Here is a 50,749-nt window from a genome sequence, read left to right as displayed (position 1 = left end):
TGGCAGCACGGCTCCCCGCCCCAGCACCGCGCGCCCGAGGGCCGCACGACCCTCACCCGCGTGCTGCGCGCGTGGTGGGCCGGCCGGCTTCGCCGCCTCGTGCCGCGCGGCGTGCCGTGGACGGCCGTGGTGCTCGCCGCCGTGCTGCTCGCCGCGTGGGTGCTGTTCGCCGACATCCTGCTCACCCCCGGCGTCGTCATGCCGTTCCCCGGGGAGGTGCCCAGCCGCGACTGGGCGCACGACGTCGTCGGATGGTTCGCGCTGCAGATCACCTTCGGGCTCGGCTTCGCGTCGGCGACGATGCTGCTGCAGGTCGGCAAGCCCTGGTGGCGGTGGGCGTCGGTGGCGCTCACGGTCGTCTCGACCGCCGTCACGTTGAGCATGGTCACGAGTGGACCTGGCCAGGGGCTGGGGTGGATCGCCGGCGTCGCCGCGACGGGGCTGCTCGCGGCGACCTTCGCCGTGCTCGCGGCGCTGCTGCCCTCGCCGCGCGTGCACCTCGCCGTGGGGGCTGCCTTCACGCTCGCGCTCCAATGGGGCCTCGTGACGTGGGTGGGGATGATCGAGCCGACGCAGTGGGTCTTCCTCACGACGTGGACGAACCTCGCGTTCCCCGTGCTCGTCATCATCTTCGCCATCGCCGTGCTCGCCGTGGCCGTGTACGCGCAGCAGGTGCATGCGCGTGCCGACCGCGTCGGCAGGCGCATCCTGCTGGCGAGCTGGGTGCCCATCGTCGCGACCTCGCTCGCGCTGGCCGTCGTGCTGCTGCGCATGGGTCCGCTCTCGACGCTCTTCGGCGAGCTCGACGCGAACCTGTGGGGATTCGGGCCGCCGGCGTCATGGCCGCACGCCGTGCTCGTGGGTGCCCTCATCGTCTGGCTCGTCGCGCGCTCCGATCGGCGACCGCTGCGCTCGCGCGGGCACGTGCTCGTCATCGTCGTGCTCTCGGTCATGGCGGGGATGGCGATCGTGTCGTTCCTCATCGTGTACCTCGTGTCTGCGGTCGCGGGGGCGTCGATCGACCAGGCGGACGCGTTCGCGAACCTGCTGCTGACGAACGGCAACATGGCGGGGCTCGTCGTGGTGGTCGTGCTGCTGGTGCCGCTGCTCGTGCCCTGGTTCCGCCGGTCGACCGGACGCGTCGGCGCGCTCGTCGCGGTCGCGGTCGCCGTGCCGCTGCAGCTGTGGCTCATCGCCTCGCTCGACCTCGACCTGCCGTGGCCACGCTTCGCGGCGTCGCCGTCGCAGGTCGCCCTCGTCATCCTCGTCGCCGTGCTCGCGCTCGCGATCTGGGGTGCGGCTCGCCGCCGCGACGTCGTCGACCGGCACCTGCTGCTGCGTCTCGCGCTCGTGCCCGTGCTCACGATGCACGCCGGCCAGCTGCTGCCCGGCGTGTGGAAGGACGACTTCGAGCAGGCCCTCGTCGTCGTGCTGAGCCTCGCGGGCCTGCTGCTGCTCGGCGTGCCGCGCACCGGCACGAAGGAGGGCGATGCGCGCGCGATCGTCGTGCCGTTCGCGGTGCAGATGGCGGTGCTCGGATCGGTGATCGTGTCGCGCACCATGGGGCAGCTCATGGACGACGAGTCGACGACGATCTCGGTGCTGTACCTCACCCTCCCCGTCGCGACGGTGCTGTGCTGCCGGCTCGAGGACGCCTCGGATGCGTGGAGAGGCCAGGCGTCGGCGACCGTCGACCTGCCGACGATGCGGCGTGCGCGGCAGCAGCCCGGGCCCGTCGTCGTCCCTACGGGTCAGCGGGTGCAGGGTGCCGGATGGGGCGGGCCGGGGTGGCAGCCGCAGCCGCCGCCCACGCAGGGCTGGCCGGCATCGCAACCGCAGCAGCCGCCCGCCCAGGGGTGGCAGCCGCCGACCCAACCGCCCTCCGCGCGACCGCACCCACCGTGACGAACCGCGACAGCCGGCCTCGCCGCGCGCGCCCGCCGCGACCTACGGTCGAGGCCATGAGCATCCCCACCACCACCGCCGGCAGCCTGCCCCGCACGCCGCAGCTGCTCGAGGCCAACCGCGCCCGCACGCTCTCCGACGACGGGTTCACGTTCGAGGCATCCGGCGAGCACGAGGATGCGGTCGCACAGGCCGTCGTCGACGTGGTCGCGAGGCAGCGCGACGCGGGCATCACGCTCGTCGGCGACGGCGAGTACGGCCACACGATGCGGGCCGCGATCGACTACGGCGCGTGGTGGACGTACTCGTTCCAGCGCTACTCGGGGCTGTCGCTCACCGACACCGACTTCTTCACGCCCGACCCCGTGCTGTCGAGCCCCGGCGACGTGCGCCTCACGGCGTTCCTCGACCGCCGCGACTTCACGGCGTTCGCAGAGGCGTACGCCGACCCGTCGGCCGGCATCGGCACGGGCGAGCAGGCGACGGCGTTCCCGACGACGACCGATGCGATCCGCTTCACGGGCAAGGCGCAGGTCGACGCCGACATCCGCAACCTGAAGGCCGCGCTGCAGCCGGGGGAGCAGGGCTTCCTCACGGCCATCTCGCCGGGCAGCGCAGCACGCGTCGGCAACCGCTTCTACGCGAACGACGAGGAGCACATCTTCGCGTGGGCCGACGCCGTGCGCGAGGAGTACAAGGCGATCACCGACGCGGGCCTCGTCGTGCAGATCGACGACCCGTCGCTCGCCGAGAACTTCGACCAGATCCGCCCGGAGCCGTCCGTGGAGGACTACCAGCGCTTCACGCGCATCCGCATCGAGGCGCTCAACCACGCCATCGCGGGCCTGCCGAAGGAGCTCGTGCGCCTGCACCTGTGCTGGGGCTCGTGGCACGGACCCCACACGACCGACATCGAGCTTCGGCACATCCTGCCGGTCGTGCTCGACGCGAACGTGGGGTCGCTGTCGTTCGAGGCGGCGAACGTGCGCCACGAGCACGAGTGGACGGTGTGGAGCGAGCTGGGCGACGCCGTGCCCGACGATCTCGTGCTGACGCCCGGCATCGTGAGCCATGCGACGAACGTCGTCGAGCATCCGGACCTCGTGGCGCAGCGCATCCAGCGCTTCGTGGACGCCGTCGGCTCGGATCGCGTCATCGCATCGACCGACTGCGGCCTCGGCGGGCGCGTGCACCAGCAGATCGCGTGGGCGAAGCTCGCCTCGCTCGGCGAGGGTGCGCGGCGGGTGCGCGGCTGAGGCATCCGACGCGTCTCGCAGCGACGCTGGCACCTGCTCGCAGCGGGTCTCGCCCGCGATGCGGGCCGGGCCGAGATGCGGCGGTCGCGGTCGCAGAGGTACGGTCGCGTCAGAGGAGGCCTGACGCCAGGAGGTCGGGATGCGCATGTACGCATGGCAGCGGGTGGACGAGTCGGTGGGGCACAGCGTCGCGAGGGTGTCGGCGATCGAGGGCGGCCGCAGGTATCAGGGCTCGGAGGTGCTCGCGTCGCCGCAGCCCGTCTCGTGCACCTTCACGGTCGACGTCACGGCGCAGTCGCGGCCGCAGCGTGCGATCGTGCGCGCGTTCTCGGCGGCCGGATCGCGCGTCGTCGAGCTCACGACCGACGGGTGGCGGTGGACGGTCGACGGACGGCACCGGCCCGAGCTCGACGGCGTCACCGACCTCGACGTCGCCGCGACGCCGCTGACGAACACCATCCCCATCCGCCGCCTCGGGCATCTCGCGGTCGGCGAGGAGGCGGTGATGGACGTCGCGTGGATCGACGTGCCATCGCTGGCGGTGCACCGCGTGCAGCAGGTCTACGCGCGGCTCGAGCCTCGAGGCGGCCTCGACGCGTGGCGGTACGCGGACGCCGCGCACGGCGGCTTCGAGCTCACGGTCGACGCCGACGGCGTCGTGGTGGACTACGAGGGGTTCGCGACGCGCGTCGCGCCGACCTCCGACCGCCCTCGGGGGTAGGTGGCGGCGACGCGGCGCGACGGTGCGACCGCAGACGCCGTGCCTGCGCGCGAGGTGACGCTGAGCGGCATGGCGGCTGCACATGGCAGGTGCCGATCCGCTGAGCGTCACCTCGCGCGGCGCTCGCCGCGAGGCGACAGCCGGCGGTCGCTCGGCTGGCAGGCCACGCCAACCGCGCCCGCCTCACCCGATGAGGTGCGCGCGGGGCTCGTCGGCGTCGAAGCCGTCGCGCCGCCAGCGGATGCCGTCGCGCGCGATCCCCACCATCGCGCCGTCGTCGAGCGGCTGGTAGCTGCTCGTCGTGCGTCGGACGACGGCGACGTCGCTGGCGAGCAGCACGCCGTCGTCGCTCCTCGCCACGACGAGCGGCACGCCGTGCGCGGAGGCCGCGAGCTCGCCGGTGCGCGCATCGAGCACCACGTGGGCCCAGGATCCATCGAGCCGCCGTTGCGCGCGTTCGAGCGCGTGCAGCAGCGTGCCGTCCGTCTCGAGCGCGACCTCGACGAGATGGGCGACGACCTCCGAGTCGGCGTCCGACAGGAACACGTGCCCGTCGTCCTCGAGCTCGCGGCGCAGCCGGTCTGCATTGCGCACGATGCCCTCGGAGGCGATGACGACGCGGTCGGTGCAGTCGACGAGCGGGTGCGCGTTGCGTTCGCGCACGCGTCCGCCTCCGCCGGTGCTGGTGTGGCCGATGCCGATCCTCCCGCCGGTGCCTCCCCGGCGTCCGAGGCTGCTGACCGAGCCGAGCGCGAGCATGCGTCGGCCGAGCTGGCTGTCGGGGTCGACGGCTCGTGCGATGGTGACGTCGTCGGTGTCGTGCCAGATCGCGATGCCCGCGGAGTCGTAGCCGTGCTGCTCGAGCAGGCCGAGCGCATCGAACAGCCGCCACGCGGCCGGGTGGCTGCCGGCGTAGGCGACGATGCCGCTCATGCGTGCGTCGCCGCGGTCGTCCGTGCGGGTCCGCGCCACGTCGAGGCGGCGGGGGCGCCATGGCGCGTCGTGCTCATCGGTCCTCCGGACTGCGCGTGCAGTCGGTCGGCGTGCGCTGACGCGATCGTGACTGCGTGGCGTTCGTGGCCACGGGGTCCGGGTGGCGATGCGCATCCAGAGTGCGACTGCTGAGGACGCCTCGTCAAGGGTCTCCGTCGCGCTCGACCCGCCCGGCGTGGCGCACGCGGGTGCGACGTTCCTCGCCGGAACGACACCGGAGAGGCACGGCTAGGGTCGACAGCAGCGATACTCGCGTCGGATCGCCCGACCTGCCCGGCATCGTTCCGAGAGGCGAGCGATGACGAACGTCGTGGATGATCCGAGGGCGCTGTGCGCACCGTACGTCGACGCGACGGGCCTCGACGGCGCGTCGATCACGTCCTTCGGAGCGACCGCCGGCGCCGAGACGATCGCGGCGTCGAATGCGACGGCTGCCCGCATCGACGAGCTGCAGCTCGACCTCGGCGTCGGCCCCGCATGGGATGCCGTGCGACGACAGACGGTGCAGCACGCGCCTCGCCTCGACGGCGACGAGCGGTGGCCGATGCTGCGCGACGCTGCCCTGCCGCTCGGCGTCGGCGCGCTGCACGCCTTCCCGGTCGCGTTCGGCGGCGTCAGCATCGGGGCGGTCACGACGTATGCGGCGCTGGCTGGAGACCTCGACGCGCTGGTCGTCGACGTGCTCGTCGCGCAGACGCGCGTCACGGCGATGCTGCTCATGTCGGAGGCGGTCTCGGAGGCGGGCAGGGAGGTGAGCGCGAACCCGCGCTCGCGGCGCATCGTGCACCAGGCGACCGGCATGGTGCTCGCCCGCTTCGGGCTGCCGCCTGCGGATGCGCTGTCGCTGCTGCAGGCGCACGCGTTCTCGCTCGGGCTTCCCGTCGCCCAGGTTGCCGCCGATATCGTTGCGGGACGATCGCGCTTCCTCGATCCGGAAGACACAGCCATCGAGGCGGGCGGAGAGGATTCGAGATGACTGCGCGCAGCCGCGAGCGAGAGCTCCTGGACACGTTCGTGAAGCTCTCCGACACGCTCGTGGCCGACTACGACGTCGTCGAGCTCATGCAGCTGCTCGTCGATCGCAGCGCCGCGCTGTTCGATGCCGTCTCCGCCGGCGTGCTGCTGGCCGACGCGTCCGGCCGCGTCGAGGTGCTCGCGTCGACCGACGAGGACGCGCGGCTCATCGACCTCATGCAGCTGGGGCAGGATGCCGGTCCGTGCGTCGAGGCGCTGCGCACGGGCGAGGTCGTCGCCGTGCCCGACGTCGCCGCGGTCGCGTCGGCGTGGTCGGGGTTCCGCGAGCAGGCGCTCGCGCTCGGCATCCACGCATCCTGCTCGGTGCCGATGCGGCTGCGCGGCACGACGATCGGGTCGCTCAACCTGTTTCGGGCGCAGCGGGGCGAGTTCGACGCCGACGATCTCGCGGTGGTGCGTGCGTTCACCGACGTGGCGACGATCGGCGTGCTGCATCAGTGGGCGCAGACCGAGGGCGACGTCGTCCGCGAGCAGCTGTCGCGTGCGCTCGACAGCCGGGTCGCGATCGAGCAGGCGAAGGGCGTCATCGCCTTCAGCCACGGCATCGACGTCGAGCTCGCGTTCGACCGGCTCCGCAGGCATGCCAGGTCGACGAGGGCGACGCTCACCGAGGTCGCCCGTGGCGTCGTGGCGGGCGAGATCGTCGTCGCCGCTGCCGGCGTCGAGCCGTGAGCCTCGCCGCGCACCCACCCGCTCCCGACCGATCGCTCGCACGCCCCGCTTGACCGTGCCCTGAGGGCACGGTGTGCACTGGGGTCATGAGCGACACCGCACTCGCACCGACGACCCCCATCGCGCGCCCCGGCGTGCCCGAGATCGTCGCAGGCGCCATCGCGTTCCTGCTCGGGCTCGGCGGCACCTTCCTGCTGTTCACGCTCGTGCCGATGGAGGGCGTGGGAGCCGGCCTGCTGCAGTACGCCATCTCGGGCACGCTCGGCCTCCTCGGCTTCGCCGCCGCGTACGTCGTGCGCATCCGCCGCCTCGACGTGCTCGGGGTGCGCACGGCGTCTGGGCGCTGGCTCGCGCTCGGTGCAGCCGGGGGCGTGGTCACGTTCGGCCTCGGCCTCGCCGTGGGCGTCGTGATGAGCCTGGTCATGGAGGCGCCGCCGGAGAACATCCAGTCGGACTACCAGGCGGCTGCCGCCGGTGGGGCGCTCGCGTTCGTCGCGACGCTGCTGCTGGGATCGGTGCTCACGCCGCTCGGCGAGGAGGCGTTCTTCCGCGGCGTCGTCGCGAACGCGCTCGGTCGGTTCTCCGTGTGGGTCTCGGTGCCCGTCAGCGCCGCCCTGTTCGCGATCGCGCACGGCGTCAACGCGGTGCTGCCGACCGCGTTCATCGTCGGCATCGTCACGGCGCTGCTGTTCCGGCGTACCGGATCGATCTGGCCCGGCTTCCTCACGCACCTCGTGCACAACACGCTCGCGACGCTGTTCCCGCTCGTGCTGGGCGTGCTGCTCGAATGACGCGCAGCCTCGCGCTCGTCAAGGGCAGTACGGTCGGATCATGACCGAGCGCACCACGTACATCCTCGTCGACGGCGAGAACATCGATGCGACGCTCGGCCAGTCGGTGCTGGGGCGCCGCCCCGACCCGCACGAGCGTCCGCGCTGGAACGTGGTGCTCGACCATGCCGAGCAGGCGTGGCAGCAGCCCGTGAAGGGCCTGTTCTTCCTGGCGGTGCAGGAGACGCTGCCGATGTCGTTCGTGCAGGCGCTGCTCGCGATGGGCTACACGCCCGTGCCGCTGCAGGGCGACGGCAAGGTCGTCGACATCGCCATCCAGCGCACCGCCGACGCGCTGCGCACGCGCGACGCCGACGTGATGCTCGTCAGCCACGACAGCGACTTCGCCCCGCAGATGACGGCCCTCGCCGACGGCTCGCGCCGCGTCGGCATCGTGGGCTTCGCGGAGTTCATGGCCTCGAGCCTGCGCGCGGTGCCCGGCGTCGAGTCGTTCGACCTCGAGTACGACGTGCTCGCGTTCCGCTCGCGGCTGCCTCGTGTGCGCATCATCCCGATCGACGAGTTCGACCCGCAGCTCTTCCTCTGACCCGTCGGCCCGGCGCGCTCCGGGCGCAGCCTCCGAGCATCGGAGGATCTCGGCCGCTTCGGAGGTGAGAAGCGGCCGAGATCCTCCCATCGGTGTGGTCGTGACCGGGCGCGATTCGTCGCCGTCCGCCTGGGGGTGGTGGGATGGATGCGGTGGGCTCGCATCCGCCGCCACCCGCATCCGCAGCCCGGAGGGCCTCCATGTCGCACGCATCCGACGCACGCGTCGTGTTCCTCGACGTCGACGGCACGATCATGGACGAGGCGGCGCGCGTCGCCGACTCGACGATCGAGGCGGTGCGCCGCGCCCGCGCGAACGGGCACGCCGTGCTGCTCGCGACGGGTCGCGCGCCCGGCGAGGTGCCGAGCCACGTGGCCGAGATCGGCTTCGACGGCGCGATCACCGCAGGCGGCGGATACGCGTCGATCGGCGGCGAGCGGGTGCTCGAGCGCACGATGGATGCCGAGCTGACGGCGCGCATGGTGGCCGTGTTCGAGGATGCGGGCGTCGACTACTACCTGCAGTCGTACGACGGCGTGTACCCGACGCAGCACGTGCACCTGCGCTACGCCGAGTACCTGCGCCGCTACGCGGGGGAGTCGTTCGACGGCATCGAGCCGCACGAGCATCCGCGCGTCGCGCCGCTGGTGCAGACCGAGCCGCTGCCGACCGAGGGCATCGCGAAGGCGATGTTCATCGGCGAGGACCTGGGGTTGTTCGCGCGCATCTCCGAGACGCTCGGGGCAGACTTCCACGTCATCACCGGCACGATGCCGAACCTGGGATCGGCGAGCGGCGAGGTGAGTCGCGCCGGCGTCACGAAGGGTGCCGCGATCGAGCACGTGCTGCCGCTGCTCGGCTTCACCGCCGACCGGGCCATCGGCATCGGCGACTCGTCGAACGACGTCGAGATGTTCGACGTGTGCGGCGTGGCCATCGCCATGGCCGGTGCGGTGGTCGAGGTGCGTGAGCGGGCGTCGGAGTTCACGACGGGTGTGCTCGACGACGGCATCTGGAACGCGTTCGTGCGGCACGGCCTGGTCTGAGGCGCCCTGCTGGTCACGGGTTGCAGTGATCGGTCAGTCCTTGCGACCACCATCGACCACCGTCGAGCGCAGCGCCACCCCGATCCCGCCCGCACGCAGAAGCGGGGCGAGCCCGTAGGCCCGCCCCGCATCCATCCGCGTTCGTCCGCTCACGCGGATGCGATCACTCGAGCTTGATGGCTCGCGTGGGCTCCGCCGTGCCCTCACGGTACGAGCGGCGACGTGCGGCGCGGGCGATGAGGAACAGGATGATGCCGACGACGATGTAGCCGAGCGCGATGAGCCACGTCTGTGGCGACTGCTGCGTCAGCAGCGCGATCGAGGCGATGAGCGCCAGCACGGGCACGATGCGCGGCACCGAGAAGTGCTTGTGCGCGACCTCGTCCTTCTTCAGCACGAGCACGGAGATGTTCGCGGAGATGAAGACGAGCACGAGCAGCAGCACGGTCGTGTCGGCGAGGGTGCCGACGTCGCCGACGAACGACATCGCCATCGTCACGATGCCGACTGCGAGGATCGCGACCCACGGGGTCTTGCGGCCCGAGAGCACCGAGCCGAAGATCCTCGGCAGCAGCTTCGCCTCCGCCAGACCGTACGTGGCGCGCGACGCCATGACCATGAACAGCAGCGCGCCGTTGCCGATCGCGACGAGTGCGATCAGCGAGAACAGCCACGTCGGGAACGCGAAGCCGGATGCGTCGATGACCTCGAGCAGCGGGCCCTCGGACTGCGCGAGCTGGTCGGTGGGCACCACGATGGATGCGCCGACGGCGAGCAGCAGGTACACGATGCCGGCGGTGATGATGGCGCCGAACAGCGCGCGCGGGTAGGAGCGCGAGGGGTTCTTGACCTCCTCGGCCATGTTCGCTGCGGCTTCGAAGCCGAGGAACGAGAAGAAGGCCGTGATGGTGGCGGCGAACGCACCGGTGATCGGTGGCACGCCCTCTGCGAAGGTGACGGGGCGGTTCATGTCGCCACCGCCTCCGCCGATGACGAGCGCGGCGATGACGATGATGATGATGAGGCCGGTCATCTCGATCAGCGTCGCGCCGACGTTCGCCATGAGCGACTCGCGCACGCCGCGGATGTTGATGAGGATCAGCAGCGCGATGAACACGAGGGTCACGGGGATCGTGGGGATCTCGACGAGACGCTGCAGGTAGTCGCCTGCGAAGGCGTTCGCGAGCGCTGCGGAGGTCGTGATGCCCGACGACAGCATGAGGAAGCCGATGAGGAACGTCACGAACGGCTTCTTGAACGCCCGCTCCGCGAAGCGGGCTGCACCACCGGCGTGCGGGTACTTCGTGATGAGCTCGGCGTACGTGCCTGCCGTGAGCAGCGCGAGCACGAGGGCGAGGATCAGCGGCACCCACAGGGCTCCGCCGACGTCTTGCGCCAGCGTGCCCATGAGCGTGTAGATGCCGGCACCCAGGGTGTCGCCGACGATGAAGAAGAACAGGAGCAGGGTGGTGATGCCGCGCTTGAGCTTCGTCGCCGAGGCGCCGTCGGCTGCTGGGGCGGTGGTGGTCTCGGCCATAGCGCGCAAGCATGCCATGGATCCGCAAGTGGCGTGCACGTTCGTGCATGACTTGCGGGATCGGGGGATGGGTGGCATGCGGTCGCGGCCATCGCGCTCGGCCGCCGGTCGGTTCGAGCCGCTGCGGACGGCCGTGCACGGCTCCGGGTCGGGTCAGTCTGGTCGCTCGCCCGCGGTGAAGCGCGCCGCGTGCTGGGTGAGGCGGTCGGCGACGGCATCCTCGGCGGCGCGAGGATCCGCCCCGCGCATCCGCTCCGTCAGTCGGCGAAGTCGCGCGGCGCCACGTCGATGAGCGCGCGGGCGAGGTCCTCGGGCGTGCGCGCGCCGTGCTCGCCGTCGGACTGCAGCCACCAGCTCAGCACCGTGATGACGCCGCCTGCGAAGAAGTGCGCCGTGACCTCGGGGTCGGCGTGCAACTGGTCGCGCGTGTGCAGCGTCTCGAGGTTGAGGTGCGCGAACGTGCGCACGAGGGAGTCGGCGAAGGCGCCGCCGCCGACGAGCAGCGCGCCGTACGTGTCGCGGTGGGCGTCGAGGAAGCGCGCGAGCTCGAGGAAGACCCGCTCGTTGACGGTGCGCGTGGAGCCGCCCGCGCGCACCTCGGCGCGGGCCGACGCGACGAGCCCGCCGATGCGCTCGGTGAGCGCCGCGACGGCGAGCTCGTCGAGGCCTGCGAAGTGCGCGTAGAACGACGAGCGGGTGACGCCGGCGCGCTCGACGACCGCCGACACCGTCACCGCAGGCGCCTCGTCGAGCAGCACGCGGTAGGCCTCGACGAGGCTCGCCCGCGTGCGCTGCACCCTGCGGTCGCGGCTGTCGACGCGCCGCGACCGCAGGTCGGCCTGAGCGGTGGGGCGTGGCACGGCGTTCCTCCTCGAACGGCGGTCGAGGGCGCCGGCCATGCCATCCGGCCCGGTCAGGCCGGGCGGTAGGTCTCGCGCAGGGGCGGCGGGATCGTGCCCTCGGGGATGGGGTGATCGTACGGCGTGACGCTGATGATCGACTCGAACTCGTCGCGTGCCGCCTGCAGCAGCGCGGGGTCGACGAGCAGGTCGATCGCGGTCGCGGCCATGGCCTTCGCGGCGTGGACCATGCCCTTGTGCGCTGCGGGGCTCTTGCCCTGCGTCACCATCTGCCACGAGTGCGCAGGCGTGCCGAGCGCGGCGGTGCCGGCGACGATCTGCACCGTCGGCGTGACCCAGCTGACGTCGCCGACGTCGGTCGATCCCGTCATCTGGAAGCGGTGGGCGGGGTCGACGAGCGGCGGCACGGCGTCGTAGTACGGGGGCGTGTCGGGTGCGAGGCCGCGGCGGCTGCGGGCCATGGCCTCGGAGCCCGGCGGCAGCCCCTCCGCGATCCGTCGGCCGTACTCCTGGTCGGCCTCGTCGAACGGCACGCCGCCGAGTGCGGCGACGTTCGCGTGTAGCCGCTCCTCGAGCGCGCGGTTCGGCAGCACCTCGGCGCACGCGCCCTCGAAGTCGATCTCGACCTCGGTCTCCGTCATCATCGCCGCACCGTGCGCGACCTTCTTGACGCGCTCGTAGAGGGTGCGCATCCGCGCCACCGTGGGGGAGCGCACGATGTAGTACAGCTCGGCGGTGGGCTGCACGACGTTGGCCGAGGGGCCGCCGGCGTCGGTGAAGGCGTAGTGGATGCGGTCGTCGTCGTCCATGTGCTCGCGCAGGAAGTTCACGCCCACGTTCATGAGCTCGGCGGCGTCGAGCGCGCTGCGCCCGTGCTGCGGAGCCCCGCCGGCGTGGGCGGCGACGCCGCGGAAGCGGAAGTACGCCTGCGTGTACGCGAGCGACTTCCACTGGTCGGCGCTCATCGCGTCGCCCGGGTGGTTCGTGACGGCGGCGTCGACGTCGTCGAACGCGCCGGCCAGCACCATGTACGTCTTGCCGGCGGCGGCCTCCTCGGCGGGGCAGCCGTAGTAGCGCACCGTGCCGGGCAGGCCGGCGTCGGCGAGGTGCTGCGCCGTGGCGACGGCGGCGAGCAGCGAGCCGGAGCCGAGCAGGTTGTGCCCGCATCCGTGGCCGGCGTCGGCCTCGCTGTCCGGGTCGGGCTCGCGCACGCTCGAGTGCGCGGCCTGGTTGAGGGATGCGAGCGCGTCGTACTCGCCGAGGAATCCGATGACGGGCGCGCCCGATCCCCACTCGGCGCTGAACGCGGTCGGCACGCCTCCGGATGCGCGGGTGATGCGGGCGCCGTGCTCCTCGGCCGCGTCGATCTGCCGCTCCATCGAACGGTGCTCCTCCCAGCGCAGCTCGGGGTCGGCCCAGATCTCGTCGCTGAGGCGGGTGAAGCGGGGCGCGAGGGCGTCGACGATCGGGGCGACGGTCGACACCGTGCTCTCGGGGTTGGTCATCGGGTTCCTTCCTGGGTGGTCTGGTCTGCGGCGGCGGGCGCGCCGGGAGCGGTGGTGCCATCCTCCGCCGTCGCGGCCGTGCGCGTGGGCAGCACGAGCGCGAGCACGATCGTGAGGACGACCGAGGCGGCGACGCCGAACAGCGCGAAGACGGGGATGAGCGGGGTCAGCACGAGCTGCACGACGAGGCCGACGCCGAGGGCGATGGCGAGGATGCGCGGTTGCGGGTTGCTCGCGATCATCTGCACGACGACGGCGCCCATGACGGCGGGCAGGATGAACGTCTGGATCGACGCGACGACGTCGGCGGGGATGAGCTGCAGCACGATCGTGCCGAGCACGCCGACGAAGACGATGAGCGACACGAGGTGCACGGCTGCGGCGCCGCAGATGGCGAGCACGGCGGCGAGCTGCCCGCGGCGGGTCTCGGGCTTCGCGCCGATCGCCGACTGCGCGACGATCGCCGACGGCAGCAGCTTGCTCGAGATGTTGCCGATCATGAACGCCTGGTACATGCTCGCGGGGCCGAGGATCGGGAAGTACGAGAAGGGCTCGACGACCCAGACGACTCCGAATGCGACGGCGATGGCGATGACGCCGAGCACGACGGCATCCACCTGCACGCCCAGCTGCACGGCGAGGATGGCGGGGCCGCCGACCATGAGCACGAGCGCGGCGATCATCGTGATGCGTCCCCAGCGCGACGTGGTCGTGTCGAAGCGCGCCCAGGCGGCGTTGGCGGTGGCGGTGGCGTTCGTGTCGATCATGTCCGCTCCTGTCTGCGTGCTGCGCGTGCTCATGCGATGCCTGCCGATCCGAGCGCGACGCCCACGGCGATCGCGACGACGAGGGCGAATCCGAGGCCCCATTCCTTCAGCCACGCCTTGCCGGTGGCCTTCGCGATCCACAGGCACAGCGCCATGGTGGCGGCGCCGGCGAGGGTGACGATCGTGGCGGCGAGGCCCTTCTGCAGCTGCTGGATGCCGAAGGTCACGAACGCGCCGAGCAGCGCGGCGGTGGGGATGATCGTCATCGCGGCCGCGGCGCGCACGCTGCGCGCGGAGGCGAGGCGGGCGTTGCCGCGCTTCAGCAGCGGCGTGACGATGAGGGTGACGAGCATCCAGCCGGAGCCTGCGATCGACAGGCACAGCAGCACGGTGGCGAACACCGACTGCGTGTAGCCCTCGCCGCCGAGGCTCACGCCCTGCGTGCCGGCGGCGATCTCGGCGCCGGCGACCTCGAACGCGGCCGAGCCGATGAGGCCGATGCGCGTGAGGGTGCCGGGGGTGCCGAAGACGCCGAGCAGGGTGATGGCGACGAGGGCGACGGCCATCGAGGGGCCGATCGCGGCGACGGCGCCGGCGCGGAACGACCGCGTGACGTCGTCGCTCGTCATGCCGACGGCGGGTGCCGACCTGCGCACGGCGACGAAGTAGATGACGGTCTGGGCGGCGATCACGACGAAGACGCCGATCACTGCGACCCACATCACGGGGCTGTTGGCGGCGGCGAGGATGTCGGGCGAGCCGGGGTCGAGCTGCGGCAGGTGGGGCACGGGCACTCCTTCGAGGCGTGACGTCGCCGGTCGGCGACGATTGCTGTGCTCCGATAATGGACACTGTCCGATTTCGTGCGCGCTACCCGCGGCGTTACCTGTGTGTAAACCCCGGCCCGCCTCGCGCCAGGCCCACTCGCTGAGCCCGCTCGCCAAAACCGCCCCTTGAGGTTCGAGCGAAGCGAGCCTCGAAAGGGGCACCACACTCCTACGGCGAGCACCCTGGTCGCTCGGGTGCTCGATGCAGTCCCCGCGTCAGCACGAGCTGCACCTCGAACACCTGGACGCCTGGGATCGCGCATCGCGCCGAATGCCCGAGGTTCGCGGCTACGCGCTGGGATCGGGCTGCGGGCTTGCGGGGCGGCTACGGCGAGCAGCCGGGGTCGTCGGGATAGTCGATGCAGTCGCCGCGGGTGAGCACGGTGTGCACCTCGAAGATGCGCACCGACTCGGTGGGTGCGGCGACGTCGAGGGTGCCCGGCACCGACGACCATCCGCCGTCGGCTGCGATGTCGGCTTCGAACGTGATCGTGACGGTCGCGGCATACTCGCCTCTCGACTGGTACTCGTGCGTCGTCGCGGTCGCGGTCCAGTCGTCGTCGGTGCCGACCCAGAGTGCTCCGGGATCCTCTGTGGTGACGGCGGTGCCGTCGCCGTAGTCGAACGTGAAGGCCGTCGGCCGCCAACGCACCTGGATCGGCTGGCCCAGCAGCGTGCCGCTCTGCACGTGGTCGGTGGCCGTCGCGACGAAGTTCGTCGGGATGCCGAGCACGCCCCAGTTCTCCGGCTGCACGATGAGCTCGCCGACGGCTGGGGTGAACGAGGCGAGATCGGCGATCGTGATGGGCGCGACGACACTCGCCTCGACCGTCGGCGCAGTGCCGCACGACGCGAGGCCGGCGGCGCAGCGGAGGTCGCGGCCGGCGGGGCGGCGTGGGGCTGGGGCGCTTGCGCTGCTTGATCCTGTGCTCTGGGTCGATTCTGAGGCCGTCAGCACCGCCGTCACTTCGAGATTCTCTTGGCTCATGTTCGTTGTGCACAGGCCCGCTCGCTGCTGAGCAGTCGAGCAGGTTGCAGAGGTCGCCACGGGCAAGGCCGGTAGAACTGCGCCGAGCACGATGGCCGAGATCGCGACAGCCAGGGTCGGATTTAGCTGCACGGGGCACCATCTCCGCCACTCCAAGGACCGACGGCAGACACCAGCAGGTCTCGGCCATCCCCGCGATCGAACTCGACGTGCAAATCGACGAGTGGGTCGCGACCAGCAGGCGTGACGTCCTCGCCATCGGGCCCGATGAACGCGGTGGACGACACGTCCTCGCAAACTCCAACGGCGAGGCGATCGAAGGAGTCGTCTCTTTCGATGAGATCGAACGCGACGGTCGCACTTTCACCCGTCGTTGTGATCCCGTCTTCAAGCAGATCCTGAGCGGCGGCCGCTTCGCTTGTTGCGACTTCGTCTGTCGCCCAGTCCGTCAACCGCGTGTAGTCGGGTGTGTCTGATGCGTAGAGCGCGTCAACCGCGATCCGGAAGCCCTCGTACACGCTCCGCGCTTCAGCAAGCAGCTCCTCGTCGGTCGGCTCGTCGCTGGGGTTCGAAGGCGACGGCGGACTGCCAGAAGGTTCAGGCTCATCCCCGTCCACGCAGGCAGCGAGCGTCACCACCGCCGCCGCGCTCACCGCCGCCCACGACATCCATCGGCTCCCACGATTCATGCGGTGACCATACGAAGGCCTGGCGACAGCCGCGATGGGCTGTCCACAGGCTCGTGCCTCCCAGGCCCGGGCGGCGAGGAGGTCGCCCGCAGTCTGCGCCGCTAGGTTCGGTCGCACAAGAGACGGTGGCGACGATGGGTGGCTCGATGCGTGCAGTCAGGCATGTCGGCCTCGATCTCGCATGGGGTCTACGGGGCCGCACCGGGGCGGCCGTGGTCGACGATGACGGTGCGCTCGTGGCCTCGGCGACGCTGCAGTCCGACGACGACATCGTCGCGTGGGTCGAGCAGCACGCGCCCGCTGTCGGGGTCGTCGCGCTCGATGCGCCGCTCGTCGTGGAGAACGCGCAGGGTTCGCGGCGGTGCGAGCAGGAGATCCAGCGGGCGTTCGGGCGCTTCGACGCCGGCGGCTACCCGTCGAACACCACGAACCCGCACTTCGTGCCGCCGCGCGCCGCGACGCTCGCCGACCGTCTCGGCCTCACGATCGATCCGTCGCTGCCCACTCGTGAGCGCGTGGCGATCGAGGTGTACCCGCATCCGGCGATGATCGCGCTGTTCCGCCTCGGCCGCACCGTGAAGTACAAGCGCAAGAAGCAGGGCTTCGACCTGCAGCACGCTGAGACGAGGCGACTGCTCACCCTCATGGGGGCGGTGCCCGAGCTTAGGCTCGCCGACAGCCCCCAGTGGTCGCGCATCGTCGCCATCGTCGACGGAGCCGCCGGGCCGGCCGCGCTCGGCTCGGTCGAGGATGAGATCGACGGCATCTTCTGCGCGCACCTCGCCTGGCTGTGGGCCGCGAGATCGCCGCAGCTCGAGGTCTACGGTGACGTCGCGGAGGGCTACATCGTGGCGCCGCCGCGCCCGTCGTGGGATCCGACGCCGCGGCTGGTGCCTGCGGCGCCGACCACCGACGGCGCCGACCTGGGCCGGGCCGCACCGAGCGCCCGACCGAGCCCCACGACGCCGCGAACGCCAGAGCAGGAGCACCCGTGATGCAGCCCGACGTCCGTGACCGAGCCCTCGGCGCCGTCCTCGGCTCCGCGACGGGCGACGCGCTCGGTGCGCCGTACGAGTTCCAGCCGCCGCTGCCGAGCGACGACGACGTCGTCATGCGCGCCGGTGGCGCGTTCGACTGGGAGCTCGGCGAGTGGACCGACGACACGTCGATGGCCGTGCCCATCCTGCGCGCCCTCGCGGACGGGCGCGAGCTCGACGACGAGGCGACGCTCGATGGGCTCGTGGCGACGTGGGCGCGGTGGGCGTCGGGTGCGAAGGACGTCGGCAACCAGATCCGCGCGGTGCTCGGCTCGATCGACGCGACCACCGCTGCGGCGGCGAGAGCGGCGGCGCGCACGATCCACGAGCAGACGGGTCGCAGCGGCGGCAACGGCAGCCTCATGCGCACCGGACCCGTCGCGCTCGCGTACCTCGCGGACGGCGACGAGATGCGGCTCGCCGCCGCAGCCCGCGGCATCAGCGACCTCACGCACTTCGACCCCGAGACGGGTGACGCGTGCGTGCTGTGGTCGCTCGCGATCCGGCACGCCATCCGCACCGGACGCATCGACGCGCGCCCCGGCATCGGGCACATCCCGTTCGAGCGGCGCGAGACGTGGCTCGTGCGGCTCGACGAGGCTGAGCGGTCGATGCCGTGGGAGTTCCCGCAGAACGGCTGGGTGGTGCATGCGATGCAGGCGGCGTGGTCGGCGATCACGCACGCCGATGCGCTCGAGCGTCGCCTCGTGCTGGCCGTGCGCTGCGGCAACGACACCGACACGGTCGCCGCCATCGCGGGAGCGCTCGCCGGAGCGGCTGCCGGAGCGAGCGCGATCCCGGATGCGTGGCGTCGCGAGTTGCACGGATGGGCGGGCGACGGCGAGGTGGCGACGGGCGCGCACCTCGAGGCGTGGGTGGAGCGGGCGATCGCGTACGTGCGGTGAGGGGTGCGGCGCTCGCGCGAGGAGCCCCTCGCCCGTCAGTGCAGCGGACTCGTCACGAGCTTCGCCGCGAACCACAGGAAGACGGTGCCGATCGCTGCGTTGCCGGCGGCTGCGATGAGCGGGCGCTTCCGCACCGTGGCGGCGAGACGAGCGCCGACGAGGATGAGCGTCGTCAGGTAGAGGGCGCTCGCGACCTCGAGCAGGCCGCCGAGCAGCAGGAACGTGAGCAGCGGCGCCTCGTACGTCGGGTCGACGAACTGCACGAAGAAGGCGAACATGAACAGGATCGCCTTCGGGTTCAGCAGGCTCACGATCAGCGCGCGCTGGAACGGTCGCTCGCGTCGCTCGCGCGGCTCGCCCGCTGCGGATGCGGCTGGCGCCGACCCGCGTTCGGCCGCGAGGGCACCGCTGGTCACGTCGAGCTCGGCCGCCTCGATGCCCGCAGCCTCGAGCCGCATGACGTCGATGGGGGAGGTGTCGGCAGGGGTGCGCAGCAGTCGCCGCCCACGCCACTGCCTCCAGGCCGCGCGCAGCGACGTGAACGCGAGCCACGCGAGGTAGAGGGCGCCGCCCCATTGCACGATCGTGAACAGCATCGGGTTGGCGGCGAGCACGGATGCGACGCCGAGTGCTGCGAGCACGATGAGCACCGCGTCGCCCAGGAAGACGGCGGCTGCGGCGGCGTAGGCGGCGCGGATGCCGCGGCGGGCGGCGACCGAGAGCACGTAGAGCGAGTTGGGTCCGGGCATGAGGATGATGACGACCAACCCCACGAGGTAGCCGCCCAGATCCGTCACGCCCAGCACGGCTCGATCCTCGCATCCGCCGCGGTCGCACCGGGGATCGTGGCTGGGGCCGCGTGCCCCGCGCAGGCCGGTGCGGTGGTCAGGGCTTCGCGGCCTCGACGAGTGGCTGCAGCACGCCGTAGTCGTGCTCGTAGTCGCGCAGCAGCCTCGTGCCGCGGTGCGCGAGCTGGTCGCTGCAGACGTCGATGAGTCCCATGCCCCACACGCGCACCTCGGTGCGTCGCCGTTCGTCGTAGATGTAGCGCAGCATCGCCCGTGACGGTGGGCCGTCGTCGACGACGATCGGCGCGCGCGGAGGCGACTCGCGGTACAGCGCGACCATCGAGAGCTCGGGCCAGTACGCATCCACCGGCAGCCTCCTGCGCTGGCCCCGCGCATCCGGATCGGCTCGCAACCAGTCGAACGTGTGCTGGCGCAGCGCCTTGCGACCCACGATCTTCTCGCACAGCGACAACACGTAGTGCTCGTCGCTGTTGACGCGGATGGGCCCCGTGGAGAGCTCGAAGCCGAGGCCCTTGAAGTGACGCAGCGACGTCACGCTCAGCCCACCGTGGCGGGTGTGCCGTACGCGCACGCGACCCTGTCGGGCTCGCAGCGTGCGAGCGGTCGCGAGTGGGAAGGATGGGCCATCGTCGCTCCTCGTGGTAACCCGTGTTGCGAGCAGGGTAGCGCTGGTTGAGATTGGGCGTGGGCGACTCTCCCCAAGCGTCGGCGCGCGGCGGGGCTCGGCCGGCGAGGCGAGGAGTGGGCGCGGCTCGCTGGGCTCGCCATGGCAACGTCGTGCGCCGCTGCCTCCGCAGGCGGAGCCGCGGCTTCGGCTACCGCGGGGCCGTCGAGCGGGTGGCTGGTGTCAGACGATGCCGGTCGACTCGACGCCCGGCGAACCGACGCACGGCGAGGTCGGCGGACCTAGTTGCGGTTCAACCCGTGCCGCCGAGTGTCGAGCGCCACCTTGAAGTGGCTCTCGGCCGCGTCGATCGTCGATGTTGGTGTGGACGGATCGAAGACGCGCAGCAGCGAGAAGCGGAAGCTCGCAGGGTCGAGCCCGCGCAGCTCGACGTTGCCGCCGTGACCGTTCGTCGCGTACGCACTCCAGCGTTGACGGATGCTCTCGACACCGTCGGCCTTCCCGACGTACTGACGGCCGTCGCAAGTGTCGGTGATGAGATACACGCCGACGACGGCAGCGAGCGCGGTTCGCCACGATGCATACCGGTGCTCGCGCATCACGGCCTGGAGCCGGGCATGGTCGAGCACGAGCCTGTCGAACCCGGGGAACGGGATCGGCTCCGCATCGGCGATGCCCTGCACCGGGTACGGCGCTGCGGTCGCGCCGTACATCCACCATCGGCGCGGCAGCCTCCACCCGATGACCAGTCGGCGTCGCAGATCAGCCATGCGCTCTGACTCCACGAGGTCGAAGACTCGACGCTCGCCATCGTTGACGATCTCCCCACGGTTCTCCATCACCGCCCAGAGGCGAGCTTGGTCACCGCCCTCGCGCACGAACACGATCCAGTGGCGCGGGGCGACGGCGGGGAAGTGTCGCGGATTCGCCGACTGGTTGTTCGTGTAGGCGAGGATCTCCGCATCGGTGGAGTCGGCATGGATGCCGCGAATGCCGCTGTCCTCGTGCTCCTGCACGTAGGCGTGGCGGATGACGATCGCGTCGGCAAGGTCGATGCCGGCGTCGAGGAGCAAGGGGCCGAGAGTCAGTGTCACCGGTGGGCTCCCCATCGCGTCCGTTGCACGTGCGAGTTCACTGTCTCTCCTCGTCTTGCAGGCTGACGAGGCGTTGCGAGGTGGAGCGTCAGACCACGTCGGTCTCGACGTGCGCGAGCTGGGCCGGCACGGCGATGTCGTGGTCGCCGGCGCTCGCGATGCGACGCACCTCGACGACCGTCGCAGCGGCGGCTCCGGCGTCGGCGACGATCCACTCGCCGATGAGCGTGCGGCTGCCGTCGGGCGTCTGGAGCGCGACGCCGGTGACGTCGAACTGCCCGTAGAGCGAGTGGTCGAGGCGGGCGGATGCGAGGTCGCCGTGGGCGAGGTCGGTCGCGGCGACCACGTCGCCGTCGAGCTCGCCGAGCTCGGTCAGCCCCTCGAACGCGCGCAGCGGCGACGTGGGCTTGCCAGTGCCGGAGTCGAACGCGCGGGCGGCGAGCAGGCGCGATCCGTCGGAGACGGTCGCGACCGTCCCGGCGTACTCGAAGAGCCCGTAGCGGTCCTCGCGGAAGACGGCGCGCACGGGTGCGTCCGCGTCACGGTCGGCGATCGCGGTCGTCATGGCGGCGACGTCGCGCTTGGCGGAGCCCTGTGCGGCGGTGAGTCGGTCGAGCGTGCTCATCGGCGTGCGTCTCCTCGTCGGTGAAGCCTGGCCGCCAGGATACGGGGCTTCGAGCCTGGGCGATCGGTCGTGGCGCGACCGTGCAGGACGCGGCCGGCTAGGGCCCGCAGTCTCAGAGGGCACGCTGCACCGTGCCCTACCGTGGGGCCATGGCTTCGGACTCCGTGACGCAAGCGCTCCGAGACATGGTCGCTGAGCGCGACTGGGCGCAGTTCCACACGCCCGAGAACCTCGCGAAGAGCGTCTCCATCGAAGCTGCGGAACTGCTCGAGTGCTTCCAATGGGGCGCTGCCTCCGACGCGCAGGAGGTGCAGGACGAGCTCGCCGACGTGCTGACCTACTGCCTCATGCTTGCGGATCGACTCGGCCTCGACGCCGACGCGATCGTGCTCGAGAAGCTCGAGAAGACCAAGGCGAAGTATCCCGTCGACCTCGCGAAGGGGCGGATGACGAAGCATGACCGGCTTTGAGATCGAGCGTCTGCCGTTCGTCGACGAGCAGGTGCAGGCGTGGGCGAAGGCGCACCCGAAGGCTGCGAACTGGCCCGTCGTCTATGCGCTGAACGGTGGCGGCGACGTGTACGTCGGCGAGTCGCTCAACATGGCGAATCGGGCGAAGCAGCACCGCGCAGCGCCAGAGAAGCAGCACCTCGAGTCCATGCGCGTGGTCATGGATCCAACGTTCAACAAGTCGGTGTGCCTCGATCTCGAGTCTTACCTGATCGGGTTGTTCAGTGGCGATGGCAGGTACAGCGTCCTCAACCGCAACGACGGCATCATCGACGCCGACTACTACGAGCGGGCTCGATACCAGGAGACGTTCGGCGAGATCTTCGAGCAGCTGCGCCGCGACGGCCTGTTCGAGCGCTGCATTCCAGAGATTCGCAACAGCGACCTCTTCAAGCTGTCGCCGTTCAAGTCGCTCACGCAGGAGCAGGCGATCGCGGTCGAGGACATCCTCGAGGGCCTGTTCGCGGACCTCGGCTCGAATCGACGGACGATGAGCGTCGTCCAGGGTGCTCCGGGCACGGGCAAGACCATCGTCGCGATCTACCTCATCAAGCTGCTGCGCGACATCGCCGATCGCCCGCGCGCCGAGGATCTCGATCGGGACTCGATGTTCGCGGAGTTCTTCGCGGAGGGCTATGCCGACGATCTCGAGCACCGCCGGATCGGGTTCGTCATCCCGCAGCAGTCGCTCCGCGTCTCGGTGCAACGGGTCTTCAAGAAGACGCCCGGCCTGAATCCGGGCATGGTGATGACCCCGTTCCAGGTCGGCAACAGCACCGTCGACTTCGACATCCTGGTCGTCGACGAGGCTCATCGACTCAACCAGCGTGCAAACCAGCCCTCTGGCCCGCAGAACAAGCAGTTCGCCGAGATCACCGAACGGCTCTTCGGCGTCGATGACGTCACCAAGACGCAGCTCGACTGGATTCGCGCGAAGGCGAAGCACGTCATCCTCATGCTCGATCGAGGCCAGAGCGTGCGACCGGCCGATCTTCCTCCATCGGCGACGATGGCACTCGTGGACGAGGCGAGGCGCGACGATCGCCTCTACCCGCTGACGTCGCAGATGCGAGTGGCGGGAGGCGACGACTATGTGGGCTTCGCGCGCAGCCTGCTGGGCGACGAGCCTCCGGCTCCACGATCCTTCGCCGGGTACGACCTGCGCTTCTTCGACGACCTCGGCGTCATGCGTCGCGAGATCAGGGAGCGCGACGACGAGTTCGGGCTCGCGCGTCTCGTCGCCGGCTACGCGTGGCCGTGGGCATCGAAGAAGGATCCGGCAGCGTTCGACATCGAGCTCGACGGCGAGCGGATGCGGTGGAACGTCACGGCGACGGACTGGATCAACTCGCCGACGTCACGCGACGAGGTTGGCTCGATCCACACGGTCCAGGGCTACGACCTGAACTACGCGGGCGTCATCATCGGCCCCGAGGTGCGCCTGTCTGGCGACGGTCGGGTGACCTTCGTGCGTGAACGCTACTTCGACAGGAAGGGCGCCGAGAACAACCCGAAGCTCGGCATCACCTACTCGGATGCCGATCTGCTCGAGTTCGTCCGCAACGTCTACACGGTGCTGCTGACGCGCGGGATGCGCGGCACGTACGTGTACGTCGTCGATCCCGCGCTCCGTGAGCGTCTCCGAAGGCCACTCGCGCGGGCGCGCTGACGAGCTCGCTGCTCGAAGCTAGCGAGATGCTCGTTGCGATCGATCATCTCGTCAGCAGTGCGGAGAGCTGCACCTCGTCGCAGGCGCTTCTCTCCCGTCGGCCAGGCTCGCCGTCGAGACTGCAGTGCTGCAGGGCCGCGTACCGCCCGTGCCGCTGGTCGCCATGCGAGCTCCCGGCAGCCCGCACTCAGCATCGCGGCGCAGCATCGTCGCATGAACGACTTCTGGGGTACGGCGGTACCGAACTGGATCATGGCGATCGGAACCATCTTGACCGCTGGTGCGGTCGTGTTCGCGTGGTGGAGCCTGCGGCTCGAGATGCGACGTGATCGGGCGGAGGCGATCAGCCGCGACCGCGAGGCAGCCGAACGCGTGACGGCGACCTGGGCGACGAGCGGGTCCGAGTGGGCCGTCGTCGTGCGCAACGCCCATCCCGGCGAGATCCATGACCTCGAGCTGCTCGTCGTCGGCAACGCGAACCGCGGGGGTGACCGCATCCGTCGTCGCAGGCTGGTGAGCGGTTGGCACCTGCATCGCTCCGAGGCGCGCGGCGCAGGGAGGGCTTGGTCGACTCCTGCGATCGTCAACGACATCGAGGGCTGGCAGCCGGTCGCCTCCGACAACCATCGCATCGCCCGCATCCGCTTCTGCCGACACGGGGAGGGGTGGCAGGTGGACCCGGGCCGCGACGCACGCCGCATGACTGCCGAGGAGTTCGCCGAGCACACCGAGGCGATGGGAGCGCACTGGGCACGTGGCGACCGGACGCTCGACGGCGGCGTTGCCTCGAACGTCTGATCGCCCCCGACGAGGTGGATGGCGTGCCACGTTCAGCGCCACCATGGACCCACGGATTCCTTCGGGCCTCTCCCCGGCGCCGGCTTCGGTCGCATGCGCGCTGCCGACCGGCAGCGCAGCGACGCGTCGCACGTGGATGCGAAGGTCCTGCTCGGTGGTGCGTAGGCCGCACGTCACGCGGTGTCCCGCGTGTCGTCAGGGATGTGCGGCTACTGCAGCACGGCGTAGCCGAGCTCTCGCGCCTTCGCCGCAAGCCGTTCGTCGAACGTGAGGATGGGGTTGCCGACAGCCGGACCACCGGCGCTCAGCATCACCAGGCAGTCCGGGATCGGCAGTCCGGTCGTCGCGCGCAGCACTGCGACGTCCAGCGGCGTTGCGTCGGGCGCCGCCTCCGTCACCCCCATCTGCAAGATGCTCGCCCAGACGCGCTGGGCGGTCGCGCGATCGGTCTGGGCGGGACCGGCGAGCACCTCGGCGATCGTCACGGGATGCATCGCCAGCGGCTCGCCCTCACGGGCTTGCAGCAGCTCGACGGCTCGATCGTGGTGTGCGTTCGATGCGTCGAGGAACCCGATCACGACGTTCGCATCGAGGATGTTCACTCCGCCCATTCCTCGTCGAGCTCGTCGAGGATCTCGCGAGGGAACGCTCCCGTCGCCGAGCCGGCGATCGCGGCCAGCGGCTGCGCCTCGTGCTGCGCCGCCTCGTGGATGATGTGACGCAGGTACTGCGACTGCGAGAGCCCGGCTCGGGCCGCATTCGCCGCGATGCGCACCGCGTCCGCCTCCGGGATCGCGCGCACCAAGATGTCAGCCATGACGCCACGCTACCACTACGTGATATCACTCGCGTTACCGGTGCAAGCGAACGTCGTCGCTCTTGCCGTGGCGGCGTGCCAACGCTAACGTCGACTCAGAAGCAGAACGTGTCGTTCGCATATCGAACGAGACGGTTCGGCTCGACAGCGCAGTCGAAAGAGGACCGATGCAGTTCCACCACGACGGGTACGTCTCCGGCGACCCCCGCATCCAGCCCGCGCAGGGCACGGGGATCGACCGTCCGAGCGAGATTCCCGACGAGGTCGACGTCCTCATCGTCGGCTCCGGTCCGGCCGGCATGCTCCTCGCGGCGCAGCTCTCGCAGTACCCGTCCGTCACGACGCGCATCATCGAGCGTCGCGCGGGGCGGTTGAAGGTGGGGCAGGCCGACGGCATCCAGGCGCGCAGCGTCGAGACGTTCCAGGCGTTCGGCTTCGCGGAGCGCATCACGCAGGAGGCGTACCGCATCACGTCGACGAGCTTCTGGGGGCCGCGCGACGACGACCCCGGCAGCATCCACCGCACGAAGCGCACCGACGACGACCCCAACGGCATCAGCGAGTTCGAGCACCTCATCGTCAACCAGGCGCGCGTGCTCGACTACTTCGCCGAGGCCGCGCTGCACGGGCCCGGGCGCATCGAGCCCGACTTCGGCATCGAGTTCGTCTCGCAGGAACGGGATGACCACCCCACGCATCCCGTGCTCGTCACCATCCGCGACTCCGGTGCCACGAAGGAGGCCGAGGATGCGGCGCTCGCCGCCGCGACCGGACTCGAGGCGGAGGCGGCGCGGCTGGCGGTGAACGAGGCTGCGGTGGATGAGTCCGGTGCGGGCTCGCTTCGAGACGCCGACTCCGCAAGCTCCGTCGGCTCCTCAACGAGCGGTTCTGGAACCGCGAGCGGTTCTGGGGAGGCGAGCGGTGCTGGGGCGACGAGCGGTGCTGGAGACGAGCGCCCGACCCGCCAGATCCGCGCCAAGTACGTCGTCGGCTGCGACGGCGCCCGCAGCGGCGTGCGCCGCTCGATGGGCCGCACGCTGCAGGGCGACCAGGCGTTCCATGCGTGGGGCGTCATGGACGTGCTGCCCACCACCGACTTCCCCGACATCCGCATGAAGTGCGCCATCCAGTCGGCGGCGGGCAGCATCCTGCTCATCCCTCGCGAGGGCGGGCATCTGGTGCGCTTCTACGTCGACCTCGGCGAGGTCGCCGCCGACGACGCCGGCCGCATCCGCACCACCACGGTGCAGCAGACCGCCGAGCGCGCGAACGCCATCCTCTCGCCGTACACGCTCGAGGTGCAGGACGTCGCGTGGTACTCGGTGTACGAGGTGGGGCACCGCCTCTGCGACCGCTTCGACGATGGGGTAGACGAGCACGGTGCCGAGCGCGCACCGCACGTGTTCATCGCGGGCGACGCGTGCCACACGCATTCGGCGAAGGCCGGGCAGGGCATGAACGTGTCGATGCAGGACGGCTTCAACCTCGGTTGGAAGCTCGGCGCCGTGCTCACCGGCCAGAGCCCCGAGGCGCTGCTCGCGACGTACTCGGCCGAGCGGCAGGTGGTGGCGCAGAACCTCATCGACTACGACAAGCAGTGGTCGAGCCTCATGGCGAAGAAGTCGGCCGAGCTCGCTGACCCCGACGAGATGACGCGCTTCTACGTCGACCAGGCCGAGTTCCTCTACGGATTCCGCACCACGTACGAGCCGTCGATGATCACCGGTACGGCCGAGCATCAGGCGCTCGCGGCCGGCTTCCCCATCGGCAAGCGCTTTAAGTCGTACCCGGTCGCGAGGGTGGCGGATGCGAACTTCGTGCAGCTCGGGCACCATCACCGCGCCGATGGTCGGTGGCGGCTGTATGCGTTCGCGGATGCGTCGGGGGAGGCGCTCGCGCGCTTCGCCGCCGAGATCCCGGATGTCGTGGCCCGCTTCACGCCGGAGGGCGCGGACGTGGATGCGGTCTTCGACCTGAAGGTCGTGCTGCAGGATGCGTGGCAGGACGTCGACCTCGGCGCCGTGGCGCCGGTCTTCCTGCCGAAGACGGGCGCGCTGGGCCTCACCGACTACGAGAAGGTCTACGCCGCGATCGCCCCGCGCGACTGCCAGCCGGCGGCGCCGAAGATGGCGGTCGGCACCGACTTCGACGCGGACATCTTCGATGCGCGCGAGCTGTCGCGCGATGGGGCGATGGTGCTCGTGCGGCCCGATCAGTACGTGGCGCACGTGCTGCCGCTGGATGCTGTTGGGGAACTAAGAGAGCTCTTGGGCGCCTCACTTCGGGAGCGAAAGCCGTAGCCTGAGCCGAAAGGGAGGATGCGACACTCCGTGACTATCGCATCCCGGTAATGGGGACGGACTAGCTGTGTCGAAGGTCGCCGAGTGCGCGCGCGTTGTTTGGGTGCTTGTGAGACGTACTTGGAGAGCCACATGGCGTCCACTGCTGGGTGCTGCAATCGTCCTCTTCGTGCTTGGGCTTGTAGTGGCCGTGTGGATTCTGCCGCCGTTCCTTGTGGCTTCGGACCAGGCCATGGGTGCGAGGTCCGGCAGTGACGTAAGTGCGGCGAGGCAGGCGATCTTGTGGGCGGCTGGCGGCTTGATCGCCATCATCGGGCTGCTCTTCACGTGGCGTCGGTTGGTCCTCTCGACTCGCGCGGCCGCCCTGGCGGATGCCCAGGCCGAGCGCGAAACCGACGCGAACCTCACATCGCGCTATACCGAGGCCATCGGTCAGTTGGGCGATGAGGAGAGCGTCGCCGTACGGCTCGGCGGGGCGTATGCGCTCGAGCGGATCGCCAAGGACTCTGAGCGCGACCGTCAAGCGATTCTGGACGTGCTCTCCGCATTTCTGAGGGAGAAGTCACCACGCAACGAGGTCCCCACCGACGAATTTAACCGACCGATGAGAGTCGACGTTGAAGCTGTGGCCGCCGTCATCGCTCGCGTCTCGCAGTTGTTTGAACCGGATCATCGGATCGACCTTTGGGGAACCCACCTCACCGGAGCCAACCTGCGCTCAGCCAACTTCGTGGGAGGAGATCTGCGTGCGACTATTCTCAGTTTCGCTGATTTGAGCCAAGCAGACCTACGCGGCGCTGATCTTCAACGCTCCAATCTGATGCGGGCTGATCTTCGCGGGGCGAATTTCGCGTTTACGGACTTGGCCGAAAGCACGGTTGCCGGGGCCACCTGGGATGACACCACGATCTGGCCCGAAGGGTTCGATCCCAACGATCAAGTCGTCGAGCCCGCATCCGAAGTCCTGTCGTCAGTTGACGCAGAAACCGCCGCCAAGGACGTCGACGATGGGGGGCGCACGACCGCGGGGAATCAAGAAACGTCGACATCCGACGCTGTCTACAGCGAAGCGATCGATCAGCTTACGGAAGATCTCGAGGCTAGGCTCGACCGAACGCTTTGAGAGTGGCCTGCCTCACACCTCCGGGTGTGAGGGGCGAGCGGGCGGCCATCGTGTCGAGCATTGAACACGGGCTCGTCCGCCCGCGGCAGCCCAACAGCACATCGCCCGCACACGCACCAATCAGGCTCGATGCCCCACCCCGGCGCGACCATCGAACTCTGGGGCGACGCGGAAGGTGCCGCAGCACGTAGCGCCTACATCCAGGAAATCCAAGCGTCGTCACCGGCGTTCGGGTCTGAATACCACTACATCGTCGATAACTACCTGCTTCGCGTGAGTGGCGACATCTTGCCGTCCGTAGCGCCGCAGTGGGAGGCTGCCTTCACCGCCGCCCTCGCCGGCTAGTCGGTCCCTGCCGCAGCTGCGCTCCAGCCCGAAGGGTGTCGCGCTCGTCCGCCTCCGCGTCAGCCCCGCAGCAGCTGCGCCTCCAGGAAGTCGCACACGTCGGTCGCCACGCGAGCCTCCGTCGCGGCCGTCAGCACCGTGTGCGTCATCGGGTACCGACGCGACTGCGCCGTGCCGCCGCCGCGCACGATCGCCGCGCACGCCTCCTCGCCGCCGAGCGCGACCTCGTCGTAGGCGGCGACGCCAGCGAACGTCGGCGGCAGCCCCGTGAGTCGCTGCAGGCGCGCGGGCGACCCCCACTCGCCGCTCGCTTCCTGGTCGCCCAGGTACGCGCGCAGCAGCCGGCGCCGCGCCGCGACGCCGGCGTCGCTCGCGCGCGACGCCGGCGTGAGGCTGGCGAGGTCGAGCGAGGGCACGACGAGCGCGAGCGCCGCCAGCGGCGGCGCCGCCTGGCGCAGACCGTCGATGCGAGCCGCCGCCATCGCGATGCTGCCGCCCGACGACGTGCCGAGCAGGGCGATGCGAGCCGGATCGATGCCCAGCCGGTCGGCGTCAGCACGCACGGCGTCGAGCGTCGCGAGCACGTCCTCGACGGCCGCAGGGAACGGATGCTCGGGCACGAGCCGGTGGTCGACGTCGATCACGACGGCGCCAAGACGCTCGACGAGCGCGTCGACGAGGTCACGGTCGGTGACGTCGCGCGTGGCACCCCCGCCCATCCAGAACGCGCCGCCATGCAGGCGCACCACCACGGGGGAGGCGCCCGACCCGTCGCCGACGCGCGTCGCCGGCACCTCGCAGCCTCCCGCCGATGCGCCCGTGCCGTCGGTGACGTCGGGTGCGAGCGCACGCATGCCCCCGACGGGCACATGCACGTCCCACGGCCGCCGGTCGGCGGACTGCGCAGGCAGTTCGAGCAGCGTGCGAGCGTCGTGCCCCTCGCTCTCGCGCTGCAGCCGCACGAGCGCGGCACGCGATGCGCGCGCCGCCGCGTCGTGCTCGAGGCGCACCGCGACGACCTCCGCGAGCCACGCCTCCCGATCCTCGCCGGGCTCGGGGGCGAAGCGCGCCTCGCTCGAGGGCGTCGTCGTCTCGCGTCGCAGCGCGGCGACGAGCCACGCGAGGTCGCCGGGCAGCGCACCGGTCACGTCGTCGTCCCCACCTCGAGGCGCGGTGCGAGCACCGTGCGCTCGATCGGCGTCGTCGCATCCTCCATGAGCGCCAGCAGGCGACGCGCGCCCACCCGGCCGGACTCGCGCAACGGCTGCCGCAGCGTCGTGAGCCCCAGCGCCTGCACGATGTCGCCGCCATCCCAGCCGACGACGCCGATGCGATCGGGCACCTCCGCCCGCAGGTCGCGCAGGCCCGCGATCACCCCCGCGGCAAGCGTGTCGTGCCCCGCCAGCACGCCCACCTTCGCGTCGCGCGCGAGCTGCGCCACGGGATCCGCCGCTGCGCGCCCCGCCGCGACGTCGCCGGCTCGCGCCGTGATGCAGTGCACGGCGGCGCCGTCGACGCCGGCCTCCTCGAGCGCGCGCACGAACCCCGTGAGCCGCCGCCGGCCCTGCGAGATGTAGTCGTTCGACACCTGCCCCTCGGTCACGTAGACGAAGCGGGTGCAGCCGCGCTCCAGCAGATGGCGGGCCGCCTGGCCCGCGCCGAGCTCGTCGTCGAGCACGACGCTCGTGAACCCCGGATGCCTCGAGTCGACGAGCACCGTCGGCAGCTGGCGCGACAGGAGCCGCGCGGCGAGATGCTCGTCGATCGGCACGCCCATGATGACGAGGCCGTCGAGGTCGCCGGAGAACGGCAGGGTCGCGAGCCGAGGTGACGGGGAGCGGCTCGCCGACGGGTGGTCGATGAGGATGGGCTCGATGTCGTCGCCGAGCTCGGTGAGCATGCCCTGCACGCGGCCGGCGAACGACGCATACGTCGTGATGGGGGCGATGATGCCGACGCGCCGCACCGCCGATCGTGCGCGGTGCGCGGCGATCGCGTGCGGCACGTAGCCGAGCGCGTCGGCGGCGGCGAGCACCTTGCCGCGCGTCGCGGCGGCGACGCGGCCCGGCCGGTTCATCGTGTTCGAGACGGTCGCGATCGACACGTCGGCCATGCGCGCGACGTCGTGGATCGTCACGGCGCGCATCAGGCCACGTACCGTTCGACGGTCGCGGAGCGGCCACGCTGCACGGTCGGGTCGGGCACGGGTGCCGCCGCCAGCAGGGCCTTCGTGTACGCGTGCGCGGGGGCCTCGATGATCTGCTGCGTGGCACCGTGCTCGACGATGGCCCCGCGATGCATGACCGCGATCTCGTCGCAGATGCTCCGCACCACCGACAGGTCGTGCGAGATGAAGAGGTAGGCGAGCCCCAGCTCGTCCTGCAGCTCCTGCAGCAGCTCGAGCACCTGCGCCTGGATCGACAGGTCGAGCGCGCTCACCGGCTCGTCGCACACGATGAGGTCGGGCTCGAGCACGATGGCGCGCGCGATGGCGATGCGCTGCCGTTGGCCGCCGGAGAACTGCGCGGGATAGCGGTCGGCGGCGCTCGCCGGCATCGACACGCGATCGAGGGCCACGCGCACGGCCTCCCGCGCGGCGGCGCCGCTCATGCCGTGCGCGAGCGTGAGCGGCTCGGCGAGCGTCGACCCGATCGTGCGCACGGGGTTCAGCGACCCGTACGGATCTTGGAAGATCACCTGGATGCGGCGCGTCAGCTCGCGACGTCGGGTGCGCGAGGCGCCCACGAGCTGCTCGCCCTCGAGCTCGATGCTGCCGGAGGTCGCCTCGACGAGCCCGACGATCGCGTTGCCGACGCTCGACTTGCCCGAACCCGACTCGCCGATGAGCCCCAGCGTGCGGCCGCGGCCGAGGTCGAGGTCGACGCCCTGCACCGCCGTCGTCATCCCACGCCCGGGAGCGGGGTAGGCGATCGTGAGGTCGCGCACGCGCAGCAGCGCCGACTCGGTCTCGCGCGTGGCATGCGTGGGCAGCAGCGCGGGGTCGGCCGCGAGCATCGCCTTGGTGTGCGCCGCCGCAGGTGCTGCGAAGATCTCGTCGACCGCCGCCTCCTCCACGAGCCTGCCGTCGCGCATGACGATGACGCGGTCGGCGATGTCGGCCACGACGCCCCAGTCGTGCGTGATGAGCAGCAGCGTCATCGAGTCGTCGTCGTCGCACAGCGCATGCAGCAGGGCGAGGATCTCGGCCTGCACGGTCACGTCGAGCGCCGTCGTCGGCTCGTCGGCGACGAGCACCTTCGGCTTCGCGCTCAGCGCCGCCGCGATCACGACGCGCTGCGCCATGCCGCCGGAGAGCTGATGCGGGTAGCGGCGGGCGACGGCGGCCGGGTCGACGATCTGCACGCGCTCGAGCAGCCGCAGCGACTCGGCGCGCGCCTCGCTGCGGCGCAGGCCCTGGTGCAGCACCACCAGCTGCGTCAGCAGGTCGCCGACGCGCATCGACGGGTCGAGCGACGGCTGCGGATCCTGCGTGATGAAGCCGAACGTGCTGGCGCGCAACGAGCGCAGCTGCTCGGGGGAGCGGGTGGCGAGGTCGACGCCGTCGAGCACGATGCGACCGCCGGCGACGCGCGGTCCGCGACTGAGCCCCAGCAGCGCGAGCGCCGTCACCGACTTGCCGGAGCCCGACTCGCCGACGAGGCACAGCGTCTCGCCCCGTCGCAGCTCGAACGAGACGTCGTCGACGATCGTGCTCACGCCATCGGATCCGTCGAGCACGACCGTGAGTCCCTCGACGCTGAGCACCGCCCGCTCGGCGTCGACCGACGCATCCGCAGACGCCGTGGCGAGCGTCTCGGCCGCGACGGTGACGCGTCGGCGCCGACGCGACGGCGTGGTGCCCGTCCACCGCTCGGCGACGGCGTCGCGCAGGCTGTCGCCGAGCAACGTGAGCGCCAGCACCGTCACGATGATCGCGCCACCCGTGGGCACGAGCAGCCACGGTGCGCGCGAGATGTTCTCGCTCGCGACCTGCACCATGTTGCCCCAGGACGGGTTCGGCTGCCGCACGCCGAAGCCGAGATAGCCCAGGCCCGTCTCGGTCATGATGACGGCGCCGCAGAAAATGCTCGCCTGCACGATGATCGGTCCGGCCAGACGCGGCAGCACGTGGCGCACCGTGATCTGCGCCTCCGTGAGCCCGAGCGCCCGAGCGCCCCTGACGAAGAGCTCGCCGCGTACGGCGCGCGTCGTCGCGCGCACCACGCGCAGCAGCAGCGGGCTCGTGAGCACGCCGATCGTCAGCATCGCGAGCGTGAGGTTGCCGGGAGCGATCGACAGCATCACGAGCAGGATGATGAACGACGGCACGCTCAGCAGCACCTCGGCGAGCCGCACGATGAGGGTGTCGACGATGCCGCGCGACATGCCTGCGACGAGCCCGAGCGTCGTGCCGACGACGAGGAACACGATGAGCGCCTGCAGCACGCCGACGAGCGTCGCGCCGCCGCCGTGCAGCAGGCGCGAGAGCACGTCGCGGCCGAGGTCGTCGGTGCCGAGAGGATGCGCGAGCGACGGCGTCGCGAGCGTGCTCGCGAGATCCTGCGTCAGCGGCGAGTAGGGCGCGACGACGGGAGCGAGCGCGACGGCGAGCACGATGACGACGAGCAGCGCCAGGCACGTCACGAACTGGCCGCGTGCGAGCAGCAGTCGCCACAGCGGACGCACCGAGCGCAGGTCGCGCTGCCCCGTGACCGGCGTCTCGCCTGCGGCGTCGACGGGTCCGGCGAGGTCGGGGCTCATGCGCTCTCCTTCACGTTCAGCCGGCTGTAGAGCAGCTCGACGACGAGGTTCGTGATGATGATGACGATCGTGAAGATCAGCGTGATCGCCTGCACGACCGGGTAGTCGTGCAGCAGCGTCGCCTGCACGGAGTAGCCGGCGAGCCCCGGGATCACGAAGACGCTCTCGACGAGCACGGTGCCCGAGGTGAGGCCGATCATCTTCATGCCGAGGATCGTGACGATGGGCACGGCGGCGCCGCGCAGCGCGTGTCGCCAGAGGATGCGTCGCTCGCTGACGCCGTGCGCACGCAGCAGCGTGATGTACGGCTGCGCGAGCTGCTCGGCGACGGCGTCTCTCGTCTGCTTCGCCAGCAGCGCCGTGCCGCCGATCGTCAAGGTCACGATCGGCAGGATCATGTGCTGCAGCCACGGCCACAGCCCATCCACCAACGGGTCGTACCCGGAGGTCGGCAGCCATCGCAGCTGCACCGCGAAGATCGCCGCCAGCACGAGGCCGATCCAGAACGACGGCACCGCCATGCCGAGCACGCTGCCGACGTCGGCGGCCTTGCCTGCGACGCCGGGGCGCGAGGCGCCGATGACGCCGAGCACGATGCCGAGGATCGACGCGCACACGAAGGTGCACACGATGAGCGCGATCGTCGGCTCGACGCGATCGGCGAGCACGTCCGCCACCGGCACGCCAGAGACGATCGACGAGCCGAGGTCGCCCTGCATGAGCGCGGCGAGCCAGCGCCCGTACTGCTCCCACACCGGCAGGTCGAGCCCGAGCTCCGCGCGCACCTCCTGGTAGCGCTCTGCGGATGCGGTCGGGCCGACGATCGCGCGTGCCGCGTCGCCAGGGGTGAGCGAGATCAGCACGAACGTGAGGGCCGAGATGACGAAGAACAGCACGACGCTCATGACGAGCCAGCCTGCGAGTCGGCGCAGCAGCGGTGGCACGGGCACTCCTAGCGATCGAAGGGGATGGGAGGGCTCGCGAGGGCGGAGCCTGCCGGCTCCGCCCTCGCTCGCATCATCCGGCGGGGACGATCTCGGTGATCGGCGTCTGCGGGCGCGCCTCCGTCACCGAGAGCTCGGCGATCGTGTCGCCGGCGAAGTAGAACACCGGCGCGTACACGGCCGGCGCGAACCAGGCCTCGTCGACGAGCTCGGTGACGATGGCCTCGTAGTGCCCGGCGGCGGTCTCCTCGTCGGCGACGAGCGCTGCCGCCATCTCAGACTCGATCGTCTCGCTCGTCGAGCCCAGCGGGTTGAAGATCGCCTCGGGTCCGAACAGTCCGTCGTACTCCATCGGCAGCGGCTGCGAGCCGTAGCCGATGACCGCGGCTGCGAACTGGCCCGACGTCATCGCCTCGAAGTAGTCCGGCCCGGGCCGCGCGTCGAGCTCGACCGTGATGCCGACGGCGGCGAGCTGCTCGACGATGACCTGCGAGAGCGTCGCGGCGGTCGACGACGTGCTGCCGATGACGGGGATCGTGAAGCCGTCGGGGTAGCCGGCCTCTGCGAGCAGCGACCGAGCCGCCTCGACGTCGAAGGGATACTCGTCCTGCAGCGCCTCGACGAAGCCGGGCTCGCTCGGCACGATCGTCTGCGTCGTCGCCGAGCCGTACTCGCCCAGCAGCGCCTCGGCGATCGTGTCGCGGTCGAGCGCCATGTTGATCGCCTGCCGCACGCGGACGTCGGCGAGCGGGCTCCCGAGGGTTCCCTCGCGGTCGAGCAGGCTCAGGCCGTAGACGATCGTCGGCGCCCACAGCACCTGCATGCTCTCGGACTCGGCGCCGTCGGCGGTGGTGAGGTCGCCGAGCGCGTAGTCGACCTCGCCGGTGCGCAGCGCGTTGAGGCGCTGCTCGGCGTTCTCCATCACCTCGATGACGATCTCGTCCCAGTGCTGTCCGTCGGGATCCCAGTAGTCGTCGCGGGCCGTGTAGACGTACCGCGACCCTGCGATCGTCTCGTCGCCGTCGAGCACGTACGGGCCTGCTCCCGCGGTCGACGTCGCGAGCGCCTCGGGGTCGTCGGCGAGCGCCTCTGCCGACATGACCATGCCGGCGACCCACTGCTGCGTGAAGGCCTGCGGCGCCATCGGGTGCGGCTCCTCCCAGGTGATCCGCACGGTGTCGTCGTCGATGGCCTCGTAGGTGCCGCCGTTGATGAGCGTCGCGACGTTGCTGCGTCCGGTGTCGAAGTGGGTCAGGCTCGCCACGAGGGCGTCCGCATCGAGCGCGGAGCCGTCGGAGAAGGTGACGTCGTCGCGCAGCGTGATCTCGAAGACGCGATTCTCGTCGTCGGTGAACTCCCAGTCGGTCGCGAGGCCCGGCTCGAGCGAGCCGTCCTCGGCGACGCGGATGAGCGCGTCGTACGCGGGCTGCGCGAACGGGCTGGTCGACTGCTCCATGTTCGCCGGGTCGAGGCTCGTCGGCGCCGCGGCGAGCGCGATCGTCAACGTGCCGCCCGCGTCGCCATCGGCCGACTGGTTGGAGGATGCGCATCCGACGAGCGCGAGGCTCGGGATGGCGATGGCTGCGGCCAGCCGCACGGCTGCATGCCGCGCACGACGGTGGTGCATGGGTGGACCTCCTCGTCCGGTGGTGCGTGTCGACCGCTGCGGTGACACGCGACGTGGGCAGCAGTACACCAGGCGATGCGTCGCGATGTGAAGCGTTCCATGTAAAGCGCTTCACATCCTGCTGAGTCGCATGGCCGAAGGTGTCGACGCCCACGCCCAGCCCGACCGGCCCTCGGCGACGCAGCACATCGCTGCCACATGCGCCACTCAGGCCCCGCCCCATGTGCGGCGGTCTAGCGTCGAGACCGTGGCACACGACGAGACCAAGCCGACCCCCGAGGGTCGTGTCGCCGCGATCGTCCACAACCCGGTGAAGGTGCCCGTCGCGAGGCTGCGCGACGCCGTCGCGAAGGCCGAGCAGCAGCACGGCTGGGCGCCGTCGCTGTGGTTCGAGACCGACGCGAGCGACTCGGGCGCGCAGGCCGCGCGCGACGCCGTCGCGCAGCGGCCCGACGTCATCCTCGTCGCCGGTGGCGACGGCACGGTACGCGTCGTCGCCGAGGGCGTGCACGAGTCGGGCATCCCGCTGGCCCTGCTGCCGGCAGGCACCGCCAACCTGCTCGCGCGCAACCTCCGCCTGCCCGTGCAGCTGTCGCGCGCCGTCACCGCCGCGTTCACCGGCACCGACCGCCAGGTCGACATCGCCTTCGCCGCGATGCGCGACGCCGACGACGTCATCACGCGCAAGGCGTTCCTCGTCATGGCTGGCATCGGTCTCGACGCGCGGATGGCCGCCGACACGAGCCCCGAGCTCAAGCGACGCATCGGATGGGGCGCCTACGTCGACCCCATCGCCCGCTCCATCATCGGCAACGCGCAGTTCGGTCTGCACTACCGCGTCGACCGCGGTCGCCCGCGCGCCCTCAAGGCGCACACGATCATCGTCGGCAACGTCGGCACCCTCACCGCCAACCTGCTGCTGCTGCCCGACGCGGTGGTCGACGACGGCCTGCTCGACGTCGTCGTGTTCAAGCCCAAGGGGGCATGGGGTTGGATGCAGATCGCCTCGCGATTCACGACGAACGGCATGTTCCAGGCATCCCGCGCAGGCAGGTGGGTGCTGCGCAACACCCGCGACCTTCGAGCGCTGCGCTACACGCAGGGCCACCACTTCGAGGCGCGCTTCGACGAGCCGCAGCTGCTGCAGCTCGACGGCGACAGCGTCGGCGAGGTCGTCGGCGTCGCGCTCTCGGTCGTGCACCGCGGGCTGACGGTGCGGGTGCCGGCCGTCTGAGACGGAGCACCGTCGTCAGCCGATCGGCGCGACGACCCCGCTCTGATAGGCCCACACGACCGCCTGCAACCGCGACCGCACCCCCAGCTTCGGCAGGATGCGCACGAGGTGCGACTTCACCGTCGTGACCTCGACCGTGAGGGCGGCCGCGATCTGCTCGTTCGACATTCCCTGCGCCAGCAGCCGCAGGATGTCGAGCTCCCGCGGGGTCAGCACGTCGACCTCGGTGCGCGCCGCGACCGCCTGCAGCCCGCGACGTCTGGCGAACTCGCGCAGCACCTTGCGGGTGACGGCGAGGTCGAGCGTGCCGTCGCCCGCGGCCACCTGCCGCACCGCGCGCACGATCTCGTCGGGCTCGGCATCCTTCAGCAGGAACCCCGCCGCACCAGCCTCGAGCGCGCCGAAGACGTACTCGTCGACGTCGAACGTCGTGAGGATGAGCACGGGGATCGCCTCGTCGCCGTCGGCGTCCGACAGCGCACGCGTCACCTCGATGCCCGTCATCCCAGGCATGCGCACGTCGAGGCAGGCGACGTCTGGCCGCAGCTCGAGCGCGAGCCGCAGCGCCTCGTCGCCGTCTGCGGCGACGCCGACGATCTCGAGGTCGGGCTCCGCCGCGAGCAGCGCGGCGAGGCCGGCGCGTGCGAGCGGCTGATCGTCGGCGACGAGCACGCGGATCACGGGGTCACCATGCCTCGGTCGGCGCCGACCGGCGCAGGGCCGTCGGGGGCCTGCGCCTCCGACGGCAGCGCGAGCCGCACGAGCCACGTGCCGTCGGCCTGCAGCCCGGCGAGCACCTCGCCGCCGACGAGCGCTGCACGCTCGCGCATCCCGAGCAGCCCGAGGCCGTCTCGTCGCGCCTCGCCCGCCGACGCGCCGGCGTCGTTGCGCACCGTCACGACCACGCTGCCCGGGCGGCTGCCGTCGATCGCGACGGCGCACGGCGCGCCGGACGCGTGCAGCGCGGCGTTCGCCAGCGACTCCTGCACCATGCGATACGCGACGAGCTGGCCCAAGGGGCCGACGCCGTCGGTGCGTCCTTCGACGTGCAGCGTCACCTCGCGCCCCGATGCGCGGGCGTCGGCGACGAGCCGCTCGATGGCGTCGACGGTCTCGACCCGGTCGACGTGGTCGGCGTCGCGCAGCAGGCCGACGAGGCGACGCAGGTCGTCGAGCAGGGCGCGGCTCTGCACGCGCACCTGCCGCACCGAGCGCTTCGCGGCATCCGGATCCGCGTCGATCTGACGCTCGATCGCCGCCGCCATCACCGCGATGCCCGACACGTGGTGCGCGGCGATGTCGTGCAGCTCGCGCGCCATGCTCGTGCGCTCACGGGCGACGGCAGCCTCGACGCGAGCGTCGTGCTCGCGCTCGATCGCCGCCGACTCGCCGCTGCGCGCACGCGTCGCATCGCGGCGGGCGGTGACGGCGAGCACGCCGATCGCGGGCAGCGCGACCACCACGACGGCCTGCAGCAGGCCAGAGGCGATCGCCGGTGCGAGCTCCATGCCTTCGGAGCGGAGCAGGTCGGAGGCGTGGCCGACGGCGACCGCGAGCCCCGCGATCGGCAGCATGAGGAGGCGGCCGAGCGGCGACAGCAGCGACGTCGTGCGCAGCACCGCCACGATCATTGCGGCATGCGACAGGCTCGTCAACCCGCTCGGCAGCGCGAGCCCGACCAGCATCGCCGACGCGGCGACGCCCAGCAGCGCCGTGCGCGGTGCGAGCCGTGCCACGCACAGCAGCACCGCCTGCGCCACGAGCACGCCGATGGTCGTCCACCAGCCCACCGCATCCAGCGTCAGCACGAGGTCGGGGCCGAGCAGCGCGGGCGCGGCGACGAACGCCCCCACGGCGACGACGCCGCAGCCGAGCGCCACCACCAGGTCGGTGACGCTCGGCAGGCGACGGGATGCGGTCATGCCGCAATCCTCTCCGATCGCGCCCCGCGCTCGCCCAGCAGCGGCGTCGATCGGGGCAGGCCCAGTCGCCCCCGGGTGAGCACGATGATCGCAGCGGCCGCGACGGCCGATCCGATGAGCAGCACGCCGATCGCGTCGGCGACGGTCGGGAACATCTCCGCCCACAGCACCGACACCGTGGTGTTGAGGCTCACGTGGAAGAGCATCACGATCGGCAGGCTCTGCCCCGATCGGTTGAACAGCCACATCACGGCGACGTTGAACAGCGCGCTGAACGCGACGAACTGGACGACCTGCACCCACGTGACCGCGGGCCATCCACCCCAATCCGCCGAGAGGAACAGCGGCAGATGCCACGCGCCCCACAGCGGACCGAGGATCGCTGCGGCGCCGAGCGGGCCGTAGCGCTCCTGCAGCGGCGGCAGTGCGAAGTCGCGCCATCCGGGCTCCTCGGCGAGGCCCGTCGTCAGCATCTGGAACGCGAGCATCGGCACGTAGAGGCCGAGCGCGGCGAGGCTCGGCGCCTGCACCGTGCCGCCCGACGCGAGCGCGCCGAGCGCAAGCACCGAGATCGGCACGGCGAGCAGCGCGACGACGTACCAGCGCGGTGCGACTCGCCACCGCAGCAGCCGACCCACCCACACCCGCAGGCCCGCGCGTCCGGCGGTCACGGCCGTCACGATGCACGCAGCACCGAGCGGCCCGAGGTAGGCGCCGAAGAGCATGCCCGTGATCTGCGTGCTGCCGAGCACGGTGGGGAACGAGAAGGGCAGCACGCCCAGGCCGTCCTGCGAGAGGATCCACGGCGTCCACGCCAGCCAGCTCATGCCGAGCGCGAGCGTGAAGAACGCGACGAGCGGGTGGCGCCGGATGAGGCCGCCGATGCCGCCTCCTGTCGGGGTCGGATCGGTCGGGGTCGGTTCGTCTCGGGTCGGATCGTCTCGGGTCGGATCGTGACGGTCGGTGCGAGTCATGGTCGGGGCCTCCGCTCGGTGCGCGTGACTGGTCGATCACGACGCTACGAACGGGTGCGAGAGCGTCGCGACGGCCGAACGGAGGGATCTCGCGCCTCATCCGAAGGTCGTAGACGGCCGTGCGGCGGCGCCTCGGAGGGCGACTCGACGCCCCGAGGCGGGAGCGGCGGCTAGCTGGAGACGCCGTGCAGGCCGACGGCGGCGAGGATGATGCCGCCGGCGAGGATCCACAGCAGGAGGGCGCCGAGCAGCATCGCCGCCGACAGGCCGATGCCCCAGTTCGCGAGTCGCTGCGCGTGCGGCTCGCGTCGCTTCGCGAGCAGCCCGACGGCGATGCCCGCGACGGGCACGACGAACGTCCACTGCATCAGCAGCGAGACGAGGCCGATCACGAGGCTCGCGATGCTCAGGGTGCTCGACTCGGTCTGGGGCTGCTGCTGGGTCACCCCGAGCACACTAGCGATCCCGATGCGAGGGTCCGCACCGGCAGACTGCGCCGACGGGGTGCTGCACGCACCGCCTCGTGCGCGCCGATCGGCCGGACTCCGCCAGGAGCCCGGCCGATCGTCTGTGGATCGCGCGGGCTACGCCCCGCTCGGGCGCCGGCGCGCCACCAGCACGCCGCCGCCGACGAGCGCGATGGCGCCCGCGAGCGCGGCGAGCAGCCACGGCGTGCCACCCGTCTGCGGGAGGCTGCCCGCCCCTGCACCACCGTTCGCACCGCCGCTCGCTCCGCCCGCGCCGCCAGCACCCGGCGCGGCCGAGTCGGACGACGACGGGGTGGGATCCGTCGGGTCGGGCGAGGCGCCCGGATCGGTCGGCGGCACGGAGACGCCGGGATCGGTCGGCGGCACCGAGGGCTCCGGCTCGACGACGGGCTCGCACGCGGCGAGCTCCGCATCCGTCGGCGTGAAGCGCAGCCAGTCGAACGACGCGTCGATCGCCGCAGCACCCGCCGTGCCGCGGTAGGCCGTCATGCCCACGTGCGTCGCGCCGAGCGCCTCCACCGAGATCGGTCGGCCGATGCGCTGGAACGTCTGCCCGTCGATCGAGTACGACGTCGTGATCCACTCGCCGTCGTTCGTGTACCGCACCTGCCACGTGTCGCCGAAGTCGGCGGGTGGAAAGACGGAGTCGGGCCACGTCCACGAGTCGAAGCGCTCGCGGCCGTCGTCGCGCAGCGTCACGTCGAACCGCACGCCCTGCGTCGAGAGCACCCACATCGCGCGCGCGGAGTTCGCCTCATCGCCGTACAGCACGAGACCGGCCTGCTGGAATCGCTGCGTCGGGTCGAAGCGCAGCTGCGTCGTCACCTCCCACGTCTCGGACGCCGGCAGCGGCGTCTGCGTGATCGGCGCGCCGTCGAGGCCCGTGATCGGGCCGGTCAGCACGAGCGCGCCGTCGGTCACGCGCACCCGCTCCGGGTCGTCGCGCAGCACGCTCCACGCCTCGCCGAGCGCGTCGCCGTCGAACTCGTCCGAGCCCGCGCCCGTGCACAGCGCGTACATCGGATCGTCGGGCCGCGTGTTGAGCGGATCGCGCACGCCGTCGGGGTCGAGCACCGCGTGCATGATCGTGGTCTCGCTGCGGCCTCCGCCCTCGTACAGCAGGTGCGTCTCGCCGTCGGCGGTGACGATCTGCGGCGACGTCGCGCGCCCACCCTCCGGCGGCGCCGACTGCGGGACGAACAGCACCTGCGGCTCGCCGACCTGCGTGAGCGTCGCGTCGATGGGGCGGGCGAAGATCGCGCCTGCGCTCGCGCCGTAGATCACGTACAGCTGCCCCTGCCACTCCCACAGGTCCGCGGCCGACACGTTCGTGCCCTCCGCGGCGCCCGGGTCGACCACCCATCCCGGCTGCGCCTCCCACGCGATGCCGTCGCGTGAGAGCGCGAGGGCGATGCGTCGCACGTTCGACGAGTCGTTCACCATGAAGAACATGCCGTACGACCATTCGCTGGTCGGATCCGGATGCTCGAACACGCGGTTGTACGACACCTCGGTGGCGTCGCGGCCGAACTGCTGCGTCGTCATCACCTCGCCGCCGTACTCGAACGCGACGCCATCGGTCGACGTCGCGTAGCGGTCGGTGGTGTTCTCGCCGTGGAAGTACAGGAAGACCTCGCCGGCCTCCTCGTTCCAGATCGCATCGGGCGCCGACACGTGGCTCACGTCGTAGATGCCCTCCCACACGTTCGACACGATCGGGTTGTCGGCGTACGGCGTCCACGGCCCCTCGAGGGAGTCGGCGGTCATGAGGTTGATGCCACCCGGCGGATCGTGCGGCGCGAAGTACAGGTACCACTCGGCGATCGGGTCGTCGAGGTAGGCGCCGGCGTGGAACACCGACGGGAAGATGAACTCCTCCGTGGGGTTCCAGGTGTCCTCGGTGAACCGATCGATGACGGGCCCGGTGCTCGTGAACACGGGCAGCTCGTCGGCAGCCGCGGCCTGCGGCGGTGCCGCGCCGACGAGTGGCGCAGCCAGCAGCGCGGCCGCGGCTGCGGCTGCGGCGAGCAGCCGGGGGATGGGACTTCGCATGCGATTCCTCCTCTGCGGCAGCGCCGTCGCTGCCGCTCCACGGCCATGCGAACGTCAGCGTGCGATCGTGCTTGCGTTCGGCGCTAATGCGCATTAGCGTGGCCTGGCAGCGAGGCTAATGCGTATCAGCACCGTTGGGAACCCCCGAGAGGGGAGACCCGGCGTGGCGCAGCGGCCCACAGACCACGAGAGGGCCTTCGATGCCGAACGACGAGCGCAGCGCCCGGCCGCACCGCGTGACCCAACGCGAGATCGCGAAGCTCGCAGGCGTGAGCCAGGCGACCGTGTCCCTCGTGCTCAACGGTCGCACCGACGACTCCGTGCGCATCGCGGACGAGACGCGGCAGCGCGTGCTCGACGTCATCGCGCAGACCACGTACGTCGCCGACCCCGCGGCGCGCAGGCTCGCAGGCCTCGACAACCGCATCATCGGCGTCTTCACCTACGAGCCCGCCTTCCCGCTCGAGTCGCTCGACTTCTACACGCCGCTGCTGTCTGGCATCGAGGCCGCCGCAGAGGAGATCGGCAGCGATCTGCTCATGTTCACGAGCGCGCCCGTCGTCGATGGCACCCGTCGGCTGTTCCACGAGCGCAACCGCGTGCGGCTCGCCGACGGCGTGCTGCTGCTGGGCGTCGAGATGGTCGAGGACGACCTGCGCAGGCTCGTCGACGGCGACTTCACCGCCGTCGCCGTCGGACGCCGCGACGTGCCAGGCATCCCGTACGTCGGCATCGACTACGCCACCGCCACCGCAGCGCTCGTCGCCGACGCCGTCGCCCGCGGCCACCGCGACATCCTCTACGTGCACGTCGACAGCCACGGCGAGTCCGTGCGCGACCGTCTCGCCGGCGTCGAGCGGGGCGCGCGCGGGGCCGACCTCGTGAGCACCCCCATGGGCGCGACGGTCGACGACGACTGGGCGCTCGTGGTCGAGCACCGGCCCGACCTGCTCATCGTCGAGTCGTCGGCCCGCGCCACCGAGCTGCGCGCCCGCGCGCTCGACGTCGGCTTCTCGGTGCCCGGCGACCTCGGCATGATCGCGCTCTCGGCGCCGACGCGCCCCGAGGAGCGCGCCGCCGACTTCACGAGGCTCGACCCGCCTCGCACCGAGCTCGGCGCCCGCGCCGTCGCCCTCCTCTCGCGCATCCTCGCGGCCGGCGAGCCGCTGGCCGAGGCCGAGCTGCGCACCCTCATCGACTGCCCGACCATCTCGGGCTCCACCCTCGCGACGAAGGAGACGCAGGAATGACGCAGATGCGCACGGACGTGCTGGTCGTCGGCGGAGGGCTCGGTGGCGTCGCCGCCGCGCTCGCCGCTGCCCGAGCAGGCAGGAGCGTGGTGCTCACCGAGGAGTACGCGTGGCTGGGCGGACAGCTGACCAGCCAGGCGGTGCCGCTCGACGAGCACACGTGGATCGAGCAGTTCGGCGCCACCGCCACCTACCGCAGCCTGCGCGACGGCATCCGCGACCACTACCGCCGCTGGTACCCGCTGACGGCGCAGGCGCGCGCGCAACGCACCTTCAACCCCGGCGCGGGCCTCGTGAGCCGCATGTGCGCAGAGCCGCGCGCGGCCGTCGCCGTGCTCGAGGGCATGCTCGCGCCGCACCTCGCCTCCGGCCGCATCCGTCTCGTGCAGCCCGCGATCCCCGTGGCGGCGGACGTCGACGGCGACGTCGTGCGCGCCGTCACCCTGCAGCGCCTCGACGAGGATGCGCAGGTCACCATCGAGGCGCAGGTCGTGCTCGACGCCACCGAGCTCGGCGACCTGCTGCCCCTCACGGGCACCGAGCACGTCACGGGCTTCGAGTCGCGGCACGACACCGGCGAGCCGAGCGCGCCCGAGACGGCGCAGCCCGACAACCAGCAGGCCATCAGCCACTGCTTCGTCGTCGAGCACGTCGACGGCGACCACACCATCGACCGGCCAGCCGACTACGACGTGTGGCGCACGGTGCAACCCGACTACTGGGGTGCGCCGATGATCTCCCTCACCGGGCCCGACCCGCGCACGCTCGAGACCGTCACCCGCACGTTCACGCCCACGATCGACGACGACCCGCTCGCGCAGGTCGCCGACCAGCGCGCCTCCGGAGGCGACCGCGAGCTGTGGACGTTCCGCCGCATCCTCGCCAAGCGCCTCTACGCGCCTGGCGCGTTCGACAGCGACCTCGTGCTCGTGAACTGGCCGATGATCGACTACCTCGGCGGCACCCTCACCGGCGACGACGCCGCGACGCACAAGGCGGGTGCGAAGGCGCAGTCGCTCGCGATGCTCTACTGGCTGCAGACCGAGGCGCCCCGCCCCGACGGCGGCACCGGATGGCCGGGCCTCCGCCTGCGCGGCGACGTCACCGGCTCGCGCGACGGCCTCGCGCAGGCGCCGTACATCCGCGAGTCGCGTCGCATCCTCGCGCAGACGCGCATCGTCGAGCAGGACCTCTCGGTCGCGATCCGCGGCCACGGCCGGCCCGCGACCTTCGACGACACCGTCGGCGTCGGCATGTACCGCATCGACCTGCACCCCTCCACCGGCGGCGACAACTACCTCGACATCCCATCGGCGCCGTTCGAGATCCCGCTCGGCGCACTGCTGCCGCAGCGCATGCGCAACCTCGTCGCCGCCGGCAAGACCATCGGCACGACGCACATCACGAACGGCGCATACCGACTGCACCCCGTCGAGTGGAACATCGGCGAGGCCGCAGGAGCCCTCGCGGCGTACGCCCTCGACCGCGGCCTCGAGCCCGCGGCGGTGCGCGCGAGCGAGCGCGAGCTGCGCGACTTCCAGACCCACCTCACCCGAGCCGGCGTCGAGCTGCACTGGCCCGACGTGCAGGGCTACTGACCCACCGATCGAACAGGAGCACCACCATGAGAGCAGCAAGGACGCTGACCCTCGCCGCCCTGGCCACGAGCGCCGTGCTCGTGGCGAGCGGATGCGCGAGCGGCGGTGGAGGCGGCGAGCAGGACGCCGACATCGACCTCCGCATGACCGTGTGGACGTCGAACGAGGAGCAGCTGGCGCTGTTCGACGCGATCGCCGACGAGTTCATCGCCGAGCATCCCGAGGTCGCCTCGATCACGTTCGACCCCCTCGACTTCGAGAGCTACACCTCGACCCTCACGACGCAGATCGCAGGCGGCAACGCCCCCGACCTCGCCTGGGTGCTCGAGAACGCCGCCCCCGACTTCGTCTCCTCCGGCGCGCTCGCACCCCTCGACGAGACGCTCGAGGCGACCGACGGCTACGAGCTCGACGACGTCAGCGAGTCGGCGACCGAGCTGTGGAGGAACGACGACGGCGCCCTCGTCGCCTATCCGTTCTCCACCTCCCCATTCGTCGTCTTCGCGAACGACGACCTGCTCACGGCGGCCGGGCAGCCGACGGCCGCGGAGATGCAGGCGAACGGCACCTGGACCTGGGAGGGCGTGTCGGCAGCCGGCGCCGCCGTGAACCAGGCCACCGGCACCGACGGCTTCGTCATCCGCGACTTCGACTACACGACGTGGGATCTGCTCTCGACCGTGTGGAACGGATGGGGTGCGCAGCCGTGGAGCGACGACGGCGCCACGTGCGAGATGGACTCGCCCGAGATGGTCGAGGCGTTCGAGTTCCTCCACGATGCGGCCTTCGTGTCGCAGTCGATGCCAGGACCCGGCACCACCGCCGACTTCTTCGCGGGCGAGGCGGCGTTCACCGTGACGCAGATCTCGAGAGCGTCGCTGCTGGCCGACTCGGGCATCCAGGCCTGGGAGCTGCTGCCGCTGCCGGAGGGGCCGGCCGGCGAGTACGCGATGGTCGGCCAGGCAGGCCTCGGCGTGCTGGCGCAGGGCGACCACGCCGACGCTGCCGCGGAGTTCCTCGCGTACTTCACGGCGCCGGAGCAGTCGGAGCGCCTCGCGCAGTACTTCCCGCCCGCCCGTGACTCGCAGATCGACGCCGAGACGCTCGCCGCCGCCAATCCCGTCCTCAGCGAGCAGCAGCTCGCCGACGTGGTCGTGCCGGCGATGAGCGGCGACGTGCGCCCGTCGCACACCGACTCCGCCGAGATCCAGCAGCAGGTGCGTGCAGCGCTCGACGGCCTCTGGGTCGCCGACGCCGACGTCGCAGGCACCCTGACCGAGGCGTGCGGCGCGATCGCACCGTTGCTCGAGGCGCCGTGAGCCAGCGCCTCATGACGGCCGGCGTCGAGGCACCCAGGCGGGTGCCTCGACGCCGGCCCCTCGACCGACGCGACCGCCTCGTCGGCTACGCGTTCGTCGCACCCCAGGTGCTCGGCGTCGTCGCGTTCGTCGTCGTGCCGCTCGGGCTGATCTTCTACTACAGCGTCCACGAGTGGAACGTGCTCGCAGGCACCTTCACCTTCGTCGGCACCGCGAACGTCGAACGACTGCTCGCCGACCCGTCGCTCGGGCCGGTCCTGGGCGCCACCGCCACCTTCTCCGTCGGCCTCGTCGTCGGCAACCTCGTGCTCGCGCTGCTGCTGGCCGTGCTGCTCAACCGTCGCTTCCGCGGCGTCACCGCGTTCCGCACCATCTTCTTCTCGCCCGTCGTCGTCTCGCTCGTCGCCTGGACCATCGTGTGGGGCTTCCTGCTGCAGGACGACGGCGGCATCAACGGCCTCCTCCGCGTCGTCGGCATCGACGGCCCGAACTGGCTGCGCGAGGGGCCGACGGCGATGGCGGCCGTCATCGTCGTGCAGGTGTTCAAGAACGTGGGCCTCAACATGGTGCTGTTCCTCGCCGCGCTGCAGGGCGTGCCGCGCGAGCTCACGGAGGCCGCCTCGATCGACGGCGCCGGGCCGCTGCGCAGCTTCACGCGCATCACGATGCCCATGATCTCGCCCACGATCATGCTGACGCTCATCATCACGATCGTCGGATCGTTGCAGGTGTTCGCGCAGATCGCGGTGCTCACGCAGGGCGGGCCGGGCATCTCGACCACGGTGCTCGTCTACTACCTCGTGCAGCAGGCGTTCGACTTCCACGCGTTCGGCTACGGCTCGACGCTCGCGATCGTGCTGTTCCTCATCGTCCTCGTCCTCACGATCGTGCAGTGGCAGCTGCGCAGGAGGTGGGTGTTCCATGAGGCCTGAGACCCGCAGGCGCCTGTCGCGCGTCGCGCTCGTGGTGGCGCTCGCGATCATGGCCGTGCCGTTCGTGATGCCGACGTGGTGGATGATCGCGTCGTCGTTCAAGCCGATCAGCCAGATCTTCGCGTTCCCGCCGACGCTGTGGCCCACCGAGCCGACGATCCAGCCGTACATCGACGCGTTCACGTACCAGCCGTTCGCGCTGCAGTACTTCAACAGCCTCTACATCGCCGTCGTCGTGACGCTCGCGACCATGCTGTTCGCCTCGATGGCCGGGTACGCGTTCGCGCGCATCCGCTTCCCAGGCGCGAACGCGCTGTTCGTCGTCGTGCTCATCGGGCTGCTCATCCCGTCCGAGGTCACGATCGTGCCGCTGTTCCAGATCTTCCAGACGCTCGGGATGGTGAACACGCACTGGCCGCTCATCCTCGTCACGACGTTCGGGGCGCCGAGCGTGCTGGCGACGTTCATCATGCGGCAGTTCTTCGTCACGCTGCCGGTCGAGCTCGAGGAGGCCGCACGCCTCGACGGCCTCGGCCGCGTGGGCATCTGGTGGCGCATCGCCATGCCGCTCGCGCGCGCAGCCCTCGGCGCGGTGGCGATCTTCACGTTCCTGCACACGTGGAACCTGTACCTCGAGCCAACCGTGTACCTGCAGAGCCCCGAGCTGTTCACGCTGCCGCAGGCGCTCACGCGCTACACGGATGCCTACGGCGGGCAGATGTGGAACACGCAGCTCGCCGCCGCGACCATGACGGCGCTGCCCGTGCTCGTCGTGTTCGTGCTCGCGCAGCGGCAGTTCGTCGAGGGCCTCGCGCAGACGGGGCTCAAGGGATGAGCGTCGCGCGCGGCCGTGCCGACGTCGCCTACGGGCCGGACACGGCGCACGTGCTCGACGTCGCCCAGCCGGCCGATGCCGGCTGGGCGACGCCGGCGGCGATCGTCGTGCACGGTGGCGCGTGGCGCACGGGGTCTCGCGACCTCGCACGCTCCGTGCAGCACGGTCTCGCCGCGCGCGGCGTGCTCGCGCTCGCGATCGGGTACGCGCAGCGGCAGCCGGATCCCACATCCGACATGGTCGACTCGATCGCGCGGGCGGTGCGGTGGCTGCGCGCCTCCGACCTGCCCGCGCGCGGGGGCTGGGACGGCCGCGTCGTGCTCGTCGGCGACTCGGCAGGCGGGCACGCGGCGATGCTCGCTGCGCTGTCGGGCGTGGAGGTGGATGGCGTCGCGTCGCTGTGCGGGGCGCTGTCGCTCGACGTGCTGCGGCATCCGGCCGACGACGAGCAGCGCGAGCGCTTCGCCGACTACGCGTCGACGCTGTGCGGCGGCGACACGAGCGACGGGTGGCGAGGGCTCGACGCCCACGACCCCGTGCTGCTGCTGCGAGGTGGCGCGGCGCTGCCGCCCGCGTTCGTCGCGACGAGCGAGTGCGACTTCTTCCGCGACGCATCCCTCGCCTTCGTGCGCGCCGCGGAGGCGCTCGGCCACGCCGTCACGACGCACCTCGAGCCAGCGCAGCGGTGCGGGCACTCCTGGCAGCTCGATGCGGCGCTGCCCGAGACGGCAGCGCTCCTCGACGCCCTCGCGAGCTGGGCGCACGCACGGGTGGCGCGGACGGTGCACACGCCGTGACGACGCAGGCGCGACGCGGCTGCGCGAACTGAGGACGTCTCATAACAGTTGGGTCACGCACCCTTCCGAGTGACACATGCTGTGTCGTATGGTGAGCCGTCCGACGCGCTTCGTCGGCATCCCACGACCCCTCGGAGCACCATGCGTCGTCTCGTCGCTGCCGTCGCCGCCGCCGCCATCGCGCTGACCGGCACGCTTGTCGCCACACCTGCCAGCACGGCGGAGGCCCACGCCACCATCCGCATCGCGGGATCCGACCGCTACGGCACCTCGGTCGAGGTCTCGAAGTGGTCCTCCTGGAGTGGGGACACCGTGTTCCTCGCCTCGGGGACGTCGTTCCCCGACGCGCTCGCTGCCGCCCCCGTCGCCGCCGCGGAGCGCGCGCACTTCATGCTCACCGACCCCACGAGCGTGCCCAGCAGCGTCATGGCCGAGCTGCAGCGGCTGCGCCCCAGCGAGGTCGTGCTCGTCGGCAGCGCCGCCACGATCTCCGACAACGTGCTCTGGCAGATCTACGGCACGCTCGGCGTGCAGGTGACCCGCATCGGCGGCACCGACCGCGTGCACACCTCGATGCTGCTGCTCGACCGCCTCCGGCAGTCCGGCGCCATCAGCGAGGTGTGGGTCGTCTCCGGCTGGTCGTTCCCCGACGCGCTCGTGGCAGGCTCGGTCGCAGGCCGCAACCGGGCAGGCATCCTGCTCGACTGGCACGGCGCCTCCGACGCGGAGAGCGCCGCATGGGTCAGCCGCGTGCAGCCCTACTTCCAGGGTCTCGGCGTGAACATCGCAGGCGGCGGCTCGTCGGTGTCGTCGTGGGTCGAGCAGCGCATCCGCTACTCCGGCGCCGCAGGCGTGTGGCGCTACTCCGGCGCCAACCGGTACGAGACGGCGGTCGCGATCCACAACCAGTTCAGCCAGTGGGCTGCGCAGGAGACCATGGTGCTCGCCAGCGGCGAGAACTTCCCCGACGCCCTCTCGGGAGCGAGCTTCGCGGCCGTGCGCGGCTTCCCGCTGTTCCTCGCGCCCAGCCAGTGCAACGACGCCGTCGCCGGCATGCTCCGCCAGGAGCGCGACCGCCGCTACGTGAGCACGATCATCGGCCTCGGCGGCGGCAGCTCCATCAGCGACCGAGCCCTCAACCTCGAGAACTGCCCGCCGCCGCCGCCCCCGCCGGTCGTGACC

48 protein-coding genes are annotated in these 50,749 nt (G+C 71.2%); 24 read left to right on the top strand and 24 right to left on the bottom strand.

The window, feature by feature from the left end; genetic code table 11:
• From ACZ6H8_RS08605 to ACZ6H8_RS08595, 3 genes are all read left to right on the top strand, one after another.
• The coding region (locus ACZ6H8_RS08605; RefSeq protein ID WP_464146356.1) for a hypothetical protein at positions 1-1,905 on the top strand (1,905 nt) is incomplete at its 5' end.
• A gap of 56 nt (positions 1,906-1,961) precedes the next feature.
• Positions 1,962-3,161 carry a cobalamin-independent methionine synthase II family protein gene (locus tag ACZ6H8_RS08600; protein ID WP_464146355.1) on the top strand — a complete coding sequence of 400 codons (1,200 nt, stop codon included), beginning with the start codon at positions 1,962-1,964 and terminating at the stop codon, positions 3,159-3,161.
• A 139-nt stretch (positions 3,162-3,300) separates the two neighbouring features.
• Complete coding sequence (locus tag ACZ6H8_RS08595) at positions 3,301-3,882, top strand: putative glycolipid-binding domain-containing protein (RefSeq protein ID WP_464146354.1); 582 nt, start codon at positions 3,301-3,303, stop codon at positions 3,880-3,882.
• A gap of 183 nt (positions 3,883-4,065) precedes the next feature.
• On the opposite strand, the gene ACZ6H8_RS08590 is transcribed toward ACZ6H8_RS08595, so the two are convergent.
• Positions 4,066-4,815 (bottom strand): class II glutamine amidotransferase domain-containing protein, encoded by a 750-nt coding sequence (locus ACZ6H8_RS08590; protein WP_464146353.1) that lies wholly within the window; start codon positions 4,813-4,815, stop codon positions 4,066-4,068.
• Positions 4,816-5,173: 358 nt separating this feature from the next.
• On the opposite strand from ACZ6H8_RS08590, the gene ACZ6H8_RS08585 reads away from it, so the two are divergent.
• From ACZ6H8_RS08585 to ACZ6H8_RS08565, 5 genes are all read left to right on the top strand, one after another.
• Positions 5,174-5,851, top strand: coding sequence for an ANTAR domain-containing protein (locus ACZ6H8_RS08585; RefSeq protein ID WP_464146352.1), 678 nt, complete (start codon positions 5,174-5,176; stop codon positions 5,849-5,851).
• Positions 5,848-6,582, top strand: coding sequence for a GAF and ANTAR domain-containing protein (locus ACZ6H8_RS08580; protein ID WP_464146351.1), 735 nt, complete (start codon positions 5,848-5,850; stop codon positions 6,580-6,582). The genes ACZ6H8_RS08585 and ACZ6H8_RS08580 overlap by 4 nt, the downstream gene beginning before the upstream one ends.
• A gap of 86 nt (positions 6,583-6,668) precedes the next feature.
• Positions 6,669-7,373, top strand: a complete 705-nt coding sequence (locus tag ACZ6H8_RS08575) for a lysostaphin resistance A-like protein (RefSeq protein ID WP_464146350.1) — start codon at positions 6,669-6,671, stop codon at positions 7,371-7,373.
• Positions 7,374-7,413: 40 nt separating this feature from the next.
• Positions 7,414-7,959: an NYN domain-containing protein gene (locus tag ACZ6H8_RS08570; protein WP_464146349.1), complete on the top strand. Its 546-nt coding sequence runs from the start codon at positions 7,414-7,416 to the stop codon at positions 7,957-7,959.
• A gap of 200 nt (positions 7,960-8,159) precedes the next feature.
• Positions 8,160-9,005: a Cof-type HAD-IIB family hydrolase gene (locus ACZ6H8_RS08565; RefSeq protein WP_464146348.1), complete on the top strand. Its 846-nt coding sequence runs from the start codon at positions 8,160-8,162 to the stop codon at positions 9,003-9,005.
• A gap of 163 nt (positions 9,006-9,168) precedes the next feature.
• Here ACZ6H8_RS08565 and ACZ6H8_RS08560 read toward each other — a convergent pair whose 3' ends face one another.
• The 7 genes from ACZ6H8_RS08560 to ACZ6H8_RS08530 form a co-directional block, all read right to left on the bottom strand.
• Positions 9,169-10,542, bottom strand: coding sequence for an APC family permease (locus ACZ6H8_RS08560; protein WP_464146347.1), 1,374 nt, complete (start codon positions 10,540-10,542; stop codon positions 9,169-9,171).
• Positions 10,543-10,799: 257 nt separating this feature from the next.
• Positions 10,800-11,402 (bottom strand): TetR/AcrR family transcriptional regulator, encoded by a 603-nt coding sequence (locus ACZ6H8_RS08555; RefSeq protein ID WP_464146346.1) that lies wholly within the window; start codon positions 11,400-11,402, stop codon positions 10,800-10,802.
• A gap of 53 nt (positions 11,403-11,455) precedes the next feature.
• On the bottom strand, positions 11,456-12,907 hold the full coding sequence (locus tag ACZ6H8_RS08550) for an amidohydrolase (RefSeq protein WP_464146345.1): 1,452 nt from the start codon (positions 12,905-12,907) through the stop codon (positions 11,456-11,458).
• A complete protein-coding gene (locus ACZ6H8_RS08545; RefSeq protein WP_464146344.1) occupies positions 12,904-13,674 on the bottom strand; it encodes a hypothetical protein in 771 nt (256 codons plus the stop codon). The genes ACZ6H8_RS08550 and ACZ6H8_RS08545 overlap by 4 nt, the downstream gene beginning before the upstream one ends.
• Before the next feature lie 29 nt (positions 13,675-13,703).
• Positions 13,704-14,462: a DUF5058 family protein gene (locus tag ACZ6H8_RS08540; protein ID WP_464146343.1), complete on the bottom strand. Its 759-nt coding sequence runs from the start codon at positions 14,460-14,462 to the stop codon at positions 13,704-13,706.
• Between the two features lie 364 nt (positions 14,463-14,826).
• Positions 14,827-15,489, bottom strand: a complete 663-nt coding sequence (locus ACZ6H8_RS08535) for a hypothetical protein (RefSeq protein WP_464146342.1) — start codon at positions 15,487-15,489, stop codon at positions 14,827-14,829.
• Between the two features lie 122 nt (positions 15,490-15,611).
• Entirely contained in the window at positions 15,612-16,178 is a 567-nt protein-coding gene (locus tag ACZ6H8_RS08530) for a hypothetical protein (protein WP_464146341.1), read from the bottom strand.
• A 134-nt stretch (positions 16,179-16,312) separates the two neighbouring features.
• Between ACZ6H8_RS08530 and ACZ6H8_RS08525 the strand changes: the two genes are divergently transcribed.
• Together ACZ6H8_RS08525 and ACZ6H8_RS08520 are read left to right on the top strand one after the other, a co-directional pair.
• The gene (locus ACZ6H8_RS08525) at positions 16,313-17,173 is read left to right on the top strand and encodes a DUF429 domain-containing protein (protein ID WP_464146340.1); all 861 of its coding nucleotides are present in this window, start codon (positions 16,313-16,315) and stop codon (positions 17,171-17,173) included.
• On the top strand, positions 17,173-18,120 hold the full coding sequence (locus ACZ6H8_RS08520) for an ADP-ribosylglycohydrolase family protein (RefSeq protein ID WP_464146357.1): 948 nt from the start codon (positions 17,173-17,175) through the stop codon (positions 18,118-18,120). Before ACZ6H8_RS08525 ends, ACZ6H8_RS08520 begins: the two co-directional genes overlap by 1 nt.
• 35 nt (positions 18,121-18,155) lie before the next feature.
• Here ACZ6H8_RS08520 and ACZ6H8_RS08515 read toward each other — a convergent pair whose 3' ends face one another.
• From ACZ6H8_RS08515 to ACZ6H8_RS08500, 4 genes are all read right to left on the bottom strand, one after another.
• A complete protein-coding gene (locus ACZ6H8_RS08515) occupies positions 18,156-18,926 on the bottom strand; it encodes a LysE family transporter (protein WP_464146339.1) in 771 nt (256 codons plus the stop codon).
• Between the two features lie 79 nt (positions 18,927-19,005).
• The gene (locus ACZ6H8_RS08510) at positions 19,006-19,464 is read right to left on the bottom strand and encodes a hypothetical protein (RefSeq protein ID WP_464146338.1); all 459 of its coding nucleotides are present in this window, start codon (positions 19,462-19,464) and stop codon (positions 19,006-19,008) included.
• Positions 19,465-19,835: 371 nt separating this feature from the next.
• Entirely contained in the window at positions 19,836-20,663 is an 828-nt protein-coding gene (locus ACZ6H8_RS08505; RefSeq protein WP_464146337.1) for a GIY-YIG nuclease family protein, read from the bottom strand.
• Between the two features lie 73 nt (positions 20,664-20,736).
• Positions 20,737-21,273 carry a hypothetical protein gene (locus ACZ6H8_RS08500; RefSeq protein ID WP_464146336.1) on the bottom strand — a complete coding sequence of 179 codons (537 nt, stop codon included), beginning with the start codon at positions 21,271-21,273 and terminating at the stop codon, positions 20,737-20,739.
• A 149-nt stretch (positions 21,274-21,422) separates the two neighbouring features.
• Between ACZ6H8_RS08500 and ACZ6H8_RS08495 the strand changes: the two genes are divergently transcribed.
• The 3 genes from ACZ6H8_RS08495 (at position 21,423) to ACZ6H8_RS08485 (ending at position 24,249) form a co-directional block, all read left to right on the top strand.
• A complete protein-coding gene (locus ACZ6H8_RS08495; RefSeq protein WP_464146335.1) occupies positions 21,423-21,743 on the top strand; it encodes a nucleotide pyrophosphohydrolase in 321 nt (106 codons plus the stop codon).
• Complete coding sequence (locus ACZ6H8_RS08490) at positions 21,730-23,451, top strand: DNA/RNA helicase domain-containing protein (RefSeq protein ID WP_464146334.1); 1,722 nt, start codon at positions 21,730-21,732, stop codon at positions 23,449-23,451. The genes ACZ6H8_RS08495 and ACZ6H8_RS08490 overlap by 14 nt, the downstream gene beginning before the upstream one ends.
• A 213-nt stretch (positions 23,452-23,664) precedes the next feature.
• Positions 23,665-24,249, top strand: a complete 585-nt coding sequence (locus tag ACZ6H8_RS08485; RefSeq protein WP_464146333.1) for a hypothetical protein — start codon at positions 23,665-23,667, stop codon at positions 24,247-24,249.
• Between the two features lie 209 nt (positions 24,250-24,458).
• Here the strand turns inward: ACZ6H8_RS08485 and ACZ6H8_RS08480 are convergent, their stop codons facing one another.
• Both ACZ6H8_RS08480 and ACZ6H8_RS08475 read right to left on the bottom strand, forming a co-directional pair.
• Positions 24,459-24,860, bottom strand: a complete 402-nt coding sequence (locus ACZ6H8_RS08480; RefSeq protein ID WP_464146332.1) for a type II toxin-antitoxin system VapC family toxin — start codon at positions 24,858-24,860, stop codon at positions 24,459-24,461.
• The gene (locus tag ACZ6H8_RS08475) at positions 24,848-25,066 is read right to left on the bottom strand and encodes a hypothetical protein (RefSeq protein ID WP_464146331.1); all 219 of its coding nucleotides are present in this window, start codon (positions 25,064-25,066) and stop codon (positions 24,848-24,850) included. Before ACZ6H8_RS08475 ends, ACZ6H8_RS08480 begins: the two co-directional genes overlap by 13 nt.
• A gap of 167 nt (positions 25,067-25,233) precedes the next feature.
• On the opposite strand from ACZ6H8_RS08475, the gene ACZ6H8_RS08470 reads away from it, so the two are divergent.
• The 3 genes from ACZ6H8_RS08470 to ACZ6H8_RS08460 all read left to right on the top strand — a co-directional run bounded on the left by ACZ6H8_RS08470 (position 25,234) and on the right by ACZ6H8_RS08460 (position 28,834).
• On the top strand, positions 25,234-27,366 hold the full coding sequence (locus ACZ6H8_RS08470) for an FAD-dependent monooxygenase (protein ID WP_464146330.1): 2,133 nt from the start codon (positions 25,234-25,236) through the stop codon (positions 27,364-27,366).
• A 298-nt stretch (positions 27,367-27,664) separates the two neighbouring features.
• Positions 27,665-28,489 (top strand): pentapeptide repeat-containing protein, encoded by an 825-nt coding sequence (locus tag ACZ6H8_RS08465; RefSeq protein ID WP_464146329.1) that lies wholly within the window; start codon positions 27,665-27,667, stop codon positions 28,487-28,489.
• A 129-nt stretch (positions 28,490-28,618) separates the two neighbouring features.
• Positions 28,619-28,834: a hypothetical protein gene (locus ACZ6H8_RS08460; RefSeq protein ID WP_464146328.1), complete on the top strand. Its 216-nt coding sequence runs from the start codon at positions 28,619-28,621 to the stop codon at positions 28,832-28,834.
• Positions 28,835-28,893: 59 nt separating this feature from the next.
• On the opposite strand, the gene ACZ6H8_RS08455 is transcribed toward ACZ6H8_RS08460, so the two are convergent.
• The 5 genes from ACZ6H8_RS08455 to ACZ6H8_RS08435 form a co-directional block, all read right to left on the bottom strand.
• Positions 28,894-29,982 (bottom strand): alpha/beta hydrolase fold domain-containing protein, encoded by a 1,089-nt coding sequence (locus ACZ6H8_RS08455; protein WP_464146327.1) that lies wholly within the window; start codon positions 29,980-29,982, stop codon positions 28,894-28,896.
• Complete coding sequence (locus tag ACZ6H8_RS08450) at positions 29,979-30,971, bottom strand: LacI family DNA-binding transcriptional regulator (protein ID WP_464146325.1); 993 nt, start codon at positions 30,969-30,971, stop codon at positions 29,979-29,981. Before ACZ6H8_RS08450 ends, ACZ6H8_RS08455 begins: the two co-directional genes overlap by 4 nt.
• Positions 30,972-30,979: 8 nt before the next feature.
• Positions 30,980-33,595, bottom strand: a complete 2,616-nt coding sequence (locus ACZ6H8_RS08445; protein ID WP_464146323.1) for a dipeptide ABC transporter ATP-binding protein — start codon at positions 33,593-33,595, stop codon at positions 30,980-30,982.
• Positions 33,592-34,539 carry an ABC transporter permease gene (locus tag ACZ6H8_RS08440; protein WP_464146321.1) on the bottom strand — a complete coding sequence of 316 codons (948 nt, stop codon included), beginning with the start codon at positions 34,537-34,539 and terminating at the stop codon, positions 33,592-33,594. The genes ACZ6H8_RS08445 and ACZ6H8_RS08440 overlap by 4 nt, the downstream gene beginning before the upstream one ends.
• Before the next feature lie 73 nt (positions 34,540-34,612).
• Positions 34,613-36,166 carry an ABC transporter substrate-binding protein gene (locus tag ACZ6H8_RS08435; protein ID WP_464146319.1) on the bottom strand — a complete coding sequence of 518 codons (1,554 nt, stop codon included), beginning with the start codon at positions 36,164-36,166 and terminating at the stop codon, positions 34,613-34,615.
• Between the two features lie 247 nt (positions 36,167-36,413).
• Between ACZ6H8_RS08435 and ACZ6H8_RS08430 the strand changes: the two genes are divergently transcribed.
• Positions 36,414-37,400: a diacylglycerol/lipid kinase family protein gene (locus ACZ6H8_RS08430; protein ID WP_464146317.1), complete on the top strand. Its 987-nt coding sequence runs from the start codon at positions 36,414-36,416 to the stop codon at positions 37,398-37,400.
• A gap of 15 nt (positions 37,401-37,415) precedes the next feature.
• On the opposite strand, the gene ACZ6H8_RS08425 is transcribed toward ACZ6H8_RS08430, so the two are convergent.
• The 5 genes from ACZ6H8_RS08425 to ACZ6H8_RS08405 form a co-directional block, all read right to left on the bottom strand.
• Positions 37,416-38,081, bottom strand: a complete 666-nt coding sequence (locus tag ACZ6H8_RS08425) for a response regulator (protein WP_464146316.1) — start codon at positions 38,079-38,081, stop codon at positions 37,416-37,418.
• Positions 38,078-39,322 carry a sensor histidine kinase gene (locus ACZ6H8_RS08420; RefSeq protein ID WP_464146315.1) on the bottom strand — a complete coding sequence of 415 codons (1,245 nt, stop codon included), beginning with the start codon at positions 39,320-39,322 and terminating at the stop codon, positions 38,078-38,080. Before ACZ6H8_RS08420 ends, ACZ6H8_RS08425 begins: the two co-directional genes overlap by 4 nt.
• The gene (locus ACZ6H8_RS08415; protein ID WP_464146314.1) at positions 39,319-40,296 is read right to left on the bottom strand and encodes a CPBP family intramembrane glutamic endopeptidase; all 978 of its coding nucleotides are present in this window, start codon (positions 40,294-40,296) and stop codon (positions 39,319-39,321) included. Before ACZ6H8_RS08415 ends, ACZ6H8_RS08420 begins: the two co-directional genes overlap by 4 nt.
• Positions 40,297-40,466: 170 nt before the next feature.
• Complete coding sequence (locus ACZ6H8_RS08410) at positions 40,467-40,742, bottom strand: hypothetical protein (RefSeq protein WP_464146313.1); 276 nt, start codon at positions 40,740-40,742, stop codon at positions 40,467-40,469.
• A gap of 138 nt (positions 40,743-40,880) precedes the next feature.
• Positions 40,881-42,836: a beta-xylosidase family glycoside hydrolase gene (locus ACZ6H8_RS08405; protein ID WP_464146312.1), complete on the bottom strand. Its 1,956-nt coding sequence runs from the start codon at positions 42,834-42,836 to the stop codon at positions 40,881-40,883.
• A 200-nt stretch (positions 42,837-43,036) separates the two neighbouring features.
• On the opposite strand from ACZ6H8_RS08405, the gene ACZ6H8_RS08400 reads away from it, so the two are divergent.
• The 7 genes from ACZ6H8_RS08400 to ACZ6H8_RS08370 all read left to right on the top strand — a co-directional run.
• The gene (locus ACZ6H8_RS08400; RefSeq protein ID WP_464146311.1) at positions 43,037-44,086 is read left to right on the top strand and encodes a LacI family DNA-binding transcriptional regulator; all 1,050 of its coding nucleotides are present in this window, start codon (positions 43,037-43,039) and stop codon (positions 44,084-44,086) included.
• The gene (locus ACZ6H8_RS08395) at positions 44,083-45,684 is read left to right on the top strand and encodes an FAD-dependent oxidoreductase (protein ID WP_464146310.1); all 1,602 of its coding nucleotides are present in this window, start codon (positions 44,083-44,085) and stop codon (positions 45,682-45,684) included. The genes ACZ6H8_RS08400 and ACZ6H8_RS08395 overlap by 4 nt, the downstream gene beginning before the upstream one ends.
• Positions 45,685-45,710: 26 nt before the next feature.
• The gene (locus ACZ6H8_RS08390; protein WP_464146309.1) at positions 45,711-47,003 is read left to right on the top strand and encodes an ABC transporter substrate-binding protein; all 1,293 of its coding nucleotides are present in this window, start codon (positions 45,711-45,713) and stop codon (positions 47,001-47,003) included.
• On the top strand, positions 47,000-47,935 hold the full coding sequence (locus ACZ6H8_RS08385; RefSeq protein WP_464146308.1) for a carbohydrate ABC transporter permease: 936 nt from the start codon (positions 47,000-47,002) through the stop codon (positions 47,933-47,935). The genes ACZ6H8_RS08390 and ACZ6H8_RS08385 overlap by 4 nt, the downstream gene beginning before the upstream one ends.
• The gene (locus ACZ6H8_RS08380) at positions 47,925-48,770 is read left to right on the top strand and encodes a carbohydrate ABC transporter permease (protein WP_464146307.1); all 846 of its coding nucleotides are present in this window, start codon (positions 47,925-47,927) and stop codon (positions 48,768-48,770) included. Before ACZ6H8_RS08385 ends, ACZ6H8_RS08380 begins: the two co-directional genes overlap by 11 nt.
• On the top strand, positions 48,767-49,567 hold the full coding sequence (locus tag ACZ6H8_RS08375; RefSeq protein WP_464146306.1) for an alpha/beta hydrolase: 801 nt from the start codon (positions 48,767-48,769) through the stop codon (positions 49,565-49,567). Before ACZ6H8_RS08380 ends, ACZ6H8_RS08375 begins: the two co-directional genes overlap by 4 nt.
• Positions 49,568-49,708: 141 nt before the next feature.
• Positions 49,709-50,749, top strand: a 1,041-nt coding sequence (locus ACZ6H8_RS08370; RefSeq protein WP_464146305.1) for a cell wall-binding repeat-containing protein, incomplete at its 3' end; no start/stop codon positions are given.

Source organism: Agrococcus sp. AC640b, from assembly GCF_979255995.1.
The sequence above is the reverse complement of the archived record's forward strand: the minus strand, read 5'-3'. Positions and strand labels throughout refer to the sequence as shown.

Coding starts and splice junctions, on each gene's coding strand:
- ACZ6H8_RS08600 (WP_464146355.1), top strand. CDS start 1,962: ATGAGCATCCCCACCACCACCGCCGGCAGCCTGCCCCGCACGCCGCAG.
- ACZ6H8_RS08595 (WP_464146354.1), top strand. CDS start 3,301: ATGCGCATGTACGCATGGCAGCGGGTGGACGAGTCGGTGGGGCACAGC.
- ACZ6H8_RS08590 (WP_464146353.1), bottom strand. CDS start 4,815: ATGAGCGGCATCGTCGCCTACGCCGGCAGCCACCCGGCCGCGTGGCGG.
- ACZ6H8_RS08585 (WP_464146352.1), top strand. CDS start 5,174: ATGACGAACGTCGTGGATGATCCGAGGGCGCTGTGCGCACCGTACGTC.
- ACZ6H8_RS08580 (WP_464146351.1), top strand. CDS start 5,848: ATGACTGCGCGCAGCCGCGAGCGAGAGCTCCTGGACACGTTCGTGAAG.
- ACZ6H8_RS08575 (WP_464146350.1), top strand. CDS start 6,669: ATGAGCGACACCGCACTCGCACCGACGACCCCCATCGCGCGCCCCGGC.
- ACZ6H8_RS08570 (WP_464146349.1), top strand. CDS start 7,414: ATGACCGAGCGCACCACGTACATCCTCGTCGACGGCGAGAACATCGAT.
- ACZ6H8_RS08565 (WP_464146348.1), top strand. CDS start 8,160: ATGTCGCACGCATCCGACGCACGCGTCGTGTTCCTCGACGTCGACGGC.
- ACZ6H8_RS08560 (WP_464146347.1), bottom strand. CDS start 10,542: ATGGCCGAGACCACCACCGCCCCAGCAGCCGACGGCGCCTCGGCGACG.
- ACZ6H8_RS08550 (WP_464146345.1), bottom strand. CDS start 12,907: ATGACCAACCCCGAGAGCACGGTGTCGACCGTCGCCCCGATCGTCGAC.
- ACZ6H8_RS08545 (WP_464146344.1), bottom strand. CDS start 13,674: ATGATCGACACGAACGCCACCGCCACCGCCAACGCCGCCTGGGCGCGC.
- ACZ6H8_RS08535 (WP_464146342.1), bottom strand. CDS start 15,489: ATGAGCCAAGAGAATCTCGAAGTGACGGCGGTGCTGACGGCCTCAGAA.
- ACZ6H8_RS08530 (WP_464146341.1), bottom strand. CDS start 16,178: ATGAATCGTGGGAGCCGATGGATGTCGTGGGCGGCGGTGAGCGCGGCG.
- ACZ6H8_RS08525 (WP_464146340.1), top strand. CDS start 16,313: ATGGGTGGCTCGATGCGTGCAGTCAGGCATGTCGGCCTCGATCTCGCA.
- ACZ6H8_RS08520 (WP_464146357.1), top strand. CDS start 17,173: ATGCAGCCCGACGTCCGTGACCGAGCCCTCGGCGCCGTCCTCGGCTCC.
- ACZ6H8_RS08505 (WP_464146337.1), bottom strand. CDS start 20,663: ATGGGGAGCCCACCGGTGACACTGACTCTCGGCCCCTTGCTCCTCGAC.
- ACZ6H8_RS08500 (WP_464146336.1), bottom strand. CDS start 21,273: ATGAGCACGCTCGACCGACTCACCGCCGCACAGGGCTCCGCCAAGCGC.
- ACZ6H8_RS08495 (WP_464146335.1), top strand. CDS start 21,423: ATGGCTTCGGACTCCGTGACGCAAGCGCTCCGAGACATGGTCGCTGAG.
- ACZ6H8_RS08490 (WP_464146334.1), top strand. CDS start 21,730: ATGACCGGCTTTGAGATCGAGCGTCTGCCGTTCGTCGACGAGCAGGTG.
- ACZ6H8_RS08485 (WP_464146333.1), top strand. CDS start 23,665: ATGAACGACTTCTGGGGTACGGCGGTACCGAACTGGATCATGGCGATC.
- ACZ6H8_RS08480 (WP_464146332.1), bottom strand. CDS start 24,860: ATGGGCGGAGTGAACATCCTCGATGCGAACGTCGTGATCGGGTTCCTC.
- ACZ6H8_RS08475 (WP_464146331.1), bottom strand. CDS start 25,066: ATGGCTGACATCTTGGTGCGCGCGATCCCGGAGGCGGACGCGGTGCGC.
- ACZ6H8_RS08470 (WP_464146330.1), top strand. CDS start 25,234: ATGCAGTTCCACCACGACGGGTACGTCTCCGGCGACCCCCGCATCCAG.
- ACZ6H8_RS08460 (WP_464146328.1), top strand. CDS start 28,619: ATGCCCCACCCCGGCGCGACCATCGAACTCTGGGGCGACGCGGAAGGT.
- ACZ6H8_RS08445 (WP_464146323.1), bottom strand. CDS start 33,595: ATGAGCCCCGACCTCGCCGGACCCGTCGACGCCGCAGGCGAGACGCCG.
- ACZ6H8_RS08435 (WP_464146319.1), bottom strand. CDS start 36,166: ATGCACCACCGTCGTGCGCGGCATGCAGCCGTGCGGCTGGCCGCAGCC.
- ACZ6H8_RS08420 (WP_464146315.1), bottom strand. CDS start 39,322: ATGACCGCATCCCGTCGCCTGCCGAGCGTCACCGACCTGGTGGTGGCG.
- ACZ6H8_RS08415 (WP_464146314.1), bottom strand. CDS start 40,296: ATGACTCGCACCGACCGTCACGATCCGACCCGAGACGATCCGACCCGA.
- ACZ6H8_RS08405 (WP_464146312.1), bottom strand. CDS start 42,836: ATGCGAAGTCCCATCCCCCGGCTGCTCGCCGCAGCCGCAGCCGCGGCC.
- ACZ6H8_RS08400 (WP_464146311.1), top strand. CDS start 43,037: ATGCCGAACGACGAGCGCAGCGCCCGGCCGCACCGCGTGACCCAACGC.
- ACZ6H8_RS08395 (WP_464146310.1), top strand. CDS start 44,083: ATGACGCAGATGCGCACGGACGTGCTGGTCGTCGGCGGAGGGCTCGGT.
- ACZ6H8_RS08390 (WP_464146309.1), top strand. CDS start 45,711: ATGAGAGCAGCAAGGACGCTGACCCTCGCCGCCCTGGCCACGAGCGCC.
- ACZ6H8_RS08380 (WP_464146307.1), top strand. CDS start 47,925: ATGAGGCCTGAGACCCGCAGGCGCCTGTCGCGCGTCGCGCTCGTGGTG.
- ACZ6H8_RS08375 (WP_464146306.1), top strand. CDS start 48,767: ATGAGCGTCGCGCGCGGCCGTGCCGACGTCGCCTACGGGCCGGACACG.